The sequence below is a fragment of the Mycobacterium sp. 1164985.4 genome (genome assembly GCF_001668575.1).
Classification (GTDB): domain Bacteria; phylum Actinomycetota; class Actinomycetes; order Mycobacteriales; family Mycobacteriaceae; genus Mycobacterium.
The window spans coordinates 1-57240 of sequence record NZ_LZMD01000085.1; the positions used below are offsets into that span (position 1 = coordinate 1).

At 66.5% G+C, this 57240-nt stretch carries 54 protein-coding genes and 1 pseudogene (1 of these 55 only partly in view); 41 read left to right on the top strand and 14 right to left on the bottom strand.

Features of this window, described 5'->3' with window-relative positions; genetic code table 11:
• On the top strand, positions 1 to 665 hold a 665-nt coding region (locus tag A5650_RS18590; protein WP_286150386.1), incomplete at its 5' end, for a TCP-1/cpn60 chaperonin family protein.
• Positions 666 to 717: 52 nt separating this feature from the next.
• Positions 718 to 2229, top strand: coding sequence for an adenylate/guanylate cyclase domain-containing protein (locus A5650_RS18595; RefSeq protein ID WP_067294706.1), 1512 nt, complete (start codon positions 718 to 720; stop codon positions 2227 to 2229).
• A 253-nt stretch (positions 2230 to 2482) separates the two neighbouring features.
• Here the strand turns inward: A5650_RS18595 and A5650_RS18600 are convergent, their stop codons facing one another.
• Positions 2483 to 3043, bottom strand: a complete 561-nt coding sequence (locus A5650_RS18600) for an OsmC family protein (protein WP_067294709.1) — start codon at positions 3041 to 3043, stop codon at positions 2483 to 2485.
• Positions 3044 to 3123: 80 nt separating this feature from the next.
• Between A5650_RS18600 and A5650_RS18605 the strand changes: the two genes are divergently transcribed.
• The 8 genes from A5650_RS18605 (at position 3124) to A5650_RS18635 (ending at position 11091) form a co-directional block, all read left to right on the top strand.
• On the top strand, positions 3124 to 3771 hold the full coding sequence (locus tag A5650_RS18605) for a TetR/AcrR family transcriptional regulator (protein WP_067294714.1): 648 nt from the start codon (positions 3124 to 3126) through the stop codon (positions 3769 to 3771).
• A 130-nt stretch (positions 3772 to 3901) separates the two neighbouring features.
• Positions 3902 to 5302, top strand: a complete 1401-nt coding sequence (locus A5650_RS18610) for a sugar porter family MFS transporter (RefSeq protein ID WP_067295415.1) — start codon at positions 3902 to 3904, stop codon at positions 5300 to 5302.
• 41 nt (positions 5303 to 5343) lie between these two features.
• Positions 5344 to 6486: an N-acetylglucosamine-6-phosphate deacetylase gene (gene nagA, locus A5650_RS18615; protein WP_067295418.1), complete on the top strand. Its 1143-nt coding sequence runs from the start codon at positions 5344 to 5346 to the stop codon at positions 6484 to 6486.
• 76 nt (positions 6487 to 6562) lie between these two features.
• Positions 6563 to 8080: an adenylate/guanylate cyclase domain-containing protein gene (locus tag A5650_RS18620; protein ID WP_067294717.1), complete on the top strand. Its 1518-nt coding sequence runs from the start codon at positions 6563 to 6565 to the stop codon at positions 8078 to 8080.
• Between the two features lie 81 nt (positions 8081 to 8161).
• Positions 8162 to 8347 carry a nuclear transport factor 2 family protein gene (locus A5650_RS26930; RefSeq protein WP_197501919.1) on the top strand — a complete coding sequence of 62 codons (186 nt, stop codon included), beginning with the start codon at positions 8162 to 8164 and terminating at the stop codon, positions 8345 to 8347.
• Positions 8348 to 8584: 237 nt separating this feature from the next.
• Positions 8585 to 10108 carry an adenylate/guanylate cyclase domain-containing protein gene (locus tag A5650_RS18625; RefSeq protein ID WP_067294721.1) on the top strand — a complete coding sequence of 508 codons (1524 nt, stop codon included), beginning with the start codon at positions 8585 to 8587 and terminating at the stop codon, positions 10106 to 10108.
• A 238-nt stretch (positions 10109 to 10346) separates the two neighbouring features.
• A complete protein-coding gene (locus A5650_RS18630; RefSeq protein WP_067295421.1) occupies positions 10347 to 10688 on the top strand; it encodes a hypothetical protein in 342 nt (113 codons plus the stop codon).
• Between the two features lie 34 nt (positions 10689 to 10722).
• A complete protein-coding gene (locus A5650_RS18635; RefSeq protein ID WP_067294725.1) occupies positions 10723 to 11091 on the top strand; it encodes an Rv1352/Rv1906c domain-containing protein in 369 nt (122 codons plus the stop codon).
• Between the two features lie 10 nt (positions 11092 to 11101).
• Here the strand turns inward: A5650_RS18635 and A5650_RS18640 are convergent, their stop codons facing one another.
• Complete coding sequence (locus tag A5650_RS18640; protein ID WP_067294729.1) at positions 11102 to 11467, bottom strand: cupin domain-containing protein; 366 nt, start codon at positions 11465 to 11467, stop codon at positions 11102 to 11104.
• Between the two features lie 108 nt (positions 11468 to 11575).
• Between A5650_RS18640 and A5650_RS18645 the strand changes: the two genes are divergently transcribed.
• Positions 11576 to 12433: a LysR family transcriptional regulator gene (locus A5650_RS18645; protein WP_067294732.1), complete on the top strand. Its 858-nt coding sequence runs from the start codon at positions 11576 to 11578 to the stop codon at positions 12431 to 12433.
• A 227-nt stretch (positions 12434 to 12660) separates the two neighbouring features.
• A complete protein-coding gene (locus tag A5650_RS18650; RefSeq protein WP_067294737.1) occupies positions 12661 to 13713 on the top strand; it encodes a 3-deoxy-7-phosphoheptulonate synthase in 1053 nt (350 codons plus the stop codon).
• A gap of 13 nt (positions 13714 to 13726) precedes the next feature.
• On the opposite strand, the gene A5650_RS18655 is transcribed toward A5650_RS18650, so the two are convergent.
• On the bottom strand, positions 13727 to 14017 hold the full coding sequence (locus tag A5650_RS18655; protein WP_067091257.1) for a WhiB family transcriptional regulator: 291 nt from the start codon (positions 14015 to 14017) through the stop codon (positions 13727 to 13729).
• A gap of 369 nt (positions 14018 to 14386) precedes the next feature.
• Between A5650_RS18655 and A5650_RS18660 the strand changes: the two genes are divergently transcribed.
• The 3 genes from A5650_RS18660 to A5650_RS18670 all read left to right on the top strand — a co-directional run bounded on the left by A5650_RS18660 (position 14387) and on the right by A5650_RS18670 (position 16935).
• Positions 14387 to 15169, top strand: a complete 783-nt coding sequence (locus A5650_RS18660) for a hypothetical protein (protein WP_067294741.1) — start codon at positions 14387 to 14389, stop codon at positions 15167 to 15169.
• An 88-nt stretch (positions 15170 to 15257) separates the two neighbouring features.
• Entirely contained in the window at positions 15258 to 15836 is a 579-nt protein-coding gene (locus A5650_RS18665; protein ID WP_067295424.1) for a sigma-70 family RNA polymerase sigma factor, read from the top strand.
• Complete coding sequence (locus A5650_RS18670; protein ID WP_067294744.1) at positions 15829 to 16935, top strand: anti-sigma-D factor RsdA; 1107 nt, start codon at positions 15829 to 15831, stop codon at positions 16933 to 16935. The genes A5650_RS18665 and A5650_RS18670 overlap by 8 nt, the downstream gene beginning before the upstream one ends.
• A gap of 1 nt (position 16936) precedes the next feature.
• Here A5650_RS18670 and A5650_RS18675 read toward each other — a convergent pair whose 3' ends face one another.
• On the bottom strand, positions 16937 to 17341 hold the full coding sequence (locus A5650_RS18675; RefSeq protein ID WP_067294747.1) for a DUF5319 domain-containing protein: 405 nt from the start codon (positions 17339 to 17341) through the stop codon (positions 16937 to 16939).
• Positions 17342 to 17489: 148 nt separating this feature from the next.
• Between A5650_RS18675 and guaB the strand changes: the two genes are divergently transcribed.
• From guaB to A5650_RS18705, 6 genes are all read left to right on the top strand, one after another.
• Positions 17490 to 19043 carry an IMP dehydrogenase gene (gene guaB / locus A5650_RS18680; RefSeq protein ID WP_067295427.1) on the top strand — a complete coding sequence of 518 codons (1554 nt, stop codon included), beginning with the start codon at positions 17490 to 17492 and terminating at the stop codon, positions 19041 to 19043.
• 22 nt (positions 19044 to 19065) lie between these two features.
• Positions 19066 to 20193, top strand: coding sequence for a GuaB3 family IMP dehydrogenase-related protein (locus tag A5650_RS18685; RefSeq protein ID WP_156744205.1), 1128 nt, complete (start codon positions 19066 to 19068; stop codon positions 20191 to 20193).
• A gap of 72 nt (positions 20194 to 20265) precedes the next feature.
• The gene (locus A5650_RS18690; protein ID WP_067294754.1) at positions 20266 to 22002 is read left to right on the top strand and encodes a GMC oxidoreductase; all 1737 of its coding nucleotides are present in this window, start codon (positions 20266 to 20268) and stop codon (positions 22000 to 22002) included.
• A gap of 28 nt (positions 22003 to 22030) precedes the next feature.
• Positions 22031 to 22690, top strand: a complete 660-nt coding sequence (gene phoU, locus A5650_RS18695; RefSeq protein ID WP_067294757.1) for a phosphate signaling complex protein PhoU — start codon at positions 22031 to 22033, stop codon at positions 22688 to 22690.
• A gap of 129 nt (positions 22691 to 22819) precedes the next feature.
• A complete protein-coding gene (gene mdlC / locus A5650_RS18700) occupies positions 22820 to 24433 on the top strand; it encodes a benzoylformate decarboxylase (protein WP_067295430.1) in 1614 nt (537 codons plus the stop codon).
• An 18-nt stretch (positions 24434 to 24451) separates the two neighbouring features.
• Positions 24452 to 24856, top strand: a complete 405-nt coding sequence (locus A5650_RS18705) for a tautomerase family protein (RefSeq protein WP_067294761.1) — start codon at positions 24452 to 24454, stop codon at positions 24854 to 24856.
• On the opposite strand, the gene A5650_RS18710 is transcribed toward A5650_RS18705, so the two are convergent.
• Complete coding sequence (locus A5650_RS18710) at positions 24853 to 27210, bottom strand: glycoside hydrolase family 65 protein (RefSeq protein ID WP_067294764.1); 2358 nt, start codon at positions 27208 to 27210, stop codon at positions 24853 to 24855. The genes A5650_RS18705 and A5650_RS18710 overlap by 4 nt on opposite strands.
• Positions 27207 to 27959 (bottom strand): beta-phosphoglucomutase family hydrolase, encoded by a 753-nt coding sequence (locus A5650_RS18715; RefSeq protein WP_067294767.1) that lies wholly within the window; start codon positions 27957 to 27959, stop codon positions 27207 to 27209. The genes A5650_RS18710 and A5650_RS18715 overlap by 4 nt, the downstream gene beginning before the upstream one ends.
• 149 nt (positions 27960 to 28108) lie before the next feature.
• On the opposite strand from A5650_RS18715, the gene A5650_RS18720 reads away from it, so the two are divergent.
• The 6 genes from A5650_RS18720 to A5650_RS18745 all read left to right on the top strand — a co-directional run bounded on the left by A5650_RS18720 (position 28109) and on the right by A5650_RS18745 (position 33093).
• Positions 28109 to 28429: a CD225/dispanin family protein gene (locus A5650_RS18720; protein WP_067091278.1), complete on the top strand. Its 321-nt coding sequence runs from the start codon at positions 28109 to 28111 to the stop codon at positions 28427 to 28429.
• An 8-nt stretch (positions 28430 to 28437) separates the two neighbouring features.
• Positions 28438 to 28848, top strand: coding sequence for a DUF2752 domain-containing protein (locus tag A5650_RS18725; RefSeq protein WP_502687083.1), 411 nt, complete (start codon positions 28438 to 28440; stop codon positions 28846 to 28848).
• A 28-nt stretch (positions 28849 to 28876) separates the two neighbouring features.
• Entirely contained in the window at positions 28877 to 30436 is a 1560-nt protein-coding gene (guaA, locus tag A5650_RS18730; protein ID WP_067294773.1) for a glutamine-hydrolyzing GMP synthase, read from the top strand.
• A 129-nt stretch (positions 30437 to 30565) separates the two neighbouring features.
• Positions 30566 to 31240 carry a DnaE2-dependent mutagenesis accessory factor ImuA' gene (gene imuA', locus A5650_RS18735; protein ID WP_067294779.1) on the top strand — a complete coding sequence of 225 codons (675 nt, stop codon included), beginning with the start codon at positions 30566 to 30568 and terminating at the stop codon, positions 31238 to 31240.
• Between the two features lie 27 nt (positions 31241 to 31267).
• Positions 31268 to 32833, top strand: a complete 1566-nt coding sequence (locus tag A5650_RS18740; protein WP_067295434.1) for a DNA polymerase Y family protein — start codon at positions 31268 to 31270, stop codon at positions 32831 to 32833.
• Between the two features lie 29 nt (positions 32834 to 32862).
• A complete protein-coding gene (locus A5650_RS18745) occupies positions 32863 to 33093 on the top strand; it encodes a DUF6480 family protein (RefSeq protein WP_067294782.1) in 231 nt (76 codons plus the stop codon).
• Here the strand turns inward: A5650_RS18745 and A5650_RS18750 are convergent.
• Entirely contained in the window at positions 33086 to 34123 is a 1038-nt protein-coding gene (locus A5650_RS18750) for a nucleoside hydrolase (RefSeq protein WP_067294787.1), read from the bottom strand. The genes A5650_RS18745 and A5650_RS18750 overlap by 8 nt on opposite strands.
• 24 nt (positions 34124 to 34147) lie before the next feature.
• Complete coding sequence (locus A5650_RS18755) at positions 34148 to 36127, bottom strand: SDR family oxidoreductase (RefSeq protein WP_197501920.1); 1980 nt, start codon at positions 36125 to 36127, stop codon at positions 34148 to 34150.
• Between the two features lie 54 nt (positions 36128 to 36181).
• Between A5650_RS18755 and A5650_RS18760 the strand changes: the two genes are divergently transcribed.
• From A5650_RS18760 to A5650_RS18770, 3 genes and pseudogenes are all read left to right on the top strand, one after another.
• Entirely contained in the window at positions 36182 to 37051 is an 870-nt protein-coding gene (locus A5650_RS18760; protein WP_067294795.1) for a MaoC family dehydratase, read from the top strand.
• 57 nt (positions 37052 to 37108) lie between these two features.
• Positions 37109 to 37993: a universal stress protein gene (locus A5650_RS18765; protein WP_067294799.1), complete on the top strand. Its 885-nt coding sequence runs from the start codon at positions 37109 to 37111 to the stop codon at positions 37991 to 37993.
• Between the two features lie 19 nt (positions 37994 to 38012).
• Positions 38013 to 39320: pseudogene (locus tag A5650_RS18770) on the top strand (adenylate/guanylate cyclase domain-containing protein).
• Between the two features lie 40 nt (positions 39321 to 39360).
• Here the strand turns inward: A5650_RS18770 and A5650_RS18775 are convergent.
• Positions 39361 to 40155, bottom strand: coding sequence for an SDR family NAD(P)-dependent oxidoreductase (locus tag A5650_RS18775; RefSeq protein ID WP_067294802.1), 795 nt, complete (start codon positions 40153 to 40155; stop codon positions 39361 to 39363).
• 486 nt (positions 40156 to 40641) lie between these two features.
• Here A5650_RS18775 and A5650_RS18780 point away from each other — a divergent pair, with 486 nt between their 5' ends.
• On the top strand, positions 40642 to 41961 hold the full coding sequence (locus A5650_RS18780) for an adenylate/guanylate cyclase domain-containing protein (RefSeq protein WP_067294806.1): 1320 nt from the start codon (positions 40642 to 40644) through the stop codon (positions 41959 to 41961).
• An 11-nt stretch (positions 41962 to 41972) separates the two neighbouring features.
• On the opposite strand, the gene A5650_RS18785 is transcribed toward A5650_RS18780, so the two are convergent.
• Both A5650_RS18785 and A5650_RS18790 read right to left on the bottom strand, forming a co-directional pair.
• Entirely contained in the window at positions 41973 to 42626 is a 654-nt protein-coding gene (locus A5650_RS18785) for an alpha/beta fold hydrolase (RefSeq protein ID WP_156744195.1), read from the bottom strand.
• Between the two features lie 610 nt (positions 42627 to 43236).
• Positions 43237 to 44721, bottom strand: coding sequence for an HNH endonuclease signature motif containing protein (locus A5650_RS18790; RefSeq protein ID WP_067294814.1), 1485 nt, complete (start codon positions 44719 to 44721; stop codon positions 43237 to 43239).
• Between the two features lie 144 nt (positions 44722 to 44865).
• Here A5650_RS18790 and A5650_RS18795 point away from each other — a divergent pair, with 144 nt between their 5' ends.
• Positions 44866 to 48159 (top strand): error-prone DNA polymerase, encoded by a 3294-nt coding sequence (locus A5650_RS18795; RefSeq protein ID WP_067294817.1) that lies wholly within the window; start codon positions 44866 to 44868, stop codon positions 48157 to 48159.
• A gap of 17 nt (positions 48160 to 48176) precedes the next feature.
• Positions 48177 to 49319: a YbfB/YjiJ family MFS transporter gene (locus tag A5650_RS18800; protein WP_067294821.1), complete on the top strand. Its 1143-nt coding sequence runs from the start codon at positions 48177 to 48179 to the stop codon at positions 49317 to 49319.
• Here A5650_RS18800 and A5650_RS18805 read toward each other — a convergent pair.
• The gene (locus tag A5650_RS18805; RefSeq protein WP_067294826.1) at positions 49316 to 49732 is read right to left on the bottom strand and encodes a TIGR03667 family PPOX class F420-dependent oxidoreductase; all 417 of its coding nucleotides are present in this window, start codon (positions 49730 to 49732) and stop codon (positions 49316 to 49318) included. The two genes, A5650_RS18800 and A5650_RS18805, sit on opposite strands and share 4 nt — an antisense overlap.
• Positions 49733 to 49754: 22 nt before the next feature.
• Here A5650_RS18805 and A5650_RS18810 point away from each other — a divergent pair, with 22 nt between their 5' ends.
• Complete coding sequence (locus A5650_RS18810; protein WP_067294830.1) at positions 49755 to 50402, top strand: nitroreductase family protein; 648 nt, start codon at positions 49755 to 49757, stop codon at positions 50400 to 50402.
• Here the strand turns inward: A5650_RS18810 and A5650_RS18815 are convergent, their stop codons facing one another.
• Both A5650_RS18815 and A5650_RS18820 read right to left on the bottom strand, forming a co-directional pair.
• Positions 50403 to 50867, bottom strand: a complete 465-nt coding sequence (locus A5650_RS18815) for a tRNA (cytidine(34)-2'-O)-methyltransferase (protein WP_067294834.1) — start codon at positions 50865 to 50867, stop codon at positions 50403 to 50405.
• Between the two features lie 8 nt (positions 50868 to 50875).
• On the bottom strand, positions 50876 to 51556 hold the full coding sequence (locus tag A5650_RS18820; RefSeq protein WP_067294838.1) for an alpha/beta hydrolase: 681 nt from the start codon (positions 51554 to 51556) through the stop codon (positions 50876 to 50878).
• Positions 51557 to 51678: 122 nt separating this feature from the next.
• On the opposite strand from A5650_RS18820, the gene A5650_RS18825 reads away from it, so the two are divergent.
• The 7 genes from A5650_RS18825 to A5650_RS18855 form a co-directional block, all read left to right on the top strand.
• Positions 51679 to 52284, top strand: a complete 606-nt coding sequence (locus A5650_RS18825) for a class I SAM-dependent methyltransferase (RefSeq protein WP_067294841.1) — start codon at positions 51679 to 51681, stop codon at positions 52282 to 52284.
• A gap of 253 nt (positions 52285 to 52537) precedes the next feature.
• Entirely contained in the window at positions 52538 to 55060 is a 2523-nt protein-coding gene (locus tag A5650_RS18830) for a HAMP domain-containing sensor histidine kinase (protein ID WP_067294845.1), read from the top strand.
• A complete protein-coding gene (locus tag A5650_RS18835; protein ID WP_067294849.1) occupies positions 55057 to 55476 on the top strand; it encodes a roadblock/LC7 domain-containing protein in 420 nt (139 codons plus the stop codon). Before A5650_RS18830 ends, A5650_RS18835 begins: the two co-directional genes overlap by 4 nt.
• Before the next feature lie 7 nt (positions 55477 to 55483).
• Positions 55484 to 55855, top strand: coding sequence for a DUF742 domain-containing protein (locus A5650_RS18840; RefSeq protein ID WP_067294852.1), 372 nt, complete (start codon positions 55484 to 55486; stop codon positions 55853 to 55855).
• On the top strand, positions 55836 to 56405 hold the full coding sequence (locus tag A5650_RS18845) for a GTP-binding protein (protein WP_067294855.1): 570 nt from the start codon (positions 55836 to 55838) through the stop codon (positions 56403 to 56405). The genes A5650_RS18840 and A5650_RS18845 overlap by 20 nt, the downstream gene beginning before the upstream one ends.
• Positions 56406 to 56409: 4 nt before the next feature.
• On the top strand, positions 56410 to 56973 hold the full coding sequence (locus A5650_RS18850) for a pentapeptide repeat-containing protein (RefSeq protein ID WP_067294858.1): 564 nt from the start codon (positions 56410 to 56412) through the stop codon (positions 56971 to 56973).
• A gap of 27 nt (positions 56974 to 57000) precedes the next feature.
• Positions 57001 to 57240: the 5' portion of a pyridoxamine 5'-phosphate oxidase family protein gene (locus A5650_RS18855; RefSeq protein WP_067294861.1), read on the top strand. The gene runs 612 nt beyond the window's last position; the window shows 240 of its 852 coding nt (coding positions 1–240); its start codon is at positions 57001 to 57003; its stop codon lies beyond the right edge, outside the window.

Genomic DNA, 57240 nt, shown 5'->3' on the forward strand with positions numbered 1-57240 from the left:
TCGACGATCGTGGTGCTGTCCTTGTTGACCGCAACGCGCCGGGCGGTGCCGAGCACCTCGAGGCCCACCTCGCGCAGCTGCGGGCCGAGATCGAGGTCTCCGACTCCGAATGGGACCGCGAGAAGCTCGAGGAGCGCTTGGCCAAGCTGGCCGGCGGTGTCGCCGTGATCCAGGTGGGTGCCGCGACCGAGACCGACCTGAAGAAGCGCAAGGAAGCCGTCGAGGACGCAGTGGCGGCGGCCAAGGCGGCCGTCGAGGAGGGCGTGATCGCCGGTGGCGGTGCGGCGCTGGTCCAGACGCGCGGTGCGCTGGACAAGTTGCGCGACAGCGTGTCCGGTGACGAGCGCCTCGGCGTCGAGCTGTTCTCGGCGGCGCTCGGGTCTCCGCTGTACTGGATCGCCACCAACGCCGGCCTGGACGGCGCGGTCGTGGTGAACAAGGTGACGGAGTCGCCTGCGGGACATGGCTTCAACGCCGCGACCCTGACCTTCGGTGACCTGGCGGCCGACGGTGTCGTCGATCCGGTCAAGGTGACGCGTTCGGCGGTGTTGAACGCGGCGTCGGTGGCCCGCATGGTGCTCACCACCGAGACCGCGGTCGTCGACAAGCCGGAGGAACCCGAGGATGACGGCCACGGCCACGGACACGGCCACCACCATCACTGATCAGTAGTTCGAAACACCCCCGGTCACCAGGCCGGGGGTGTTTTGTTCTGACATGGACCGCATCTGGCAGTGGGCATGGGACCGGTATGGACCAAGGTATTCGTGGGCGATATGGGGAGTCACGTTGGCCTCGATGCTGGTGACCTACATCCTGTGGTCGCAGCTTCTCGTCGCTTTCGAGGACTCGGATCGCTATGTCGCGGCGGCGGTGGTCACAGCAATCGCCGTTCTGGTGAATGCGTCGGTGTCGATACTTCCCGCCAGCCGGATGTTTCGTCGGGCGCATCAGTGGGCGGCCGGTCGCGAAGTTGACCGCACGCAGGCTCTGACAGACACGTACGCCTGGAGCCGAGCTGCGAGCGTCCGAGCGATCTGCTTCCTGCCTGTTTGGACCGCACTGATCACGGTTTCCGTCGGCGCGGTGGCGGGAGCGACGGGATGGCGGCTGGCCCAGTACGCAATCCTGGGTGCCGCATTGGGCATCGCCATGGCGCTGCTCGGCATGCACACCTCTGTGCAGGGAGCGATGCGTCCGATTCGAGCCGCACTTGCCGCCGATACCGTAATCGGTGACCAGCTGCCCCGCTCACATCCGACCTTCGCGGCGTGGCTCAACGTCGCGATGCTGGGCTCTCTGTTCGCTTCTACAGTCATCGGCGCGACGCTGGGCATCGTGTGGGATTCTGCCGCAAAATCTCCGGCGCTTCTCGTCTTAATCGGTTGCGTGGCAATCGGTCTCTACTGGCCGATCACCGTCAGCGGCGTCGTTCTACCGTCTTTGCGGCCGATTCGCGACCTCGCCGGCGGAACTGAACGGGTCGCCGTCGGTGATTACACGCAGCACCTGCCCGTGGTCCAAGACGATGACTTGGGAGCGCTCGCGGCGTCGTTCAATCGCATGCAGACGGGACTGGTTGAGCGGCAACGACTCCAGGCCGCCTTCGGCACCTACGTCGACCCAGCGCTTGCCGGCCGTCTCCTCGAGCAGGGTGACGACGTGTTTACCGGTGAGCGCCGCGAGGTGACGGTGATGTTCGTCGACATCCGCGACTTCACGCCCTTTGCGGAGGCCAACCCCGCCGAGGACGTCGTCGCCCGGCTCAACGCGTTGTTCGAGATCGTGGTGCCAGCCGTGGTCGACGCCGGCGGGCATGTGAACAAGTTCCTCGGCGACGGCGCACTGGCCGTGTTCGGCGCTCCTAACGACGTTGCAGGTCATGCCGATGCCGCGGTCAGTACCGCGGTGTTGATTCAGCGTCTCGTCGGCGAGCGATTCGAGGGAGCGCTTCGGATCGGCATCGGAATCAACACCGGCACAGTCATTGCGGGCACCATCGGTGGGGCAAGCAAGCTGGAATTCACGTTGATCGGCGACGCCGTCAACGTCGCTGCCCGCGTCGAGCAGCTCACCAAGACCACCGGTGACGCGATTCTGCTCACCGAGCAGTGCGTCAACGCTCTGACTTCACGACCGCCCGGACTGAGAGACCGCGGACCACATGCGCTTAAAGGTAAGTCAGCCGCCGTGCAGCTTTTTGGACTCGCCCCTGGGATGGCTCGTTGAGGATGACAGTCGGCACCACCGAGACTGCGGTGGTCGACAACGCGGAGGAACGGGGTAGAGACGGCCACGGACACGGCCACCACCATCACTGATGCGAACGAGGGACCACCCGCTACGGCGGGGGGTTTTTTCGTCTCTGCAGATCGCTGCAGTAGCGACTGATCATCTCTTGTTGGGCCGTTTTGCGGACGGTGCCCGAGGCGTTCTGGTCGGGATATCTTTGACACCCAGACGCGGACAGCGTGCGGGTCACTCAGGCTCGGGCTACGTCGATGGCGACGGGGACTGGATTGGCGATCAAGTCGCGGACGGGCGAGTAGCGAGTGAGGCTGGCGATCTCGGCGAGCTGATTGTCATCGAAGTCGCCGGTGACCTTTATCGTGGCCCGGATCTGCTCATACCCAGGGCGTACACTGTCGTTGAGCCCGAGGATGCCCTGCGCGTCCAGGTCCCCTTGGATCGTGGCTTCTAGCCCCGCCAGTGCTATGCCGCGGGCGGCGGCGTGGAAGACGATTGTGCCGGTGAGACATGCCGCAAGGGCGTGGAGAACATATTCGCTGGCATTGGGCGCCCGGTTCTGACCGAGCAGGACCGGCGGCTCGTCGGCATCCACAGTGAACGTCGCCGTGCGGGAGGCGTCTTCTTGGCCGACGCCGTAGAAGTCCTTGATCGTCGTGCGGCTGTAGCTGCCGTCGATCCACTCGTGGCTGGCACGGAATTGAAACCGTCCTAACGCAGGGTCGGCGGCAACGGCGTCCATCGTCGCCGATATCTGGCTGACGTCGAGGCCATTAACGGTGGTGGTCGCGTACATGATGAGCTCCTATTTGAGTAGATGGCACGATCGGTCGTGCTAACTGAGAAGAGTACGACCGATCGTGCTATGTTGTCAATATGGCGACTGAAACGATCCGTGCACGACGAGCGCCGCGCGCCGACGGCGAACGAACCCGCAGCGCGATCCTGCGTACCGCCGCGTCGCTAGCCACCGTCGACGGCCTGGAGGGGCTTTCCATCGGGAACTTGGCCGCCGCGACTGGCATCAGCAAGAGCGGCCTCTACGCCCACTTCGGCAGCAAACAGCAACTGCAGTTGGCCACCGTGGAGGAAGCGGAGCGGATTCTCGACGCGGAGGTCATACAGCCCGCGTTAGGTGCTCACCCCGGCCTGGCCCAACTGGTAGCGGTATGCGAAGCGTTCTTTGGCTACCTGCAGCGGCGGGTATTCCCCGGCGGCTGCTTCTTCGCTGCCACTGCGCTGGAGATGGGCACCCGTCCAGGTCCCGTCAAGGAACGGATCGCCGCCTTCCAGGACAGCTTCGTGGCGATGCTTCGAGATATTGCGGTCACCGCGATTGAGCAGCACGAACTTCCCCCCTCCGACGACCCCGACCGGCTCGCATTCGAACTACACGCGTCGCTCCTAGCCGCCGATGCCAGATTTGTACTGCACGACGACCCAGCAGTTCTGGACCTGGCCCGACAAGTCGTCCGCCAGCGGCTAGGACTGGTCGACGAACCCACGCAGACCGAACGGACGTAGCGGCATTTCCGATAAGCGGTCAGCGTGGCTGATCGCGTCGAGCAACTCGGGGGCGCGTCTGGCAGTGCCACTCCGGCCATATCCTTAGACTTTCGCCACCGGCGAAAGGATCAACGTGGGCAACACCGCTATCCGTCGGTCCCCCCGCCTGGGACCGCTGGTGGCCATCGCGGCCGCCAGTGTCGGCATCATCTACGGCTACGACCTCTCCAACATCGCCGGCGCGCTTCTGTTCATCACCGACGAGTTCGGGCTGACCACCCGGCAGCAGGAATTGGTGACCACAGCGATAGTCATCGGCCAGATCGCCGGGGCGGTGGGCGGCGGGATGCTCGCCAACGCCATTGGACGCAAGAAGTCGATGGTGCTCGTCGCCGTTGCGTACGCAGCCTTTGCGCTTCTCAGCGCGCTATCGGTATCGGTGCCCATGCTGCTGGTGTCGCGCTTTCTGCTGGGTCTCACCATCGGCGTGTCGGTGGTGGTCGTGCCGGTGTTCGTCGCCGAATCGGCACCGGCGAAGATTCGCGGTTCGCTACTGGTCGCCTATCAGGTGGCCACGGTCGTCGGCATCATCATCGGCTATTTGGCCGCGTACTTCCTGGCCGGCTCGGGCAGCTGGCGGTGGATGCTCGGCCTGGCCGCGATACCCGCGGTGCTCGTCACGCTGCTGCTCCTGTGGATGCCGGACACCGCCCGGTGGTACATGCTCAAGGGCCGGGTCGACGAAGCCCGCCAAACGCTGCGGCGTGTCGAGGCGAGCGCCGATGTCGAGGTCGAACTCGCCGAGATCAGCCGCGCACTCAAGGAGGAGACCGGGGGCGCGGTGCGCGAGATGCTCCGGCGGCCCTACATTCGCGCCACGGCTTTCGTGGTGGTGCTCGGTTTCTTCATCCAGATCACCGGCATCAACGCGATCGTCTATTACAGCCCCCGACTGTTCGAGGCCATGGGTTTCGAAGGAAACTTCGCACTGCTGATACTCCCAGCGCTGATCCAGGTGGCTGCTTTGGCAGCGGTGTTCGTCTCACTGATGCTGGTCGATCGAGTAGGTCGACGACCGATCCTGCTGGGCGGTATCGCAATGATGGTGGCCGCCAACGCCGTGCTCATCGGCGTCTTCGTGGCCGGCACGGAGTTCGGTGGTGCGCTCACCACGATCGGATTCCTCGGCGTGCTGCTTTTCACGATCGGGTTCACCTTCGGCTTCGGCGCGTTGGTCTGGGTTTACGCCGGTGAGAGCTTCCCCACTCGGCTTCGGTCTATGGGTTCGAGTGCGATGCTCACCTCCGATCTGGTGGCCAATGCCATCATCGCCGCCTTCTTCCTGACGATGCTCAATTCGCTGGGCGGTGGGGGGACATTTGCGCTGTTCGGCGTCTTCGCGCTGGCCGCGCTGGTTTTCGTCTATCGATTCGCGCCGGAGACCAAGGGCCGCCAGCTCGAGGAGATCCGGCACTTCTGGGAAAACGGCGGGCGCTGGCCTGAGAAGGCCGACGGCGCGGCAGAGGACCTCAACACGTTGAAACAATGACGGCGGACACGGCGCGGGCTGCACAGGGTCACGGAGATGCGGTGACGCTCATCGCGGCGGGGACCATCGTCCTGGAAGACCGGGTCTGCAAGCCGGGCTGGTTGGCTACCTCTGCCGGTCGAATCATCGACTGCGCGCCCGGCCCCGCACCGCGACCGCCCGACCACGACTTCCCGGACCACGTAGTGGTGCCCGGGTTCGTCGACATGCACGTGCACGGGGGCGGCGGTGCGTCCTACGCCGACGGCATCAGCTCAAAGATCGAACAGGCAGCCGAGTTCCACCTGCGCCACGGCACCACCACGACGGTGGCCAGCCTGGTCACCGCCTCACCGGAGGACCTCTTGCGCCACGTGCGCGTGCTCGCCGAGATGGCTCGGCAAGAAACGGTCGCCGGCGTGCACCTGGAAGGCCCCTGGCTGAGTGCGGTGCGCTGCGGTGCACACGACGCAACACTGATGAGGGACCCAGATCCCGCCGAGATCGACGCTCTTCTCACGGCCGCGGACGGCACAATCCGAATGGTTACGCTGGCGCCAGAACTGCCGGGCAGTCGGGAAGCCATCAACCGCTTTGCGGACGCGGATGTGGTCGTCGCCATCGGCCATACAGATGCCAGCTACGACGACGCGCAGCGAGCGATCGAATCGGGCGCGACCGTCGGTACCCATGTGTTCAACGCGATGCGGCCACTACACCATCGCGACCCGGGTCCGGCGTTGGCGCTACTGGAGGACCCGCGGATCACGGTGGAGGTCATTGCGGACGGCGTGCACCTTCATCCCGCGCTCGTGCGGCGGGTCATCGAGATGGTCGGCCCCGGTCGCGTCGCGCTGATCACCGACGCAATGGCGGCAGCTGGACTGCCGGACGGCTCGTTTCGAATCGGCGCAGTCGAAGTGGAGGTCGCCGAACGTGTCGCGCGTGTGCGCGGGATGTCGACGATCGCCGGCAGCACGACGACCATGGATCAGCTTTTCCGGACAGCGGTGGGTCAACTCGGCGGCTCGGATGAGGCGCTGGCCAAGGCGGTACGGATGACGGCGACCACCCCGGCCTGCGCGTTGAAGCTCAAGCATGTCGGCTGCCTGCGCGTCGGCTTGGATGCCAATTGTGTTGTACTGGACGAAGATCTACGGGTTCAGCAGGTGATGCGCAACGGTTCGTGGCTGCCCCACTGCTAGCAGCACCTAAATTCGACATGGCCCGGGGCCCAACGATTCGCAGCAGCTCACGCGCTGCGACGTTTAGTCTCCCGCCATGGACCGAATTTGGCAGTGGGCGTGGGATCGCTTCGCGCCGCAGTACACATGGCTAATGTGCGCGATTTCGTTGCCTCTCCTGTTGCCAATCTGGCTGTTCGCGTCATTCATCGTGGTTGCATTCGAGCATTCCGATCGATACGCACAAGGGGGCGCAGTCACCCTGGTTGCGGTCCTGGTGCTGCTCTACATATTGATCCTTCCGGGCATGGGCGATAGTCGTTACCTGGAAAAGTGGGCCGCCGGCCAAGACGTCGATCGGATGGTTGCTCTCACAGCCAGTTACACGTGGGCACGGAGAACCATCGTCCGCGCGTTGGTAGCAAACCCGATCTGGGCCGCCGTGCTGCTGGTCGTCATCGGCGCATTCAACGACGCACCGGCGTCCCGACTCGTCCAGTACGGGATTCTCGGATTCGTCCTTGGTGCTCTGGTCCAGCTGATCGGCGTCCATAGCGTCGTAGAAGGATCGATGCGGCCGCCGAGGGCGGCTATCGCCGATGAAAGCGGGGCAGGTGACTCGCTGCCGCGTTCTCGGCCGACCTTTGCCACGTGGTCGAGCGTGTCGATGCTCGCGGTGGCGTTCATCTTCGCCATTGCCGGCGCGGTCTTAGCAGCGGTGTTGGGAAACGTATCCGAACTGCCCGCGATGGCAGTGGCTATCGGGTGTGCAATGACGATCGGCTTCGCGGTGCCGATCACCGTTGGCTCGGCGTTTGCGCCGTCTTTGCAGCCAGTTCGCGATCTCGCCCGGGGAACCGAGCGCATTGCGGCCGGTCACTACACCCAACGTCTGCCGGTGGTTCAGGATGACGATCTGGGCGCGCTGGCTGCATCGTTCAATCGCATGCAAGCGGGTTTGGCCGAGCGGCAACGGCTTCACGCTGCATTCGGCACCTACGTGGACCCGACCCTGGCCGCGCGACTGCTTGAGCAGGGCGATGACGTCTTCACCGGCGAGCGTCGCGAGGTGACGGTGATGTTCGTCGACATTCGCGATTTCACGCCGTTCGCGGAGGCCAGACCCGCAGAGGAGGTTGTGGGCCGCCTCAACGCGTTGTTCGGGATCGTGGTGCCCGCGGTCGTTGATGCCGGTGGACATGTCAACAAGTTCCTCGGCGACGGCGCGCTGGCCGTGTTCGGTGCGCCGAACGACCTTGTGTCTCACGCCGATGCGGCTCTGGAGGCGGCAGTGTTGATCCAACGTCTCGTCGCCGAGCGGTTTGGCGGGGAGGTTCGGATCGGCATCGGAATCAACACCGGCACTGTGATCGCGGGAACCATCGGCGGCGGAACGAAACTCGAGTTCACGTTGATCGGCGACACCGTCAACGTCGCAGCCCGGGTCGAGCAGCTGACCAAGGCCACTGCAGACACGATCCTGCTTACGGATCGAACAGTTGCCAGCCTGGTTTCGCGACCGCCGCGACTCGTCGATCGGGGATTGCATGCCGTCAAGGGCAAGTCCGCAGAGGTGAGAGTCTTCTGCCTGGGACTCAGCACCCCGACTGGTTGACGACTTACCTCCGAACACCGCCGAGACCGCGGTCATGAAAGTGACCCGTCCGCAAGCCGCTCGGCTTCTAATCTGTGCGATGTGGGTGAAGTGACGGATGGCGCTGCAGGCACAATCGATCGATTTTTGGCAGCTTGGAAACGAGCCGATGCCGACGAGCTGATGGGCTTCTTCGCCGACGATTCCGAGTGGCATCCAGACCCGATGAAGCCTGCACTCGGCAAGGCCGCTGCACGAACGCACGGACCACTTCACGCTCATCGGTAAGGAGATCGCCACGCCTGTGGCGGAAGCTTTCGTGGTCCCATGGAGGCCTCATCCACGCCTGGCGGGAATACTTCGACATGTCGCCGTTTGTCATCGCACGAAGCTAATTCGCGCCCATCCGATTGCCGGGGTTCTCACGTCGACACCGTGGCCCTCGGCCGACAGACTCTGTTGATCACCGAAACTTAGCCGAAGAAACGCCCCCCTGTTCGTCGGCGGGGGTGTTCCGTTATCGGTATGGATCGCATCTGGCAATCGGTTTGGGACCGGTACAAATCGAGGTATTCGTGGGCGTGCTGGGTGCTCACGCTTCCCTTGGCGCTACCGGTGTATCTCGCGTGGTCATTGGGCATTGTCGCCTTCGAGGATTCTGATCGGTACACGGAGGCGACCGTGGTGACGGTGATTGCCGTGCTCGCGTACCTCTGTGTGGTGGTGGGTCCCGGCGGGCGAGATGCCCGCCTCATTGAGCGGTGGGCCGCCGGTGAAGATATCGATCCCGAACGCGCACTGCGAGCGACATACAGCTATGGGCGGAGAGTGATTACGAAGAGCGTAGTTGTCACCCTCGGTTGGATCGCGGCTCTCTTCGTCGGTATCGGAATCATTGCCGGAGCGAGCGAATCGCGGCTCATCCAGTACGCGATCCTGGGCGCTGTCGTCGGCACGGCCGGCCAGCTGATCACGGTGCACAGTTACGTCGAAGCCACGCTGCGACCCGCCAGGGCCGCGATTGCCCCGCATACGGATATCGCCGATTCCCTGCCTCGGTCTCACCCGGAGTTCGCTACATGGACCAACGTAGCGATGCTTGCGGTGGGCTTCGCCTTTGCCGTCGCGGGCGCAATTCTGGGAGCCGTTCTCGACGTGGCCAGGCATGGCCCAGCGCTCGCAATGGTGATTGGTGGTGTACTCGTGTTCCTCATCGGTCCATCGCTTTGGGCCGCGTATTCGCCTCTCCTGCAACCTCTTCGCGACCTCGCTGCGGGAACTGAACGTGTCGCTGCCGGTGATCTCAGCCAACGCCTCCCAGTAGTGCAAGATGATGATCTCGGCGCGCTCGCGGCCTCCTTCAACCGGATGCAGGCTGGCCTGACTGAACGTCGGAGATTGCAGGCCGCATTCGGGACGTACGTCGATCCCTCCTTGGCCGCGCGCCTACTCGAGCAAGGGAGTGATGTCTTCAGCGGTGAGCGGCGTGAGGTGACAGTGATGTTCGTCGACGTCCGCGACTTCACGAGGTTCGCTGAGGCGAACAGCGCCGAGGACACCGTTGCGCATCTCAATGCGTTGTTCGAGATCGTCGTGCCGGCCGTCGTTGATGCCGGTGGGCACGTGAACAAGTTTCTCGGCGACGGAGCTCTGGCGGTGTTCGGGGCACCCAACGGACTGGCCGGGCATGCCGACGCTGCGGTGACCGCCGCGATGCTGATTCATCGTCTAGTCGCCGAACGGTTCGGCGACACACTTCGCATTGGTGTGGGTATCAACACCGGGACGGTGATCGCGGGGACGATCGGTGGCGGCGGCAAGCTCGAATTCACACTGATCGGTGACACCGTGAATGTGGCGGCTCGCGTCGAGCAGCTCACCAAGGCCACCGGTGACGCAATTTTGTTGACGCAGCAATCGTTCGACGCTTTGACGTGTCCGCCGCTTGGGCTCATCGAGCGGGGACTTTACGAAGTCAAGGGTAAGTCGGCAGCTGTGAAGGTGTATGGGATCAATTCCAATGAGATTCATTCACAACCGCTTTCGTGAAAAGTTGAACGGCGGCCTTGCATGGTTCGTCCTCGTTCGCGGATGAGCGACTCGAGCTTGCACCAATGTCCGTTTCGCCGAGTCGCGCGCAATGCTTCGCTGAATCGTCGGAAACGCGCCATCGTCCCTGTAACGGGTTTATGTTCACCAAGCGGGGACATAGCCGCAACCTGCGGCTGTCGAGCCGGGATGGTCTCAGCGTCGCACCCCGCCCGAGAGGGGGACTCCAGTGAAGACGATGATGAGGAAGCTCACGATCAGCATCATGCTGGCAGCTGCCGCCTTGGTCGGATTGGCAGCTGGCCCGGCAACCGCACAAGACCGCCATGTGCAAATCATCAATGAAACACAGCACGCGATCGTGCACTTCTACGCGTCGAATATCGGTCGCGACACTTGGGAGGAAGACATCCTCGGTGAGAGCGTGCTACCGGTCGGCCAGTCGGTCAACGTCAACATCGATGACGGGTCTGGTGCCTGCCTGTATGACTTCAAGGCAGTGTTCGACGACGGTGATGAGTTGGTTCGCAACAGAATTGACGTCTGCACCGTCGGCACTTACCGCTACACGGAGGGCTGAGTCCGCGAACACTTGACGGGAGGTGGTAGGACGTATGCCACTGACGCGTCTGATTCGTGCTGCAGCCGGACTGGTCGCCTGCACGGCTGCGGTGGCGACTGCATTGCCGGTCGCCGCCGATCTGTTGAACCCAATCCCCGGCAACGGATTTTTCATCGTCGGAGCCGACATCGCGCCAGGCGTCTACAACACCGCCGGTTCGGCGTCGACCTGGGGCGTGTGGATCAACGATGCGCCGACACAGGACTCAATGTGCGTGTGGTTCACCTACGGCACGCCGGATACGGATAAGGACAACGTCGTTGCGACGAACATGTCCGTTGGGCCGATGAACGCGAACATCAACTCCTCGGTGAAAGCCTTCGAATCGAGGAACTGTCAGCCCTGGACTCGCGTCACCTGAATCCGACGATTTAATCGGTCGCGACGTGTGGCGGGTCGTAAATCACCAGGAACACAAGATCTTCCGCTCCGGTATTGACCAAACTGTGTTCAGCGTTCGCCGGCACCTTGACGAAGGTGCCGGGTGTGACGTCCCAGCTCTGATCGCCGATCCGCATGCAAGCGGTCCCGGTCAGAAAGAAAAAGGCGTGGTTGTAGCCGTGGTGGTGCGGCTGCGATCCGCCCGCGGGCCCGAACTTGGTCAGTTGCGCGCTGAACAATTCGGAGTACTGGGCGCCGACCAGGTCGTCGCTGATCCAAAACGCCCGACCGAGATCGGTCCCGTGCCAAACGATGTCCTCCGGCGCATACACGGACGGCAGAGTTTTCGCTTCCATGGGGTCTCCTTCTAGATGAGGCTTACGATTACTTGAACGTTTTGAACAAGCAAGCGTTGATAACTTCTGCGTTATAGCGCGATCACCCGGGTGTTATAGGGGGGACAGTTGCCGACTCTGGTGCAGCTCAACACCTTCGTGACGGTGGCCGAACAGGGCGGCTTCACGGCCGCGAGCCGTCGACTTGGGTTGTCTCAACCGGCCGTCAGCCGTGCCATCGCCACACTGGAGAACGAGATTGGCGCGCCCCTGTTCGTCCGCCGTCGGGATGGTCTCGCGTTGACCGAAGCCGGCTCCGTTGCGCTCACGCACGCGCGAGAAGCGGTGCGGCAGTTGACATTGATGCGCACGGAGGTCGCCGGCCTGACAGGCGATGTCACAGGCACGTTGAGGTTGGCCAGCCTGCCGACCGCAACCGCTTCGTTCATCGCGCCACAGTTGCGCGCATACGCGCACCGCCACCCGGCAGTTGCGATCCGGTTGCTCGAGGGGAGCGAGGAAGAAATCTTGGATTGGCTCGACCAGGGCGCCGTCGAAGCCGGTGTGGTCAGCCTGCCCGTCAAAGGCATGCAGGTTGCGGTGCTCGGCGACCAGACCCTTGCTGCGGTGATGGCTGCCGATTCCGACCTGGCGTCGAAGGAGACCGTCACCTACGTCGACTTGGCGAGCGAGCCGTTCGTCCGCGGCAAGGGCGGCTGCGCCGACGTGTTCATGCCCATTGCACGGAAGGCCGGTGTCGAGTTCGACTTGGCGTTCGACGCGCGTGAGATCGTCGCAGCGCTGGAGATTGTGCGGGCGGGCCTCGGTGTGAGCATCCTGCCCGTCGCCGGCCTACCCGACGTGCCAGGAGTCGAGGTGCGACCGTTGGTTCCCGAGACCGTCCGTCGCCTCGGTGTCGCGGTATCTGCGAGCGCGTCCGGAGCTGCGCGGGCGTTTCTCGACCAAATCGCCGCCCTCAACCGTTGACCGTTTTGGCGAACGCCCGGAGCCCGGTATAACCTGGTCGGCGTGAACTCTGCGGTGCGCGTCGGCTATTGGCGCTTTATCGAGGCTCCGGGCGGAGCCGATAAAGCGCAGCGCTAAGCCACGCATCCACCCGGAGCCCAGGCAGTGACCATCAGGTCGCTGCCTTTCGTCATTAAAGGGCCCGGGGTCGAACCGGGCGCCGCAACTCGAGAAAGGCACCCGAGAACATGAACCTTGCGCAGACCGCCACTCCGCCCGCCACCTCTGACCGGCGGGTCCGCGGTTTCAGCGAGATTCCCAGCCCGCACTCGGTGCTCAGCGAATTCCCGCTCGGCGCCCGGCGCGCCGAGCGCGTCGTGCGTGACCGGGAAGAGATCGCCGAGATTCTCGCGGGCCGCGACGAGCGGCTGCTGGTGGTCGTGGGGCCGTGCTCGGTGCACGACCCGGCCGCTGCGCTGGACTACGCCAGCCGGCTGGCCAAGGTCGCCGACGAGCTCAGCGACCGCCTGAAGATCGTGATGCGGGTGTATTTCGAGAAGCCGCGCACCACGATCGGCTGGAAGGGCCTGATCAATGATCCGGGCATGGACGGCACCTTCGACGTCGCCCGCGGCCTGCGTACCGCCCGTCACCTGCTGCTCGACATCGTCGACATCGGGTTGCCGGTCGGCTGCGAGTTCCTCGAGCCGACCAGCCCGCAGTACATCGCCGACGCCGTCGCTTGGGGTGCCATCGGCGCCCGGACCACCGAATCCCAGGTACACCGCCAGCTGGCATCCGGTCTGTCGATGCCCGTCGGGTTCAAGAACGGCACCGACGGCAACATCCAGGTCGCCGTCGACGGGGTCAAGGCCGCCGCCGCCGCGCACGTCTTCTTCGGCATGGACGACCTCGGCCGGGGAGCCCTGGTGAACACTGCAGGCAACGAGGACTGCCACGTGATCCTGCGCGGCGGCACCAACGGACCGAACTGGGACGCCGATGTCGTGCAGGCCACCGCGGCCAAGCTCACCGCGGCCGGATTGCCCGGTCGCGTCGTGATCGATTGCAGCCACGCCAATTCGGGGAAGGATCACGTCCGACAGGCGCAGGTCGCCGCCGAGGTGGCGCAGCTGGTGCGTGCCGGCCTACCGGTCAGCGGTGTGATGCTCGAGAGCTTCCTCGTCGCCGGTGCGCAGGCCCCCGAAGCCCATCCGCTGACCTACGGGCAATCGGTCACCGACAAGTGCATGGACTGGGCGACGACGGACCGGGTGCTGCGGGAGCTGGCCGAGCGCTAGCCGCACACAGCCTTCAGGAGGCCCGCCGGATTCCGCGCTTCAGCAAAAGCTCGCGCTCGGATTCCGACAGCCCACCCCAGATGCCGTATGGCTCACCCACGGCGAGCGCGTGCGCGCGGCACTGGGCGATCACCGGGCACCGCCGGCACATCTCCTTCGCACGCATCTCGCGTTGAGCGCGGGCGCGGCCGCGCTCTCCGTCGGGATGAAAGAACATGGAGGAATCGACGCCTCGACAAAGCCCGGCCATCTGCCAATCCCAAATGTCTGCGTTAGGACCGGGCAGCTGCTGCGGTTGTGGCATTGGAAACCCCTCTCTGCACACCCATTTCGGAAACGAATGGATGAGTGAGTTCAAAACCGATTCGAGCTCAAGTCGCCGATGACCACTCGTGGAGACAAAGTATGGGCGCTCGCGAAATCTCGTCAATAGCCCGCACATGTGCTTATTGGCATAACCGCAGGCCCAGAATTTACCTCACGTTCATCATTGCGACCCACAGGCAACGAGAACGGTGCTAAGCCGACGGATGGTCGTCGACCGCCGAACGCATTTTTCCAGTTCGCGCGAATTGAACGTGCGCTGGCAAATTTAGGCCGCTAACACGCACGTAACATTGCGACCACCAACTGTTAACCAAGGTTGAGCGGCAATTGATACCGTCGCCACTCGATGTCCGCAGAAATCGTTCTGTCAATGGCCGCATTCGGTGACGATCCCGGGCGCTGGCCGTTGCCTCCCGGCGCCACGCCGCACGAGTTGTGGCTGCGTGCCGTCGCGGCTGGCGGGCAGGGGCGGTACGCCAGTGCGCGGGTTGATCTGGCCGCGCTGGTGCGCAGCGGCGGCCGAGAGCGCGCGCTGGCACACAGCGCCGAGGCGTCGTTTCTGCGCCAGCTCGGTTGGCACGCCCGCGCGCGGCGATGGGACGGACGGGCGTTGGCACTGGCCGGGTCGGATGTCGAGGCGGCTGCGGATGCGTTGATCGGCCTGGGCGCCGACGCATTGGGCGTGGGGCGGTTCGACGCGGCTGCGCGCGCGCTGGACCGCGCAGCCGAGCTGATGTCGGATTCGCCGGTGCCGCGGCTACGGGTGCGGCTGGCCTGGGTGTCGGCCGAACTGGCGATGGCGCGCGGAGGAGGGGAGGCCGCGGTCGGGCACGCCGAGCGTGCCGTCGAGGCGGCCGCGGCGTTTCGCTCGGTGCGTCACGAAGTGAAGTCGTCGGTCGTGTTGGCCGCCGCCCGGTGCAGCGCCGGTGACCTCGCCGGCGCGCGCTCGGTGGCCGATGCGGCGCTCGACGAGACGCAGCGCTTCGGAATGGTTCCGCTGCAATGGGCGTTGGCTTGCTTGCTGGCCGACATCGGCAGCGCCGAGCATCCGGCACAGGACATGGTGGCGCTGCGCGATGCTTGTGCCGATACAGTGCGTCGGCGGGGCGGCGTGTGGTCGGTGCGGTAACCGGGTCCACGCGGAAGTGAAAGTTATTGTTTAGCTGACCGACCTACCAAGCTCGGTCCTGTTCGTAACGTTGGAGAGATCGCTCACGATGACACTTTCGGGAGAACGTCTCGATGCTGTCGTTGCTGAGGCTGTGGCAGGAAACCGGGACGCACTCCGGGAGGTGCTGGAGACCATCCGTCCGATCGTTGTTCGGTATTGCCGGGCGAGGGTGGGGGCGACAGAGCGCAGTGGCCTCTCAGCAGACGACGTTGCCCAGGAGGTTTGCTTGGCCGCCATCACGGCGCTGCCGCGTTACAAGGATCAGGGACGCCCATTCCTGGCCTTCGTGTACGGCATTGCCGCCCACAAGGTTGCTGACGCGCATCGCGCAGCAGCCAGGAATCGATCCGACCCGACCGATGTCGTGCCGGAGCGATACTCGCTGGACGCCGGACCCGAGCAGATGGCCCTCGACGCCGAGGCGTCGGCGCGGATGAACAAGCTCCTGGCCGTGCTTCCCGAGAAACAGCGCGAGATCCTGATCTTGCGCGTCGTCGTGGGGATGAGCGCCGAGGAGACCGCGGAGGCGGTCGGCAGCACGCCGGGCGCCGTGCGCGTCGCCCAGCACCGCGCGCTCGCGAAACTGAAGTCCGAGATCGTGGCGACGGGGCGTGACTATGCCTGACTTCGGACGTTGGACTGCGAACGGGGGAGATCCCTCGCTCAACGAGATCAACCGCACCGATCGGTTCCTCGATTCGCTGGCCACACAGCAGCCGGTGTACTCGACCGATCCGAACGAGGCGGAACTCGCCCAGCTGCTCGCCGGTTGGCGCGACGAGATCCGTGGTGCTCCTCTGACCGCCACGGTCACGCCGCGCGACGCGGTGCTGGCGCTTGACCGGGCCGCGGCATCGCGCCGCCGCACGCGCACGTCCCTGGCGGTCGTGGGGTCCGCCGCGGCCGCGGTGTTGTGCATCGGCGGTTTCGGTGCGGTGGTGGCCGGTTCGGGCCCGGGCGACTCGCTGTACGGCCTGCGCACCATGCTCTTCGGCGAGCGGCACGACACCCGCGACGACGCGGTCGTCCTCGCGGCGCAGACGCAGATGGCCGAGGTGCAGCAACTGATCGACCAGGGCCAGTGGCAGGCCGCTCAGGACAAGCTGCAGACGCTGACGACGACCGTGGCGACCGTGAACGACACGCAGCGCAAGGAACAGCTGGTCAGCCAGTGGCAGGATCTGACGGTAAAGGTCGAGGCGCAGGATCCCGCGGCGACCATCCCGCCGGGCGCTCCGCCGCCGACCTTCCCCGAGGTCGTCGTGCTGACTCCGGGCGAGGGCACGACGTCGTCGGAAACCTCCGGGCCGTCGGACACCACGTCGCCGTCGCCGGAAACTTCCGGGCCGTCGGAGACGACGCCTCCATCTGTCACGACGCCGCCGTCCGCAACGCCGTCACCGTCGTCCCCGCCACCGTCGACGACGGTCCTGCCGGGCAGCCCACCGCCGACCTCGGTGCCCACCGCCGATCTGCCGACGGTGAGCGCCACCCCGCAACCGACCGCACTGCCGACACCGACGCTGCAACCGACACCGTCGGCGAGCGCACCGCTACCGACGCCGAGCACTCGGGTTCAGATTCCGACGCCCCCGTCACCGCCATCGGTGGTCGAGCAGGAGGAGCAACCGCCGGCCGAGCCGACGCTGAGGCAACCGCCATCCGCGCCGAAGACGGCGGCCACGACCGTGACCGTGCCGGATGCGGTGGAGGAACCGAGCTAGTTCAGCGGAAGCCGTCGGTCTCCGACGTCGCCTCGTTGAGCGATGCGTCGGCGTAGCCCCGGCAGTAATCCCACGTCACGTAGGCGTCGGGTTCGGGATCGTAAGCGGGCTCGTGCGGGCGCACCGTGCCGTCGACCAGCAGCTGCAACAGGTTGGCGCGCAGCATGTCCCAGTCGTGGTAGTGGTCCTGCTGGCATTCGTCGCAGCACACGACCAGACCGCGGATCCCCCGGTGTGCAAGAAGTGCCTCGTACACCGCCAGATCGGCGAGATCGGCCTCGACCGCGGTCCGCTCCTGTGGGTCCAGCGGCTGGCCTGGCTCGAGCGCGTCGAGGGCAGCCGAAGGGTCGCACGGGTCATCGGCGAACGGGTCCGGTGGCAAACCCGGTGGCAGGTGGTCACGCACGAGTCCACCCTACGCAGCAGGGCGGGGATCGCGCTAGCCGTCACGCCGACGCGCCACGTGAGGCCGGGATGCCGACCGGCAGCCGATAGGATGGTTCTTTAGCTCGACGACTGTGTTCGGCTGCGTTTTGTATCTGGAGGCCCCCACCATGTCGATCGCCGAAAGCAGCATCCCCATCGCGGTGCCGGTGCCGACCGGCGGGGATGACCCGACGAAAGTCGCCATGCTCGGCTTGACCTTCGACGACGTGCTGTTGCTGCCCGCCGCTTCCGACGTGATCCCCGCCACCGCCGATACCTCGAGCCAGTTGACCAAGAAAATCCGGCTCAAGGTGCCCCTGGTGAGTTCGGCAATGGACACGGTCACGGAGTCGCGCATGGCGATCGCCATGGCGCGTGCGGGCGGTATGGGCGTGCTGCACCGCAACCTCCCCGTGGCCGAGCAGGCCGGCCAGGTCGAGACGGTCAAGCGGTCCGAGGCCGGGATGGTCACCGATCCGGTGACCTGCTCGCCGGACAACACGCTGGCCGAGGTCGACGCGATGTGTGCGCGGTTCCGGATTTCCGGGCTGCCCGTCGTCGACGACACCGGCGAGCTGGTCGGCATCATCACCAACCGCGACATGCGGTTCGAGGTGGACCAGTCCAAGCCCGTCTCCGAGGTGATGACCAAGGCCCCGCTGATCACCGCACGCGAGGGCGTCTCGGCCGAAGCGGCGCTGGGACTGTTGCGCCGCAACAAGATCGAGAAGCTTCCGATCGTCGACGGGCACGGCAAGCTGACGGGGTTGATCACCGTCAAGGATTTCGTCAAGACCGAACAGTTCCCGTTGTCCACCAAGGACAAGGACGGCAGGCTGCTGGTCGGCGCCGCGGTCGGTGTCGGTGACGATGCGTGGACGCGGGCGATGACGCTGGTGGACGCGGGCGTCGACGTGCTGGTCGTGGACACCGCGCACGCTCACAACCGCGGCGTGCTCGACATGGTGAGCCGCGTCAAGACCGCCGTCGGCGACCGGGTCGAGGTCGTCGGCGGAAACGTGGCGACGCGTGCGGCCGCGGCGGCTCTCGTGCAGGCCGGTGCCGACGCGGTCAAGGTCGGGGTTGGCCCCGGCTCGATCTGCACCACCCGCGTAGTGGCCGGCGTCGGCGCGCCGCAGATCACCGCGATCTTAGAAGCGGTGGCGGCCTGTCGTCCGTATGGTGTGCCGGTGATCGCCGACGGCGGGCTGCAGTACTCCGGCGACATCGCCAAGGCGCTGGCGGCGGGTGCGTCGACCGCGATGCTGGGCTCGCTGCTGGCGGGCACCGCGGAGTCGCCCGGGGAGCTGATCTTCGTGAACGGCAAGCAGTTCAAGAGCTATCGCGGCATGGGATCACTGGGCGCCATGCAGGGCCGCGGCGCCGCCGGGTCGGTGCGCGGGTCGTACTCCAAGGACCGCTATTTCCAGGACGACGTGCTCAGCGAGGACAAGCTCGTGCCCGAGGGCATCGAGGGACGGGTACCGTTCCGGGGTCCGCTGGCAACGGTGATCCACCAACTCACCGGCGGACTGCGCGCCGCAATGGGCTACACCGGGTCGGCGACCATCGAACAGCTACAGCAGGCGCAGTTCGTGCAGATCACCGCGGCCGGGCTCAAGGAAAGCCATCCGCACGACATCACCATGACCGTCGAGGCCCCGAACTACTACACCCGCTAAGGAGAACTGGGCCGTGCGCGACATGGTTGAGATCGGCATGGGCAGAACCGCCCGCCGCACATACGAACTCGACGACATCAACATCGTCCCGTCGCGGCGCACCCGCTCGTCGCAGGATGTGTCGACCGCGTGGCAACTCGACGCCTACCGGTTCGAGATCCCGGTCGTGGCACATCCCACCGACGCGCTCGTATCCCCGGAATTCGCGATCGAGATGGGTCGGCTCGGCGGGCTGGCCGTGCTCAACGGCGAAGGCCTGATCGGCAGGCACGCCGACGTCGAAGCGAAGATCGCCCAGGTCGTCGAGGCGGCGGAGAAAGAGCCAGAACCCTCGGCGGCGGTCCGGCTGCTGCAGCAATTGCATGCCGCACCGCTCGACCCGGACCTGCTGGGCGCGGCGGTCGCGCGGATCCGCGAGGCCGGGGTGACGACGGCGGTGCGGGTCAGCCCGCAGAACGCGCAGGCGTTGACGCCCACCCTGCTGACGGCAGGCATCGACCTGCTGGTCATTCAGGGCACGATCATCTCCGCCGAACGCGTGGCCTCCAACGGCGAGCCGCTGAACCTCAAGACCTTCATCTCCGAACTCGACGTGCCGGTCGTCGCAGGCGGCGTCCTCGACCACCGCACCGCGCTGCACCTGATGCGGACCGGCGCGGCCGGTGTCATCGTCGGCTACGGCTCGACCAGCGGCGTGACCACCAGCGACGAGGTGCTCGGGATCAGCGTGCCGATGGCCACCGCGATCGCCGACGCGGCCGCGGCTCGGCGGGAGTACCTCGACGAAACCGGCGGACGCTACGTGCACGTCCTCGCCGACGGCGATATGCACACCTCCGGTGACCTGGCCAAGGCCATCGCGTGCGGTGCGGACGCGGTGGTGCTCGGCACGCCGCTGGCGTCCTCGGCCGAAGCGCTGGGTGGCGGTTGGTTCTGGCCGGCTGCCGCTGCCCACCCGTCCCTGCCTCGGGGCGCGTTCCTCCAGGTCGCGGTCGGAGAACGTCCAGCGCTGGAGCAGGTCCTGACTGGCCCCTCCGACGATCCGTTCGGCTCCTTGAACCTGGTCGGCGGGCTGCGCCGCTCGATGGCGAAGGCCGGCTACTGCGACCTCAAGGAGTTCCAGAAGGTCGGCCTGGCGGTCGGGAGCTGAGTCGACGACCCGCCGTCGCGCTCTGACCTCCGGCAATGGATAGTTACCCCTCGGTAACGTCATACTGGACGGATGGAACCTGACTACGACGTCCTGGTGATCGGTTCGGGGTTCGGCGGGAGCGTCACGGCGCTGCGGCTCACCGAAAAGGGCTATCGCGTCGGCGTGCTCGAAGCCGGCAGGCGGTTCGCCGACGAGGACTTCGCCAAGACCTCGTGGAATCTGCGCAAGTTCCTGTGGGCTCCGCAGCTCGGCATGTACGGCATACAGCGAATTCACCTGCTGCGCAACGTCATGATCCTCGCGGGCGCGGGCGTGGGCGGAGGCTCGCTGAACTACGCCAACACGCTGTACGTGCCGCCGGATCCGTTCTTCAACGATCCGCAGTGGAAGGACATCACGGACTGGCGCGCAGAGTTGATGCCGCACTACGACCAGGCGCAGCGGATGCTCGGCGTCGTGACCAACCCGACCTTCACCGATGCCGACCGCGTCGTCAAAGAGGTTGCCGACGAGATGGGTGTCGGTGACACGTTCGTGCAGACGCCGGTGGGCGTCTTCTTCGGCCCGGACGGGACGAAGGCGCCCGGCGAGACCGTGCCGGACCCGTACTTCGGCGGTGTCGGACCGGCACGCAAAGGCTGCATCGAGGTCGGCGAATGCATGACTGGCTGCCGGCACAACGCGAAGAACACGCTGATCAAGAACTACCTCTACCTTGCGGAAAAGTTCGGGACCAAGATCCACCCGATGACCACGGTCACCGGCTTCGAGCAGCGCCAGGACGGGCTGTGGGATGTGCACACCGTGCGGACCGGTCGCAAGGTGCGCAAGCACAAGCGCACCTTCACCGCGTCGCACGTGGTGCTGGCGGCCGGCACCTACGGCACGCAGCGGCTGCTGTTCAGGATGCGTGACAAGGGCAAGCTGCCCGACCTGTCGGACAAGCTCGGCGTGCTGACCCGCACCAACTCCGAATCAATCGTCGGCGCAGGACGATTCGAGGTGACCGACGACCTCAACCTGACGCACGGCGTGGCGATCACCTCGTCCATCCACCCGACCCCGGACACCCACATCGAGCCCGTGCGCTACGGCAAGGGCTCCAACGCCATGGGTCTGCTGCAGACATTGATGACCGACGGCGACGGCCCCGAAGGGTCGGATGTTCCGCGGTGGAAACAGCTGTTCCTCAACGCCCGCAAGGATCCCCGCGGCACGATCCGCCTGCTCAACGTCCGGCGGTGGAGCGAACGCACGCTGATCGCGCTGGTGATGCAGCACCTCGACAATTCGATCACCACCTACACGAAGCGCAACCGGTTCGGCATCACGCGCTACCTGAGCAAACAGGGCCACGGGGCGCCCAATCCGGCGTGGATCCCGGTCGGCAACCGGGTCACCCGGCGGATCGCCGAGAAGATCGACGGCGTCGCGGGCGGCACCTGGGGCGAGCTGTTCAACATCCCGCTCACCGCGCACTTCCTCGGCGGTGCCGCCATCGCCGACGACGCGCAACACGGCGTCATCGACCCGTATCACCGGGTGTACGGCTATCCGACGCTCTCCGTGCACGACGGAGCGGCGATCTCGGCGAATCTCGGTGTCAATCCGTCACTTTCGATTACCGCCCAGGCCGAGCGGGCCGCGTCGTTGTGGCCGAACAAGGGTGAGCAGGACCTGCGACCGGAGCAGGGGCAGCCGTACCGCCGGTTGGAGCCCGTCCCACCGCAGAACCCGGTCGTGCCCGGTCATGCGCCGGCGGCGTTGCGATGGCTGCCGATCGAACCGGTCAGCTCGGCTGGTTGAGAATCGCCGATTGGGGTAACTGTCGCAGATGCGGACCGCATACCAGGAGCAACTGGCCGCACTGAGTGCGCAACTCGGTGAGATGTGCGGGCTTGCGATCACCGCACTGGAACATGCCACGCGGGCCCTGCTGGACGCCGATCTGTCGCTCGCCGAGCAGGTCATCGCGGACCACGAGCACATCATCGCGCTGAACCGGCGGGTCGAGGAGTCTGCGCTGCGGATCCTCGCACTGCAGCAGCCCGTGGCAACCGACCTGCGCATGGTCATCGGCTCCATCCACATCGCCGCCGACCTCGATCGCATGGGCGCGTTGGCGGCCCACGTCGCGGGCATCTCGCGCCTGCGCCACCCGGACTGCGCCCTGCCTGCCGACGTGCGCGCGAGCTTCGCCGAGATGGGTGCGCGCGCGGTACAGCTCGCGAGGACGGCGCAGGAGGTGCTGCTGTCGCGTGATCCCGACGAGGCGGCGCGGCTGCGCGACGAGGACGACGCCGTCGATGCCGAGCACCGGCACCTGTTCACGCTGCTGATCGACCACAAGTGGCAGGACGGTGTGTGTTCGGCGGTGGACGTCGCGCTGCTCGGCCGCTACTACGAACGGTTCGCCGACCACGCCGTCGAGATCGGCAAGCGCGTGGTGTTCGAGGCGACCGGCGGTCTGCCCGGGCACAAGAAGATCGGGTGAGGTCTACCGGCTAGCGGTAAGAGCGACGTCGGAAAAGTCCACCGGGTAGATGCCCGGCAGCGTCGATGACCGCGAATGCCCCAGTCAGCGATGGTTTTCACACCAATCCATCACGACAGGGGTAATCCGATGACCGACCAGAAGACCGTCCACGAGGTGACCTTCGATCTGCTCCGTAAGCTCGGGCTCACAACAGTTTTCGGCAATCCGGGCTCGACCGAGCAGACGTTCCTGCAGAACTTTCCGGACGATTTCGAATACGTGCTGGCGCTGCAGGAGGCGTCGGCGGTGGCCATGGCCGACGCGTTCGCCCAGACGACCGGTAAGCCGGCGCTGGTGAATCTGCACACCGCCGCGGGCACCGGCAACGGGATCGGCAGCCTGGTGGCGGCCTACCGTGCCAACACCCCGCTGATCATCACCGCCGGACAGCAGACCCGCGAGATGTCGCTCGTCGACCCGTATCTGAACAATCCCGAAGCGACCGAGATGCCCAAGCCGTGGGTGAAGTGGTCCTATGAGCCGGCGCGCGCCGAAGACGTGCCTGCCGCGTTCATGCAGGCCTACGCGATGGCCATGCAGGCACCCAAAGGCCCGGTGTTCCTGTCCATCCCCCTCGACGACTGGGACAAGCCTGCGCTGGGACCCGCCGTCGTCAGGAGCGTCGCCGAGCGCGTCGCGCCGGACCCTGCCCGATTGGCGGAGTTCGCCGAGCGGATCAGCGCCGCGGAGCGCCCGATGCTGCTGCTCGGTCCGGAAGTGGACCGCGCCGGCGGCTGGGACGCGGGCATCGCGTTCGCCGAGAAGCTGCGGGTGCCGGTCTTTGGCAGCGCGCTGTCCGACCGGGTCTCGTTCCCCGAAGACCACCCGCTGTACGCGGGTCCGCTGGGGATGACGATCGCGGATGTCGAGCGGACCGTCCGCGGTCACGACCTGGTCGTCGTGATCGGCGCGCAGGTGTTCCGCTACTACCCGTATGTGGCGGGGGAGTACCTCCCCGAAGGGAGTGAGCTCCTGCAGATCACCTCCGATCCGCACCTGAGCGGGGTCGCCCCGGTTGGCGACAGCCTGATCGGCGACGTCACCATCGCGCTGCAACAGCTGACCGAGCTCATCAGCGTGCCCGCCGACCGCGAGCCGCCGGGACCGCTGGTCCGAAACCGCCAGTCGGAGGGGTCTTCTGAGGCTCCGATGACGTCCAACGCGGTCTACGAGACGCTCAGCACCGTAAAGCCCGACGACGCCGTGGTCGTCATGGAGTCGACGTCGACGATGCCCGACCTGTTCAACTGGTTGCCCACCACGCGGTCGGCGAGCTTCTTCGCGACCGGTAGCGGTGGCATCGGCTGGGGTCTGCCCGCCGCGGTGGGGCTCGCCCTGGCCGACCGGGCACGAGGCGTCAAGCGGCCGATCGTCGCCACCATCGGCGACGGTTCCTTCCAGTACTCCATCCAGGCGCTGTGGACGGCCGCGCAGCACAAGCTGCCGATCGTGTTCGTGGTGCTGCGCAACGGTGAGTACGCGATCCTGAAGTCGTTCGCGCTGCTCGAGAAGACGCCGCACGTGCCGGGACTCGACCTGCCAGGCCTTGACATCGCCTCGGTGGCAACCGGATTCGGATGCCATGCGGTCGACGTCACCAGCACCGACATGCTGGCCGACGAGTTCAAGACCGCGCTCGACGCCGACGGACCCACCGTGCTCGTCGTGCCCACCATCCCCCAACTGCCCCGCCTGGGCTGAGCCGGAAAGGACACTGCAATGCCTGTCTACACCTGCACCATCGCCGAGGGCACCCTCGACGCCGATACCAAGGCCAACCTGGCGTCCGAGATCACCAAGATCCACTCAGACGTCAACCACGTGCCGAGCACCTACGTTAACGTCGTGTTCAACGAACTGCCCGCCCACAACGTGTACACCGACGCCAAGCCTGCACAGCCGCTGATCATCAACGGTTGGGTGCGTTCCGGTCATCCGGAGGACGAGACGAGCAGGTTGGCGATCGAGATCGCCGATGCGGCAACACGAATCACAGCAATTCCGCCGGCGCGGGTGCTCGTCATCATCGGTAACAGCCCCGCCCGTTTCGCGATCGAGGGCGGCCGCGTGCTGCCCGAACCCGGTCAGGAGCAGGCGTGGCTGGCGGCGGGCAGTCGTACCTAGGCGGGGCGCCGGCGCACCGGCTCGCGCCCGGGCGGTTGCGCGGGCGTCGGCAGCAGCGGTTTGCACCAGCGAACCGGCACGGTGGTGGGTTCCCGCGCCGCGAGCTGCAGGTCCTCGCCGCCATGGCGGATGAGCAGCTCGCCTTCCGGGCCGTCGCGCAGCGTATAGGTGACGTCGTCGTGGGTGGCGTCGACGGTGAGGCGGAAGTTCCTCCACCGCAACCGGAATCGAAGTCGAGAGATCCCGTCGGGCAGCCGCGGGTTGAGCTCGAGCACGCCTTCGTCGTCGCGCAGCCCGCCGAACCCGGCCACCATCGCCGCCCACGCCCCGGCCAGCGATGCCATGTGCAACCCGTCGCGGGTGTTGTGGTGCAGGTCGCGCAGATCGATCATCGCCGCCTCGTAGGCGTAGTCGTGCGCGAGTTCGAGATGGCCGACCTCGGCGCACATCACCGCCTGCGTGCACGCCGACAGCGACGAGTCCCGGGTGGTGCGTTGTTCGTAGTAGTCGACGTTGCGGGCCTTCTGTTCGGCGGTGAACGCGTGGCCCTGCCAGTGCATGGCGAGCACCAGGTCGGCCTGTTTGACCACCTGCGCCGGGTAGAGCCGGACGTACGGTTCGTTCAGCAGCAGCGGGTAGACCGTGTTGGTGTGAAAGTCCCACTCCCGCAGCGTCGTGAAGCCCTCGCACTGAGGATGCACGCCGAGTTCCTCGTCGAACGGGATGTTGGCGCTATCGGCGGCGTGACGCCACGCGGCCATCTCCTCGGTCGAGACGCCGGCCGCCTGGGCGGCGTCGACATTGCGGGCGCACGCGTCGGCGGCCGCCCGAAGGTTGGCCGCCGCCATCAGGTTCGTGAACACGTTGTCCCGCACGATGGCCGTGTACTCGTCCGGTCCCGTCACCCCGTCGACGTGCCACACCCCGTGACGATCGTGATGACCGAGCGATGCCCACAGCCGCGCGGTCTCGATCAGCACGTGCAACCCGCACTCCGCTTCGAGTGAGTGGTCGCCCGTGACGATGCGGTAGCGCTCGAATGCCATCGCGATGGTGGCATTGACGTGGAACGCCGCGGTGCCCGCCGGCCAGTAGGCTGAACACTCCTCGCCGCGGATGGTGCGCCAGGGGTATGACGCGCCGTCGAGGTCCAGCAGCGTCGCCCGCTCCTTGGCCTGCGAGAGAATCGAAGCGCGCCAACGCAATGCGTCGGCTGCAGCCGAGGGGTGGGTGTAGGTCAGCACCGGCAGGACGAAACCCTCGGTGTCCCAGAAGGCGTGCCCGTCATACCCCGTCCCGGTCAGGCCCTTGCCGGGAATCGCGCGACGCTCGGCACGCGCGCTGGCCTGCAGGACGTGGAAGAGGGCGAACCGTACCGCCTGCTGACAGTCGGGGTCGCCCTCCACCTCGACGTCCGCACCGTCCCAGAAGTCGTCGAGGTAGTCTCGCTGGGCGTCGAGCAGCCCCTGCCATCCGGTGTAGCGGGCACTGCTGAGCGCCGCCGCCGCCTGGTCACGCAACGCCGGGCGCGACCGCAGACTGGACCACCCGTAGGCGAGGTACTTGACGATGCGCAGGCGTTGTCCGGGACGCAGGCCGCAGATGACCGTCGTGTTGGCCCAGTCACCGCCGGCGCCGGTGTCCACCTCGACCCGACCGGGAACCTCGATGTCGTGGTCCATGGCCGCGGCCATCATCAGGTTGCTTGCACGGGTGCGGTGCAGCAGGATCGCGCCGTGTTCGGAGTGTTCGTGCTGCACCGGCTCCAGCGGTCGTTCCAGGACGGCCGATACACGTGGGTCATTGGTCGACGGCGGCAACTCCTCGTTGGCCACCAGTTCCGATTGCACCGTGACACGGGCGAATTCGTCATGTGCCTCGACGATGTACTCGATGGCTGCGACACTGCGCTGGGTAAGCGAAACAATCCGCGTCGAAGTGACTTTGATCTTCTTGCCCGCCGGAGAACGCCAGCAAGCGGTGCGTGTGAGCGTGCCCGCCCGAAAATCCAGAATGCGTTCGTGATCGAGCAATTCGCCATACCGGACGTCGAACGGTTCGTCGTCGACCAGCAGCCGCATCAATTTGCCGTTGGTGACGTTGACGACCGTCTGTCCGTCCTCGGGCCAGCCGTATCCCGCCTCGGCGTACGGAAGGGGACGAACCTCGTAGAACGAATTGAGGTAGGTGCCGGGCAATGCGTGCGGTTCGCCTTCGTCGAGGTTTCCGCGCATGCCGATGTGGCCGTTGGACAACGCGAACAACGACTCCGACTGTGCCAGGACGCTGAGGTCGAGCGATCTCTCGCGGACCTGCCACGGCTCCACGGGGTAGATGTCGTCGTGCAGGCTCATGTGAGCAGCTCCGCGAGATCGGACACCACGATGTCAGCGCCGCTGCGCCGCAACGCTTCCGCCTGGCCGACCCGGTCGACACCGACCACCACCCCGAAGTGTCCGGCCCGGCCCGCCTCCACACCGGAGAGCGCGTCCTCGAAGACGGCGCCCTGCTCGGGTTCGATACCGAGAAGTTGCGCGGCGCGCAGGAATGAATCGGGCGCGGGTTTCCCCGCAATGTTCTCCTCCCGCAACACGACACCGTCCACGCGGTATTGGACGAATCGGGCAAGGCCGGTCAGCTCGAGCACCTCGCGGGTGTTGGCACTCGACGACACGACCGCGATACCCAGACCCGCGTCGGCGGCGGCCTGCAGATAGCGGCGCGAGCCCTCGAACACCTTCACCCCGTCGGTCCGCAGGATCTGTTGAAACATATCGTTCTTCGCGTTCCCCAGCCCGTGCACGGTTGCGTTCGTCGGCGGGTCGTCGGGGCCGCCGTCGGGCAACTCGATGCCCCGGCTGGCAAGAAACGATCGCACCCCGTCCTCGCGTTTCTTGCCGTCCACGTAATTCAGGTAATCGGTCTGCATGTCGAACGGTGTGAACGCCTCACCGGTGCGCTCCGCTCGTCGCCGTAGGAAGTCGTCGAACATCGCCTTCCACGCCTTCTTGTGCACGCTCGCGGTGTCCGTCAGCACGCCGTCGAGGTCGAACAGCACAGCGCGGATCCCGGCGGGTAGACCCAACTCTCCGGTTCCAGGCACCAATCACCCATTCCCGTTATCGCGCGCGAACATACCTACGCATCGAAGAACTTATCGCAGCGATCTGAAATTGGGGCAGACAGCAAACAATTGCCCTATATTGAGCGGGCTTGTCGTTCGACAGGGTGCTACTCGAGAAAAGGGACCCCATGACCTATCCGCCTCAGCCCCCGCCGCCACCGCCTCAGGGTTATGGGCCACCGCCAGGAGGTGTTCCGGCACAGCAGCCCGACAGCAACCTCGTATGGGGAATCCTCGTTACGGTGTTGTGCTGCTTGCCGTTTGGCATCGTGTCGATCATCAACGCCAGCAAGGTCTCCGGCCTGTGGCAGTCGGGTCAGTATGCGCAGGCGCAGAAGGCCTCCGACGATGCGAAGAAGTGGGCGATCTGGGGTGCGATCGCCGGTGTGATCGTCATCGTCATCTACCTCATCATCGGGGTCGCGGGCGGCGGCCTGGCCAACATGTGACGTCACATGTGACTTCCGTGCGCTCGCTCACCGCGCCGCTGGCGGTGGCCGCCGCCGCGGTGGGCGGGTGCGCGGCCGTCTGGCTGGCCGACCCGACCGTGCCGGGGGGCATCCTGCCCGTGTGCCCGACCAAGGCGTTGCTCGGCATCGACTGTCCCGGCTGCGGCAGCCTGCGGATGATCTACTCGCTGCTGCATCTCGACCTGGCGGCGGCGGTCCGGTTCAACGCGCTCGCCGTGATTGCGTCGGTGCTTCTGCTCTGGGCGTACGGGGCCTGGGTCTACGGCTCGCTGGCCGGCAGGCGGGTACGCAGTTGGCAGCATCTACGGTGGTCGGCTCCGGTGGCCGTGGTGGTGACCGTGGTGTGGTTCGTGCTGCGCAACTTGCCGTTTGAGCCGTTCACCGCGTTGCACGTGTGACGTCGGTTGGGCCAACTAGACTGACCGCGTGACATCAGGATCTCCCCGGCCCGTTTTGGTAGTCGATTTCGGAGCGCAGTACGCGCAGTTGATCGCCCGGCGGGTCCGCGAGGCTCGGGTGTACTCCGAGGTGATCCCGCACACCGCCAGCGTCGAGGAGATCAAGGCCCGCGACCCCCAGGCCATCGTGCTCTCTGGTGGTCCGGCGAGTGTCTACGAGGAGGGCGCCCCGCAGCTGAACCCGGAGCTGTTCGATCTGGAGGTTCCGGTGTTCGGCATCTGCTACGGCTTTCAGGCCATGGCGCAGGTGCTGGGTGGAACCGTCGCGCGTACCGGCACCCGCGAGTACGGCCGCACAGAGCTGAAAGTCACTGGTGGAGAACTGCATTCGGACCTACCATCCACTCAGCCGGTGTGGATGAGCCACGGCGACGCGGTGACCGAGGCTCCCGACGGCTTCGAGGTGGTGGCCGCCAGCAGCGGTGCGCCGGTCGCGGCGTTCGAACATCGCGGCCGTCGGCTGGCCGGTGTGCAGTACCACCCGGAGGTCATGCACACCCCGCACGGGCAGCAGATCCTGAGCCGCTTCCTGCACGAGTTCGCGGGCATCGACTCGACGTGGACGCCGGCCAACATCGCCGACGCGCTCGTCGAGCAGGTGCGCGAGCAGATCGGCGACGGGCGGGCCATCTGCGGACTGTCCGGTGGGGTGGACTCCGCGGTCGCGGCCGCACTCGTGCAGCGCGCCATCGGCGACCGGTTGACGTGCGTGTTCGTCGACCACGGCCTGTTGCGGGCGGGGGAGCGGGCGCAGGTGCAGCGTGACTTCGTCGCCGCCACCCACGCCAACCTGGTCACCGTCGACGTCGCCGACCGGTTCCTCGAAGCGCTGACCGGGGTGACCAACCCCGAGGGCAAGCGCAAGATCATCGGACGCGAGTTCATCCGGGCGTTCGAAGGGGCGGTGCGCGGCCTGGTCGAGGGCGGCGGGCCTGAGGTCGACTTCCTGGTGCAGGGCACGCTGTATCCCGACGTGGTGGAATCCGGCGGAGGGTCGGGTACCGCGAACATCAAGAGCCACCACAACGTCGGCGGCCTGCCCGACGACCTGAAGTTCAGGCTGGTCGAGCCGTTGAGGTTGTTGTTCAAGGACGAGGTCCGCGCGGTGGGCCGCGAGCTCGGCCTGCCCGAGGAAATCGTTGCGCGCCAACCGTTCCCGGGTCCCGGTCTGGGCATCCGGATCGTCGGCGAGGTCACGGCCGCGCGGTTGGAGACGTTGCGGCGCGCCGATGCCATCGCGCGTGAGGAACTGACCGCCGCCGGGCTCGACGGCCAGATCTGGCAGTGTCCGGTCGTCCTGCTGGCCGATATCCGGTCGGTGGGCGTGCAAGGTGACGGCCGGACCTACGGGCATCCGATCGTGCTGCGCCCGGTGTCCAGTGAGGACGCCATGACCGCCGACTGGACGCGGGTGCCGTACGACGTTCTCGAACGCATCTCGACCCGCATCACCAATGAGGTGGCTGAGGTGAACCGGGTGGTACTGGACGTGACGAGCAAGCCGCCCGGCACCATCGAGTGGGAGTAATTCTTCCCGGGTTTCGCCTCCCGAAGATCGACTGAACCCGCTTGACGCTGTCGGTGGGTGGGTGTTTACTCGGCGTATCGAACATACATTCGAAGAACCAGTGAGTCAGACGATGCAGGAGGTGCTGTTGTGACAGCTGCCGTGAGCCTGGATCAGCGTCAGCTTACCCGCGCTGAACAGGTGGAACACTTGCGTCGCAAGATCGCGGCGGTATCCAGCAAGGTGGGCGCGGGCCGACGCGGAGCCGCTTCGAACACCGAGCCGCTTCCGGACTCGGAAACTTTGCTGCCGATGCCCGAATCGCTGGACGGTCTCCTTCCCGCGCCGTTGCCGCGCGGGTCGGTGGCGGTGGTGTCGGGTGCCCGGTCGCTGTCGCTGAGCATGGTGGCGGCGGTGACGGCGGAGGGCGGCCACGCCGCGATCGTCGGCCAGCCCGACGTCGGCCTGCTGGCGGCCGTGGAGATGGGTGCCGACCTGAGCCGGATCGCGGTCATCCCCGAACCGGGCGCCGATCCGGTCGAGGTCGCCGCCGTGCTGATGGATGGGATGGATCTGGTGGTGCTCGGCCTGGGCGGGCGGTCGGTGCCGGCCACCCGCGCGCGGGCGATAGTCGCGCGGGCCCGTCAGAAGGGCTGCACGCTGCTGGTCACCGGCGGCGACTGGCAGGGGGCGTCGGCCCGGTTGGAGGCCTCGGTGTGCGGATACGAGATCGCGGGGCAGGGACGTCCGGGGTTCGGCCGCATCAGCCGGGTCCGACTGGCCACCCGGGCCAGGGGGCGGTCCGTCCGTGCGGTAGGCGGATGAGTGTCGCGCGTTCTCGCCATCTGGTGCATGGACTGGCCCGCCGTCGCCGCGGCCGCCGCCGCCGACCTGCCGTCCACCGCCTCGATCGCGGTGACCCTGGCAAACCGGGTCATCGCCTGTTCGGCATCGGCGCGGGCAGTGGGGGTACGACGCGGGTTGCGGCGTCGGGAAGCGCAGGCGCGGTGCCCGGAACTGCATGTGGTCACTGCCGACCCGGCACGTGACGCCCGCCATTTCGAGAACGTGACGATCGCGGTGGATGACCTGGTGCCGCGCGCCGAGGTGTTGCGGCCGGGCCTGCTGGTGCTCCCGGTACGAGGCGCGGCCCGGTACTTCGGATCCGAAGAAGCCGCCGCCGAGCGGTTGGTCGATGCGGTGGCCGCTGCCGGTGCCGAATGCCAGGTGGGGGTCGCCGACCAGTTGCCCACCGCGGTCTTCGCTGCGCGCGCGGGGCGGATCGTCGAGCCCGGAAAGGACGCGGTGTTCCTGTCGGCATTGTCGATCCGTCAGCTGGCCACCGAGCCGAGCCTGGCCGCACCAGGCCGCGAAGATCTGGCAGACCTGCTGTGGCGCATGGGAATTCGCAACATCGGACAGTTCGCCGCGCTGTCCCGCAGCGATGTGGCCTCGCGGTTCGGTGCCGACGCGGTGGTCGCGCACCAGTTCGCCCGCGGTGAGCCCACCCGTGGTCCGTCGGGCCGGGACCCCGAGGCCGAACTCGACGCCGTCATGGACTGTGATCCGCCGATCGAACGGGTGGACGCCGCGGCCTTCGCGGGCCGGTCGCTGGCCGCCGACCTGCACCGCACCCTGGCCGCGTCCGGTGTGGGCTGTACGCGGCTGGCCATCCACGCCCGTACCGCCAATGGTGAAGAGCTGGAACGGGTTTGGCGCTGTGCCGAACCGCTGACCGAGGACGCCACCGCCGACCGGGTGCGCTGGCAGCTCGACGGCTGGCTGAACAGGCGCAACCCCAACGACCGGCCCACCGCGCCCATCACGGTGATCCGGTTGCGCCCGGTGGAGGTGGTGTCGGCCGAGGCGCTGCAGCTGCCGCTGTGGGGCGGGGTTGGCGAAGAGGATCGGCTGCGTGCCCGTCGCGCGCTGGTGCGCGTGCAGGGCCTGCTCGGGCCGGAGGCGGTGCAGGTGCCGGTGCTCAGCGGTGGCCGGGGACCCGCCGAACGCATCACGCTCACCCCGCTGGGCGATGAGCCGGTGCCGCGGGCCGATCCGCGCCAGCCGTGGCCCGGGCAACTGCCCGAACCGTCGCCGACCGTGCTGCTCGACGATCCGGTCGAGTTGTTCGACGCCGACGGCAGGCCGGTGCGGGTGACCGCGCGTGGCCTGTTCTCCGCCAACCCGGCGCGGTTGGACGCACCGGGCAAGGTGGTCAAGGCGGGCAGATTGGCTTGGTGGGCGGGACCCTGGCCGGTCGATGAGCGGTGGTGGGATCCGGAAGGCCGCAAGGCGGGCCGCACCGCCCGCGCGCAGGTGCTGCTTGACGGCGGGTCCTCGCGCGACGCCCGGACGGGGCAGGCCCTGCTGCTGTGTTACCGCCAGCGCCGGTGGTACGTCGAAGGGATTTATGAATGACGCCCGCGTGACGGGGTACCCGCACGCCAATGACCGCCATACCGCCCGATCCAGAACCGGCCGAAACACCCGACCTCGAACCCGGTGGTGGAGTGCCGCCAGGGGCCACGCCGCCCGACTCCGATCAGACCTCCGGTGTGGGTGCCGTCGAATCCCGGCCGCGGCGCCGGTGGACGCCGACCGCCGTGGTCAGCGTCATCGCTGTCGCTGTTTTCCTGCTGTTGTTCCTGGCCGTCGTGGTCGGCGTGTTCTTCACCTGACCGTTGCGGCGAACGCGCCGACCCGCGCGATGAACCGGTCGAAGAACCCGGCGGGGTCGACGTCGACTCCGATCAGCGCGTTGGCTTCCCGTCCCCAGCGGTTGCTCCAGTCCGCGATGGTCATGCCGCGCGTCAGTGTGCCCGTGAGTTCGACGTCGACGGTGGTCGCCCGGTAGCTGACGAGGTCGGGATCGAGTGCCACCGCCGCGGCCAGCGGGTCGTGCAGGTGCGCGAGATAGCCCTCGTCCTGGTCGAAGTGGAATTCGAAGTAGAACCGCATGGCGTCCTCGAGCACGGCGATCAGCGGGTTGTCCGACGCCGATCGGGTACCGCGGACGTCGGAGACGCTCATTGCCACCGACGCCGCGCCGGCCTCCTCTGCGAGCCGGTTCAACAGCGCGGGTGTCATCGCAATATGTTCGGTCAGGTTCAGGCCCAACACGATCGGCAGGTGTGCGGGTTTCTCGTCACCCCACGCGCCGGTCCAGTTGGTGAACACCTCGGCGGCGGCTTCGGGGTCCACGCTGATGTTCCACTCGGCGACCGGGGTGGTGTTGCCGCGGTAGTCGAACGCGCCGCCCATGATCACCAGTCGACGCAACAGCGTGGGAAGCGCCGGTTCGGCGCGAAGCGCCAGTGCCAGGTTGGTCAGCGGTCCGGTGGCCACCGCGATCAGTTCGCCGGGGAACGCTCGAGCGGTGCGAACCCACGCCTCAGCGGCGTCGTATTCGGTGAGCCGTCGCCCGGATGGCTTCAACTGGGCGTAGCCCATCCCTTCGGGACCGTGGGTGTCCTCGGCGGTGCGCAGCGGTGAACTGACCGGCTGCTCGGCTCCTTTCGACACCGGGATCTCCGGCATCCGGCACAGGTCCAGCAGGCCGAGGTTGTTGCGGCAAACTTGTTGCACCGGAACGTTTCCCGCCGTCGATGCGATACCGACTACTTCGGCGTCGTCGCTGGCGAACAGGTAGGCCAGCGCCATGGCGTCATCGACACCGGTGTCGACGTCGACGAAGACGGGCTGAGTCACCCTGCCAACGATAGGGATTCGCGGTTACCAGTGCACACCCGGCACCAGGCGCACCGCGGACTTCACCGGCCGCGGTATTCGGACGGGCGGCTTCGGGCGGCGCGGTGGACGTGGCGTCCGTGCGGTCCTCGCCGCCGCCGGCACCCCGCGAGCTGCAGGTGAATCCGGATATCCGAGATAGAGCTGGTGCAGGATCCGCCGCGAGAGCTTCGGCGTGAAGTAGTTGCCGAAGTCGGCGAGCGTGCCCAGCGGCGTGTCGATTCTGGCCGGCTTGTCGATGAGACCGCGCACCACCATGGCCGCGGCATGTTCGGCGCTGATCGGAGGAACCGGGTCGAGCCGGCGCGACGGCACGATCATCGGCGTGCGCACCAACGGCATGTGGATGGTGGTGAACGTGATGTGGTCGGAAAGCGTCTCGGTCGCGACCACATCGGCGAACGCGTCGAGCGCGGCCTTCGTCGGAAGGTAGGAGCTGTACTTCGGATTGCGCGCCTGCACGCCGGCGCTCGACACGTTGACCACATGGCCGAACCGTCGTTCCCGCCAATGCGGTAGCAGCGCAAGGACCATCCGCACAGCGCCGAAGTAGTTGACGGCCATCACGCGCTCGTAGTCGTGCAGGCGGTCGGTGGACGCGGTCACCGAGCGGCGGATCGAGCGGCCGGCGTTGTTCACCAGATAGTCGACGTGGTCGAAGCGGCCGAGGATGTCCTTGACGGTGCTCTCGACCGACGTCGAGTCGGTGACGTCGCAGGTGAACGCATGGGCTTGACCGCCGCCGGCCCGGATCTCGGCGACCAGGTCGTCGAGCGCATCGGCGTTGCGCGCCAATGCGAACACGGTCGCGCCGCGTTCGGCGATCGCACTGGCCGAAGCCCGTCCTATTCCGCTCGAGGCACCCGTGACGATCACGTGCTTGCCGACCAGCGGACCGGCCGGATCGTCGCGCCGAGCGCGGTCGGGGTCGAGGTGTTCGGCCCAGTAACGCCACAGCGCAGGGGCGTAGTCAGCGAAAGCTGGGACCACGATCCCCGTGCCCCGCAACGCTTCTGAGGTGCGATCGGCGGTGAACGTCGGCATTAAGTCGACGACGTCGAGAACTTCGGCTGGCATGCCGAGTTGCGTCGCGACCATGTTGCGCACCACCTTGACGCGGCCGGTGGCCTTCAGCAGGGGTATCGCGGTGGAACGGGGAAGCGACGCGCGTAGCGGCGGGAGTCCGGCGCTTCTGGCCACGGAGCGGTAGATACCGCGCAGCCCAATCGTTTTCGGTGCGGTCAGGTGGAATGTCTCACCGTCGCGATCGCGAAGATGCATGAGAGCGACGAGCGCGTCGGCCACGTAGTCGACCGGGACGAGGTTGGTCCGGCCGGTGTCGGGCAGTGCCATCGGCGTGATCGACGGCAACGAGGCCAGCCTCGCGAGCATCGGAAAGAAGTAGTACGGCCCGTCGATCTTGTCCATCTCACCGGTACGCGAATCGCCGACGACGACGGCGGGCCGGTACACCCGGTACCGCAGCCCGGGCGTCGTGCGGACCAGCTGCTCGGCCTCGAACTTGGTCCGGTGATACGGCGTCGGCAGTTCCTGACCGACGTCGAAGTCGTCCTCGGTGAACTCGCCGCGGAAGGTGCCCGCGACGGCGATCGAGGACACGTGGTGCAGAGCTGCGTCGAGTCGTTTGGCGAGGTCGATGACCGCGCGGGTGCCGTCGACATTGGCCGCGCGCTGGTCGGCGTCGGAGGCGGTGATGTCGTATACGGCGCCGCAGTGCACGACGTGGTCGACGGCGCCGATGTCATGAAGCCCGAGATCCGGTTCGCAGAGGTCACCGACCAGCGGTTTCACCCGTTCGCCCCAGGTGGCGGCGAGTCGTTCGAACCGGGACAGCGAGGCTCGGCGCACGAGCACGAGCACCTCGGCGTCGCCGCTGCGGGCCAACAACCGCGTCACCACTCGTCTGCCGATAAACCCGGTACCGCCGGTAACGACATAGCGCATGCGAGTCATCGTGGACCGCCGCGGCCGAGACGTCAATGCGGATATCGTTCGGAGATGCCTCTCGACCCCAACGCCATCGGCGCCAAGACCAACCCGCAATTGTTCGAATGGACCGACCGCGACACGTTATTGTATGCGCTGGGCGTCGGCGCCGGCACCGCGGATCTCGCGTTCACCACCGAGAACAGTCACGGCATCGAGCAACAGGTGCTGCCGACATACGCGGTGATCGCGTGCCTGCCGTTCGCGGCGGCGGGCCTGATCGGCTCGTTCAATTTCGCGATGCTGCTGCACGGTTCCCAGGGGATCAGGCTGTATGAACCGCTGAAGCCGGCCGGAAAGCTGAGCGTCGTCGCAGAGGTCGCCGACATCCAGGACAAGGGTGAGGGCAAGAACGCGATCGTCATGCTCAAGGCGACGGGCACGGATCCCGACACGTCGAAGGTGGTGGCGGAGACCTTCACGACGGCGGTGATCCGCGGTGAGGGTGGCTTCGGCGGCCAGCCGGGGCAGCGACCGCCCGCTCCGGAGATCCCCGACCGGGAACCGGACGCCCGAATTGCGTTGCCCACGCGGGAAGATCAGGCTTTGATCTATCGGCTGTCGGGCGATCGCAACCCGTTGCACAGCGATCCGTGGTTCGCGCGGGAACTGGCGGGCTTCCCGAAGCCGATCCTGCACGGGCTGTGCAGCTACGGAGTGGCGGGTCGTGCGTTGGTCGCCGAACTGGGCGGGGGTGACGCGACGAAGGTCAGCGCGATCGACGCCAGGTTCACCTCGCCGGTGTTCCCGGGAGAGACGCTGACGACGTCGATCTGGCGGACCGAGGCCGGTCGCGCGGTGTTCCGCACGGAGGCGGCCGAACCCGACGGTTCGAATGTCCGCCTCGTGCTGGAGGACGGCGCGGCCGAATACCGCGACTGACGCTCATTTGGTCGATCCGGAGGCGTGTGCCGCCGGGGATTGACAGGATGGTCGACCATGAGGCTCGTCGTTGGATACCTGGCCACTCCCGGCGGTGCGGACGCGCTTGCGCTCGGTGTGCGGTTCGCGCGCACGCTGGGCGCCGAACTCGACCTGTGCATGGTGCTGCCGCCCGACCGGGTGGTGCCATCGATCAAACCGGTGGGGGATTTCGAGAAGCACCTCGTCGAGCAGGCAGAGCAGTGGCTGGAAGGTGCGCGCGCTCCGGTGCCCGACGACATTGTGGTGCGCAGCCATGTCCGCGTCGACGAGTCGGCGGCCGACGGGCTGATCCAGGAAGCCGCGCGGGTCGAGGCGGACATGATCATCGTCGGCGGATCCGGCGGCCTGGCGGCCAGCTTCTCGCTGGGGTCGGTGGTCAACGGCCTGTTGCACTCGGCGCCGTTGCCGGTGGCGGTGGCGCCGCGGGGTACGCGGAATTCTCCAGTCGACCGTATGCGTGAGGCGACGTGCGCGATCGGTGAGCGTGAAGGTGCGGATGTCCTGTTGGACATGGCTGTTCGCTACAGCCGGGCCGCGGGCACTCCGCTGCGGTTGGTGTCGCTGGTCGCACTGGACCCGACGTTCGGGGCGTTGCGCGGGGACGGTGAGGCGTTGCTCGAGCGGGCGCTCGCCCATGCGCGCCACGTCCTCGATGTGGCGAAATCAGAGTTGCCGCAAGACTTCCCAGTGACATCGACGCTCGTGGAGGGTGCGACCATCGAAGAGGCGGTGGGCAAGCTGGACTGGCGTGACGGGGACCTGATCATGGTCGGGTCGAGCCGGCTGAGCGCGCCGCGGCGGCTATTCCTCGGCTCGAAGGCGGCCAAGATGCTAAGGGTGCTCGACGTGCCGATGGTGGTGGTGCCGCGCGAACAGTTCGGGCGCGAAGATCTGCCTTAGTGGAGATTGACTTCTGGCCATGTTCTCCGAGACGCGGTATGCGACGCACGGGGATCTGCGGCTTGCCTACCGCACGGCAGGCGATGGAGACCGCGAGATCGTCTTTGTGCCCAACTGGTTCACCAATTGCGAAGTGTTCCCTGAACTGCCCTCGGTACGAGACTGGATGGAGGCGATGTCCTCGCTCGGTCGACTGATTATTTTCGATCAGCCGGGAAGCTGAGCATCCGATCCCATTGAGCCAGGCGCACTGCCGACATTGGAGCAGTGGGCGGACAGCATCACAGCGGTTCTAGATGCATTGGGGATCGCCGAAGCGGCGTTGGTGGCGTACGCCGGCGCACTCCCACCAGCGGCCCTGTTCGCGGCAACGCATCCGGCACGCACAACTGCACTTGTGCTGGTTGAAAGCACCCCTGACGAGGCAGACCGCACCGATCTGATGGACGACATCGCAGAAACGGCCGTAGCGATGTGGGACACCGGCGAGATAGAACGCAGGCTCAATCCGGACATGCCGTGGAATGAGGAAATTCGGGCGGCGTGGGCGCGGCACGAGCGCCTGGCGGAAAGCCCTCGGATGGCCGAACTCATGTTGCCGCTTGTCGCAGAGGTGAGCGCACGTGCGATTCTTCCGACTGTCCGAGTACCGACGCTAGTCGTCCATCACAGCGACGATCCGCTACTCCCGCCGGAGAAGGGGCGGGAAGTGGCCGATTTGATCGTCGGGGCGAGGTTCGTAGAGATCCCGGGACGAAACTTCTATCACGTCGTCGAACCGTGGCGGGACTCCTTCAATGTGATCGCTGAATTCCTCACTGGTGCAAAGCCTGAGGTCGTTGATGACCGGGTGCTGGCGACCGTGTTGTTCACCGACATCGTCGACTCGACGCGGCTGGCCGCCGAAGTGGGCGACCGTGACTGGCACGCGTTACTCGACGCGCACGACGCCATCGTGCGATCACAACTCGCCCGTTTTCGCGGCCGCGAGGTGAACACCACGGGTGATGGATTCGTCGCAATGTTCGACGGTCCGCAGCGAGCCATCCGCTGCGCCATGGCGATTCGCGATGCTGTGCAGGCACTCGGAGTGCAGGTGCGCGCGGGCTTGCACACCGGTGAGTGCGAGTTGCGTGGCGACGACATCGGCGGTATCGCGGTGCATATCGGTGCTCGCGTGGCTGCCCTGGCGGGCCCGAACGACGTACTGGTGTCGAGCACTTTGCGCGATCTGGTGATCGGCTCGGGATTGGAGTTCGTGGAGCGCGGGGCACATCAACTGAAAGGCGTGCCGGGGGAATGGCGCCTGCTCGCCGCTGTCGATTAAGGGCTGATTGCGTTGGCGCGCAATGCGGCTGGAAAGCTGCTCAGCGGAGGTGACGCAGTCCGTCGGTCACCTGGTCGCCCCACGCAATAGAATCCTTTCGCCGCGCAAGGCGAGCCGCTAGTTCTGGCACCACGCCACCGAACCGTGCCATGATGCGAATCGGCAATTCGGCGGCATTTACTTCGCCCAGGTTCTTTTCGATGGCAGGGATGACACGCCGAGCGACGAAGTCGCACGAGGTACCTTTTGTGCCGGGCGTGGATGGAAGGCCCGCGTCGGCCAGGAGGCCCGCGTCCGTCATCGTTCCCGGGAACACCACCGATGCGCCTACTCCAGATCCGTGGAGATCCTGGCGAAGAGAACCGCAAAATCCGCGCAGCCCGGCCTTTGTGGCCGAATAGATTGGTACGCGGGCGCTCGGTAGCTTACCGGCGATCGATGAGATGTACACGAAATGCCCACGGCCGCGTTGCAGCATCCCGGGCAGCAGCTGCTGTGTCATCAGCATAGGTACTCGCAGGTTTACGTCGAGCGCGCGGTTCAGTTGTTCTGGCGTGAAGTCTTCAAGCTTCCCCGTGGCGGGTAATGCAGCGTTTGCGACCACGATGTCCGTGCTGGCCAGGCGAGCGGTCAGTTGCGCAACTTGGCGACTGTCGGCCAGATCGCAAACGAAGGACTCGGCACCATTGAACTGCGACGCCAGAGAGTTGAGGGCTTCTCCTCGCCTGTCGGTAAGTATCAGGCGGGCGCCACGGACGTGCAGGGCGCGGGCGATCGCCGCGCCGAGGCCGCCGGCAGCTCCTGTCACCACCGCTTCCGATCCCTTAATTTCCATACCCGCCTCCTCACCCTTTGACGAAGGACGGTAGACCTTTGTTGTTTGGCGAGGGCCCTTTCTGAAAGAACCTGCCGCAGACGGACGCTGCCGATGTGGCACTGCTTGATCCGGCCACAGCATCAGGGCTCGAGTTCGCGGATCGCGGGATACACCAATTGCCGTCGCCATTTAGAACGGCGGTGGCTTATTACGCCCGGCGGCGTAGGGCTGCTTGCGCTGACGCTGCGCGATGGCCGCGATGCAGTTCTGTCCGCGAGTTCGCCTGCGGCGCAGTACCTTCAAGCACCTACGGCGCCGCCATGCGGGTCGACGCCGCGCACACCCACGAGAACAGCCGCCTGTCACCGTATGGTTCGTGTACATCTGTCCGGCCCGTGAGCGCCAGTCGACGGTACCGTAGAACATTTCAGGAAAGTGCTTGTGAGCAGTGTAAACGTCGCCAATGGGCGCCGCTCGGCCTGTTCATCGGCTTAGACTTCCGCAATGTTCTCGGAGACGCGTTATGCAATGAACGGTGACCTGCGGGTCGCCTATCGCGCGTCGTCCCCTGGCGCTCGCGACATCGTGCTTGTCCCCGCTTGGTTCAGCAATAGTGAGGATGCCCCCGATCAGCCAGTCCTTCAAAGATGGCTCCAAGCGATAACGTCGCTCGGTCGCCTGATTATCTTCGACCAACCCGGCACCGGAGCGTCCGATTCCATCACCGGCGGCGCGCTGCCCACCGTGGAGCTATGGGCCGACAGCATCACAGCCGTCCTCGATGCTCTGGGGTGTCGCGAAGCGGTCCTGCTCGCACAGGTCGGCGCGGTCGCGACGGGTGCTCTGTATGCGGCGACACATCCGTCGCGAACCACTGCGCTGGTCGTGCTAGAGGGCTACGCGAATCCGATGACTGAGCGCACCGACGGGCCGACACCCGAGCAGATCACGGCCGCCATGGTCACCATGTGGGGAACCGGTGAGCATCTGCACTTGATGAATCCGGATATGCCGTGGAATGAGGAGATCCGCGCAGCGACTGCGCGTTGGGAACGTGGCGCAGCGAGTCCGGGGACCGTCGCACTCATGATGCCTTTGGTGGCCGAGATGGACGTACGGGCGTTGCTCCCTGCGGTCCGCGTCCCGACGCTCGTCGTCCATCACGCCGATGATCCGATCATCCTGCCCAAGTGGGGTAAGGAAGTCGCTGATCTCATTCCGGGCGCGAAATTTGTTAAACTGCCAGGGCGCAACGTCACACACTTTTATGAACCAGATTGGCGTGAGTCCTTCAAGGAGGTCGCCGAGTTCCTCACCGGCCAACCGACTGACGTAGCCGATGACCGCGTGCTGGCGACAGTGTTGTTCACCGACATCGTGGACTCGACGCGGCTGGCCGCCGAAGTGGGCGACCGTGACTGGCACGCGTTACTCGACGCGCACGACGCCATCGTGCGATCACAACTCGCCCGTTTTCGCGGCCGCGAGGTGAACACCACGGGTGATGGATTCGTCGCAATGTTCGACGGTCCGCAGCGAGCCATCCGCTGCGCCATGGCGATTCGCGATGCTGTGCAGGCACTCGGAGTGCAGGTGCGCGCGGGCTTGCACACCGGTGAGTGCGAGTTGCGTGGCGACGACATCGGCGGTATCGCGGTGCATATCGGCGCACGCGTGGCTGCCCTGGCGGGCCCGAACGACGTACTGGTGTCGAGCACTTTGCGCGATCTGGTGATCGGCTCGGGATTGGAGTTCGTGGAGCGTGGGGCACATCAACTGAAAGGCGTGCCGGGGGAATGGCGCCTGCTCGCCGTTGCCGATTAGGTCGAGGGCGCTCAGCGGGGCGCGAGGAAGTCGGACAGGTACCTGCCGACGATCTCGTTGGGGATCAGGTGATTGGCATCGACGAGTTCGATCCGCGCATCCGGGAGTTGCTGCTGGAGTCGGGCGGCGGTTTTCGGTCCGTTGTGTGCTATTTCGTTCTTGCCGATGATCGCGAGCACCGGGATTCGGGCGGACGCGATTCGATGCAGATCACAGTCGCTGCGCATCGGCCACGGCCTCGGTTCGGCATTTCCGAGGGACATCTTGAAATTCACTGCGCCAATGACGAACTGTTCCATGATCGTGTGCATCGGCTGCTCGCGAAGCAGTGGGCGCTGGTCCGGGTTTACTATGTCGTCGAGTAGTGACCACACGCGTCGTTCGTTGGGCCACACGGCGATGGTGGTGAGGCCGCGAAACAGAAAGCGCGGGCTCATACCTCCAGCGATGCCGACCGGGCACACGAGTGTCAACCGCTCGACCCGCTCAGGGAAGGCCATCGCAAAGTGGGTCGCTATCCAGGTCCCGCGTGAGGCGGCAACGATTCCGGCGCGTTGAATTCCCAGTGCCTGCAACGCTTCGTCGAGCCACGCCACGAGATCGTTGACGTTGGACGTCGGTCTGGTCGGAGCGCTCTTACCTACCTCGTCGATGGCGTCGAGCATCGTCACACTATGGGTGGCGGTCAGGATGGGCAGGAGCGGATCCAACTCGTTGAACTCGCGGACGAACCGTAAAGCGCGACCAGTGGAGGCTTAAATGGGTCACCGGCATGAAGCACGTGCGTGCGCCCGTATGAGGTCTTCGACGTCTGATTCCGTCACCGGGACGGCACTCCCGGCCGGGACCGCGTCGTAAAGCCGAACGTATGCGACGCGTGCGTCATCCGATCGAAATGCAGAGAGTGCGGCGACTCGCAAGGCTGGTGCAGCGGACGCGCTCGGATGCGGTGCGGATAACGTCGAGGTCGTGGGGGTTGGCGAATCGCGTTGTACCAACGGGCACAGCCCGCGAGCGCCAATGCCCTTGGGTTCAGTCGTTGTGCCCCTGTCGACGCTTTACCAGTGGGGCCGAAGCGAGGCGGAGGCCATGCACTTCGAGTTCGACAGTTTGTCGCGTTCGGCATCCGAATTGCAGTCAGGCGCAAAGCGGTTTGTGGACGGTGCGGGCCGACACGGCTCCAGGGCGTGATGGGGTCAATCCCGACGAAGTCCGCGCTGCCCTGGCAGCCACGTGGGGAACGGGGCGAGTACTGGGTTTACTTGCCGTCGCCACCTAGAACGGTGGTGGCTTATTGCGCTCGTCGGCGTAGGGCTGGTTGCGTTGACGCTCGGCTTCGATGGCCGCCGCGCGGTTCTGTTCGCGTGTTCGTTTGCGCCGCGGCATCTTCAAGCATCGAACCGCGTTGTCGAGCAGATCGACGCTCGGATCGATGACGGCGGGCGCGGTTTCCCGGCACAGCGACGGGAAAAGCAGCCTGCTGCCCGGATGGGTCGTGTACTTCTGTCCGGCGGGTGAGAGCCAGTCGACGCTTCCGTCGGGGTGTTGCCGATCGCGCCATCCGAGGAACGTCTTGTAGAGATGATGAGTTCTACACAGGCACTTGAGGTTCGACGCCTGCGTCGCTCCCCGCGGATACGGGACCGTGTGGTCGATGTCGCATTGAGTAGCGGGCCTGTCGCAGTTCGGGAAGCGGCACGTCAGATCGCGGCAGCGGACGAACCACGCCAGCGCCGACGAGGGAACCCGCCCCTTCTCCGGCGGCGCATCCCCGGGATGCCTAACGGGTCGGCGCTTGGCGACCGCCAGCTTGGCGGCCACGATCGGTGCCGGCACCACTCCGCGGCCCATCACAAACCCCGGCCCCGTCTCGGCCGCCCCACCGAGCGTGGGATCGTCGGCCTCGATCGGTTCGACGGGCTTGTCGCCGTCCAATTCGGCCGGGGTCGCGTCATCGAGCGTGTCCTCGCTCGCCACGACATGCACCACCACGCCGCCGACCGAGATGCCCGCCGACGGGCATTCTTTCGATCCGCACTCACACGGCAGCGTTTGGGCGCCGTCGAACGCGGCGGCGACGGCGTCGGCGCGACGCTGTTCGTGGGTGCGCGGGTCGCTTTCGCACACCGTGGCGGCCAACGCGTCGAGCCGTCGGTCGATGAACTCGCCGTGATGGGCGAACACCGTCGCTTCGACATACGCGACACCCGAGCCGTCCCCGCTGTCTTTGACCTCGATGTAGCGGCTGCGCGAACTGTTCTCGGCACGGCGCACCGCAGCGGGGTCGAAGCGGTCGACCCAGTAGTCGATCGCGTTGTGCATCTTCAGCACTGACAGTGCCGTCCATCCCTCGACATGCGCGGCGATCGCGGCGTCGACCTTGGCAAGCGCGTCACAGTCTTGGATCAGGTACGTCCGAAACACGATGGCGGCGACGATGCGGTAGGTGATGGTGCCGGTCAGAAACACCGCGTTCGTTCGAGGCAGCCGGTCGCGCAGGGCGATCGCGATCTCCAGTTGGGACGCCGCAACTCCGATCGACACCTGTTGGGCAGGGGCGATCTCAGCGGCGACGGCGGCGTAGTTGTCGATGATCCACTGCTCGCGATCGGCCGAACCGTCGGCGGCATACATCCGATCCAGCACGGCGACGGCCGCCGAGAGCCTGCGCGCGCACGCGGCATTCTCGATGCGCGCCCATGCACCGGCTGCTTCGGCACCTCTGGCGCCGTCGGCCGCCTCCACCAACTGATCGAACATATGAACGAATCTAGTCGACCCCACTGACATCGGAAAGGTTGTTTTGCCAGCCTGTGGATGAACCTGATGTTGGGGATAACCTGCGCTTTTGCCGAAATTTCGACCGATCAGTCGGTTCGAACACAGGTTCGATACACTGCACACATGGGCTGGCATCTCGGCCCGCCGAGCTGGGCGGAAATGGAGCGGGTGCTCAACGGTAAACCGCGCCGTGCGGGCTGGCCGATCGACGAGCAGATCGGCGACGGTGGCGACAGCCCGGCCTGGTCCAGCAAGCGGGGGGAGTACCAACCGCTCGACGTCGAGCGGCCCACATCGACGGTGCCCTACGCCGAACTGCACACCCATTCGGCGTACAGCTTCCTCGACGGCGCCAGCACCCCGGAGGAACTGGTCGAGGAAGCGGTCCGGCTCGACCTGCGGGCGATTGCGCTCACCGACCACGACGGTCTCTACGGTGTGGTGCGCTTCGCCGAGGCCGCCAAGGAACTCGACATGTCGACGGTGTTCGGCGCCGAACTGTCCCTTGGCGGTGGCGACCGGACCGAAGACCCCGACCCGCCCGGCCCGCACCTGCTGGTGCTGGCGCGCGGGCCCGAGGGTTACCGGCGGCTGTCACGCGAACTCGCGAAGGCGCACCTGGCCGGCGGCGAGAAGGGCAAACTGCAATACGACTACGACGCATTGACCGAAGCGGCCGGCGGACACTGGCATATCCTCACCGGCTGCCGCAAAGGGCATGTCCGGCAAGCGCTTTCCGAAGGTGGGCCCGAAGCGGCAAGTCAAGCGCTCGCCGATCTCGTCGACCGCTTCGGCCGCGACCGGGTCAGCGTCGAGCTCACCCACCACGGGTATCCCTGCGACGACGAACGCAACGCCATCCTGGCCGAGCTGGCACCCCGGTTCGGCCTGAGCGTGGTCGCGACCACCGCCGCCCATTTCGCCGAACCCTCGCGGGGTCGACTGGCCATGGCGATGGGTGCGATCCGCGCCCGTCACTCGATGGACGAAGCCGCCGGATACCTTGCGCCGTTGGGCGGTTCGCATCTGCGATCCGGTGCGGAGATGGCGCGGCTGTTCGCCGACCGGCCCGAGGTGGTGACCGCCGCGGCCGAACTCGGCGAGCAGTGCGCGTTCGGGCTCGCCCTGATCGCACCGCAGCTACCGCCGTTCGACGTCCCCGAGGGCCACACCGAGGACAGTTGGCTGCGCCACCTGGTCATGACGGGGGCCCGCAACAGGTACGGCCCGCCTCAGCGGGCGCCCCGGGCATACGCACAGATCGAACACGAGCTGAAAGTCATTGAGCAGCTGACGTTTCCCGGCTACTTCCTGGTGGTCCACGACATCACCCGATTCTGCAAGGAGAACGGCATCCTGGCGCAGGGCAGGGGATCGGCGGCCAACTCCGCGGTCTGTTACGCGCTCGGTGTCACCAACGTGGACCCGGTCGCCAACGAGCTGCTGTTCGAACGGTTCCTGTCGCCGGCGCGCGACGGCCCACCGGACATCGACATCGACATCGAATCGGATCTGCGGGAGAAGGCCATTCAGTACGTCTACGACCGCTACGGTCGCGACTACGCCGCCCAGGTGGCCAACGTCATCACCTACCGCGGCCGCAGCGCCGTGCGCGATATGGCCCGTGCGCTGGGCTTCTCACAAGGTCAGCAGGACGCCTGGAGCAAGCAGCTCGGCCAGTGGGGCAACCTTGCCGAGGCGCCCCACACCGAAGACATTCCCGAGCAGGTCATCGACCTGGCCAAGCAGATCTCCAACCTGCCCCGGCACATGGGCATCCACTCCGGTGGCATGGTCATCTGCGACCGGCCCATCGCCGACGTGTGCCCGGTCGAATGGGCCCGCATGGAGAACCGCAGCGTCCTGCAGTGGGACAAGGACGATTGCGCGGCAATCGGTTTGGTGAAGTTCGACATGCTCGGCCTCGGCATGCTCTCGGCGCTGCACTACTGCATCGACCTGGTGCGCGAACACAAGGGCATCGAAGTCGACCTGGCGAAGCTGGACCTGTCCGAGCCTGCCGTGTACGAGATGCTGCAGAAGGCCGATTCCGTCGGGGTGTTCCAGGTGGAGTCGCGCGCCCAAATGGCCACACTGCCACGGCTCAAGCCCCGCGTGTTCTACGACCTGGTCGTCGAGGTCGCGCTGATCCGGCCCGGCCCGATCCAGGGCGGGTCGGTGCACCCGTATATCAAGCGCCGCAACGGCGAAGAGGCCGTCACCTACGACCACCCGTCGATGGAACCGGCCTTGCACAAGACGTTGGGGGTGCCGCTGTTCCAGGAACAGCTCATGCAGCTCGCCGTGGACTGCGCGGGTTTCTCCGCCGCCGAGGCCGACCAGCTGCGCCGCGCGATGGGATCCAAGCGATCGACCGAACGGATGCGCCGGCTGCGGGGCAGGTTCTACGACGGTATGCGTCAGCGCCACGGCATCACCGGCGAGACCGCCGACCGCATCTACGAAAAACTGGAGGCCTTCGCGAATTTCGGCTTCCCCGAGAGCCACTCGTTGAGCTTCGCTTCGCTGGTGTTCTACTCGTCGTGGTTCAAGCTGCATCACCCGGCCGCGTTCTGCGCCGCGCTGCTGCGGGCACAGCCGATGGGCTTCTACTCGCCGCAGACCCTGGTGGCCGACGCCCGCCGCCACGGTGTGCTCGTGCACGGCCCCGACGTCAACGCCAGCCTGGCGCACGCGACCTTGGAAGACACCGGGAACGCGGTCAGATTGGGGCTCGGCGCCGTTCGGCACATCGGCGACGAACTGGCCGAGCAGCTCGTCGAGGAGCGAAACACCAACGGCGCGTTCGCTTCCCTGTTGGATCTGACTCAGCGGGTGCAACTGTCCGTGCCGCAGACCGAGGCGCTGGCCACTGCGGGGGCACTGGGCTGCTTCGGCATCACCCGGCGTGAAGGGTTGTGGGCTGCGGGCGCGGCCGCCACTCAGCGACCCGACCGGTTGCCGGGAGTGGGCGCGTCGTCGCACGTTCCCTCGCTGCCCGGCATGACCGACCTCGAGCTCGCCGCGGCCGACGTGTGGGCCACCGGGGTATCGCCCGACAGCTACCCGACCCAGTTCCTCCGTGAGGACCTCGACGCCCTCGGTGTCATCCCTGCAAACCAGCTGCTCGACGTCCCCGACGGCTCCCGGGTGTTGGTGGCCGGGGCCGTGACGCACCGGCAGCGACCAGCGACCGCCCAGGGCGCCACCTTCCTCAACCTCGAGGACGAGACCGGGATGGTCAACGTCATCTGCTCGCGCGGGGTGTGGGCGCGGCACCGCAAGTTGGCGCAGACTGCTCCGGCGCTGTTGGTCCGCGGTCAGGTGCAGAACGCCACCGGGGCCGTCACCGTCGTCGCCGAGCGGATGGGCAAGCTCACCTTGGCGGTCGGCTCCAAGTCTCGCGACTTCCGCTAGCCCGCTACGGTTGAGCGGTGCGGCGACCCCTCTACCTCCTCGTCGGTGCGGGCACCGCACTGATCGCCTGCTGTTACGGGTTCGGGCGCTTCTCCTACGGACTGTTCGGGCCGGTGTTCGGCGAGACCTTCGGTCTGAGCCCCACCATCGCAGGCGTGATCGGCGCGGGAAGCTACATCGGCTACTGCGCCGCGATCACCGCCAGCCTGCTGCTCACCGACCGCGTCGGGCCGCGTGGTGTTGCGGTTGCCGCCGGAGTGGTTGCCACACTGGGCATTTCGATCATTGCACTGGCGCCGTCGGCATGGGTTCTGGCGATCGGAGTGCTGGTCGCCGGCTGCAGCACCGGGATCGTTTCCCCGCCACTGGCCGCCGCGGTCGCTCAACACGTGCCGCCGAGCACGGCGGACCGCGCCCAAACCGTTGTCAACGGCGGCACGGGAATCGGTGTGCTGCTTTCGGCGCCGATCGCGCTGCTGTTGCTGAGCCACTGGCGCGCGGCGTGGATGGTGTACGCGCTGGTGTCGGCGGCCGTGACGCTATGGGTGTCCCTGGCTGTACCCCGCTCCTCGCAGCGCGCGGCCAAACGCGTCGATCCGTTCTGGCGCCCAGGCACTTTCGGCTTGTTGCTGGCGTCGGTGCTGACGGGTGTGGGCAGTGTCGCGGTGTGGACGTTCGGTCGCGACCTGATCACTTCTGTCGGCGGGGCCGACGCCACCCGGTCGTCGGTGCTGTGGATCGTCATCGGCGCGGCGGGCATCGCCGGGGCACTCGCGGGCGACGCGGTACAGCGGATCGGCCTGCAGTGGGCTTGGGTGGCTGCGACCGTAACGATGGCCGCGGCGACGGTGTTGTTGGCCGTCGCCCCATCCCACCTCGGCGCAATCGTCGTGGCCGCGGCGCTGTTCGGTGGCGCGTACATCGCGTTGACGGGTCTGGTGTTGCTGTGGAGCGCACGGCTGTATCCCGACAGCACATCGACGGGCGTCGGGCTGTCGTTCTTCACGCTCGCGGCCGGACAAGCACTCGGCGCGCCCGTGGCCGGCGCGCTCGTCGACATGGTGGGCGGCAGAGCCGCATTCGTGGCGATCGCCGCGGTCGGCCTGTGTGCGCTCGCGGTGCGCCCGGTGAGAACAGCGGCCGTGTACGCGACGCGTTAACCCTCGGTGGGCGTCGTCCAGACCTTGTCGACGCTGATCTTCAGCCGCGTGTCGTAGGCGGCGAAAAACTCGTCGCTGAAACCGAGGCTGGCCGCGAACTTGCCGTATTTCGTTCGGTACCGCTCGTCGTGCAAGGGATTGGCGCCCTCCGCGTCGACCGTTGCGGTTCCGCCGACGACGATGATCCCGCCCCCGCTCCCGTCGGAGTCCAAGTTCAGGCTGACCCGTGGATGCGCCCGGACATGCCTGACCTTCGCCGCGCTCGGTTCCGTATAGACGAGCACGTCGGCCCCGTCGAAGTAGAACCACACCAGTTTCGGGACGGGTTGTCCCGACTTGGACACCGTCGTCAACCAGCCGTGCTTGTCGGACGAGAGCCTGTCGATGACCTCCTGGGTGAATTTGACTGCCATGAAGCGAATGTAGTCTCGGAAAATGACCTTGAACCTCTCCGCCGACGAAGTCCTCACCACCACCCGTTCGGTGCGCAAGCGGCTCGATTTCGACAAGCCGGTGCCGCGTGAGGTGCTGCTGGAATGTCTCGAGCTCGCCATCCAGGCGCCGACCGGATCGAACAGCCAGGCTTGGCAGTGGGTGTTCGTCGACGATCCCGAGAAGAAGAAGGCGCTCGCCGAGATCTACCGCAACAGCTGGAAGCTGTACCGCACGATGCCCGAACCCGAATACGCCGAGGGCGACAGCCGCGGAGAGCGGCGCCAGGCCGTGGTGTCGTCGGCCGAATACCTCGCCGAGAACATGGAAAGGGCGCCGTGGCTGCTGATCCCGTGCCTCGAGGGGCGGTGCGACGGTGTGCCCGGTGCCGTCAGCGCCAGCTTCTGGGGTTCACTGCTGCCCGCGGCGTGGAGTTACATGCTGGCGTTGCGCTCACGCGGACTCGGCTCCGCGTGGACCACACTGCATCTGCTCGGCGAGGGCGAGAAGCAGGCCGCCGACATACTCGGCATCCCGCACGACCAGTACAGCCAGGGTGGGCTCTTCCCGATCGCCTATACGAAGGGCACAGACTTCCGCCCGGCCAAGCGGTTGCCCGTCGAGCAGATCGCGCACTTCAACACGTGGTGATCAGATCGCGCCGCCGAACCCGTGCTGACGCCAGGCCTCGTACACCGCGACGGCGGCCGCGTTCGACAGATTCAGCGAGCGTCGGCCGCCCAGCATTGGTATGCGCAGTTGCGCGGTGATGTGCGGATCGGCCAGCGTCGTGTCGTCCAACCCTGTGGGCTCCGGCCCGAACATCAGCACGTCACCCGGCCGGTACGCGATGTCGGTGAACGACGTGGTCGCGTGCGCGGTGAACGCGAAGACCCGCTCGGGCGCCAAAGCGGACCACGCCGCGGCCAGGTCGCTGTGAACGGTTACCGAAGCCAGGTCGTGGTAGTCCAGTCCGGCCCGCCGCAGCTTCGGCTCGGACAGATCGAATCCCATCGGTTCCACCAGATGCAGTTCGCAGCCGGTCGCGGCCACCATCCGGATCGCGTTGCCCGTATTGGGCGCGATGCGCGGTGAAAAGAAGAGGACATGGAACATTCGACGGGTCAGATCCGTTCGAGCACATCGGCCAGCTCACGGGGCCGAGAAAGCTGCACCATGTGCCCGGCAGATATTCGAACGACGCGGTCGGCGTTCGCCGACCACGCTTCCTGCGCAGCCACCGAGTTCGCTGATTCCTGAGTGCAAATAACGTAAGTCGCCGAATGCGTCCGTTCTCGCGCCATGCTCGGAGAAGAATACGACGCAGCCGATTGAAGCACGAAGCGTGACAGAACCATCTGACTTCGATGGCGGTCAAGATCGGGGCAGAACGACTCCCAGGCCAGTTCAAAGTCATCGGTCATCTCCATCGCGCCGTCCTCTCGCCGGACAAACACGTTGGGTAGCACATCGCCGAGTTGGTTCAGGACTGACTGTCCGCGCTTCGGCCAGAGCGCAGTGAGGTACACGCTGTGCCGCACCTTGGGATGGTCGGCGAACTCGGTTATCACCATCCCACCGTACGAATGGCCAACCAGCACAAGAGGCTCAGCTGTAGTCATTAGCACCTGCCGTACATGATCGGCATCCGCGCTGAGGTCACCGAGCACTGCCGGATTGCTACCACCGCTCGGCAGTTGTTTCACGACGTGTACCCGGTGGCCACCGGCCCGCAGCTGCTCGGCTACGGCGTCCCAAACCCAGCCGCTGTTGAACGCGCCATGGACCAGCAGGTAGTCGCTCATGCCGGAATTTTGGGCTCATCATGGCTACGAGTTCTGACATTTCGTGAAGCCCAGCCACGCTTGGGGAACTCGCAACGCCGAGGGCGGGGAGAACGCTCCCGGGGCGAAGGGATAATGCTCGCATGGTCGCGGAAAGCCTCTGGATGCAGAAGGTGGCGGCCGACCCCGGCCACTCGCAGTGGTACATCGAGCGCTTCCGCGCCATGGCGCGCGCGGGCGACGACCTGGCGGGGGAGGCCCGTCTGGTCGACGCGATGGTGCCGCGCCGCGCGCACATCCTTGACGCCGGTTGCGGACCCGGCAGGCTGGGCGGCTACCTTGCCACCGTCGGACACCGCGTCGTCGGCGTCGACGTCGACCCCGCCCTGATCGAGGCCGCCGAACAGGACCACCCCGGCCCGCACTGGCTCGTCGGCGATCTCGCCGAACTCGACCTGCCCGCACGCGGCATCGCCGAACCGTTCGACGTGATCGTTTCGGCGGGCAACGTGATGACGTTCCTTGCCCCGAGCACCCGTGGCCTGGTGCTGTCTCGGCTGCGCGCGCACCTCAAGGACGACGGGCGGGCCGTGATCGGCTTCGGCGCCGGCCGCGACTACGCGTTCGACGACTTCCTCGACGACGCCTCGACCGCCGGATTCGCGCCCGACCTGCTGTTGTCCACGTGGGATCTGCGGCCGTTCACCGCCGAGTCCGACTTCATGGTGGCGCTCCTTCGCCCGGCGTAAACGGACGCCGCATCACGATCGGGTTCCGGTATTCGCTCGGTATCCTCACACCGCATTCCACCTGCGTTTATGGACTCTGTCCGTTCGGTAAGAACGGTGGATTCGGCCGCGCATCGCTGGCATACTCGTCCAATTGCCAGGGCCGGAATGCGCCCGCCGGGAGGGCATATCACGAGAAATCAGTGGGAAGTCTGATGCATGACGCGCCGACGCTGACGTTGAAACCACCGGCCCAGCGAGCGGGCGTGCGCCGATGAGCGCACTGATCGATTTCGACCGCAAACCGGAGCCACCCGTCAAGAAGCCCTCGCGGTGGGCGCTGTCCAACTGGCCTGTCCGGTGGAAAGTGCTCGCGATCGTGCTGGTGCCGCTGATCGTCGCCGCGACGTTCGGCGGCCTGCGCATCCGCGCCGACGTGACCGCGGAATCCGATCTGCGCCGCGCCGCCGACCGCGCCGAGATGGTGCCCGCGATCGAGGGCTACATGGCGGCGCTGGAAGGCACGATGCTCGCCGGCTCGACAGGCGGCGACATCCAGACGGCGTTGACGCGCTACGACGACAGCCGCCGGAATCTGCAGCGCCGCCTCGACGACACCGACGTCGCGCCCGACGTCCGCCAGGCCATCACCACGATGACCAACGGCGGCCAGATCCTGGTGGAGAAGGTCGCCGCGAACAGTATCGGGTTGCGTGACACCATCCAGGCGTACGCGTTGCTGCTGCTGCCGGCCGAAGATGCGGTGACCGGCTCGGTCCGCGTCGACGACGAACGCATCCGCGCGGAGACCGTCGGCCTGGCCCGCGCGATCGGGGCGCGCGGCCAGATGACGATGCAGACACTCGCGCTGACCCGCGGCGCCGAGCTGCCCGAGCCGGAGTTGAGGACCGCGGTGATCGCGCTGGCCGGCACCGAGCCGTCGACGCTGTTCGGGATGAACCAGGTGCTCGGGGTCGGATCGCCGGACGCGCAGAAGTTGCAGGCCGAGTTCGTCAAGCGGATGGCGTTGATGACCGACCTGGCGGTGCCGCTGGTGAACAACCCCGAGTTGCTGGCGTCGGTGGCCGCCACCGAGCAGATCGCGCGCGAGGTCATCGAGCGCACGACGCCGGCGGTCACCTCGGCCGTCCAGGACCGTGCCGATGCGCAGCGCACCACGCTGATCCGCGACGCGATCATCGTCGGCGTGGCGCTGCTGCTCGCCCTGATCATCGTGGCGCTGGTGGCGCGCAGCCTGGTGCTCCCCTTGCGACGTCTGCGCGACAGCGCTCTCAAGGTCGCCCACGAGGACCTGAGCGCGGAGATCGAGCGGGTGCGCGCCGGCGGTGACGCCTCGCAGATCACGCCTATCCCGGTGCACACCACCGAAGAGGTGGGTCAGGTCGCGCATGCCGTCGACGAATTGCACGAGCAGGCCGTGTTCCTCGCCGCCGAACAGTCGCGGTTGCAGCTGCAGATCGGCGACATGTTCGAGACTCTGTCGCGGCGCAGCCGCTCGCTGGTCGACCAACAGCTGGCGCTGATCGACCGGCTGGAACGCAACGAGGAGGATCCCGAGCGACTGGAGAGCCTGTTCCGGCTGGATCACCTGGCCGCTCGGATGCGCCGCAACGGCGCGAACCTGTTGGTGCTGTCGGGCGCGAAAGTGCCTCGCGAACAAGCCGAACCGGTCCCGGTGTCGGCGGTGATCAACGCCGCGGCGTCCGAGGTCGAGGACTACACGCGAGTGGTGATCGCGACGGTGCCCGACAGCGAGGTCAGCGGAGCCGTCGCCGGCGATCTGGTGCATCTGCTGGCCGAGCTGCTGGACAACGCGCTGCGGTATTCGCCACCGATCTCGCAGGTGCGGGTGTCTGCCGTGCACACCGCCAACGGCGGGCTGGTCATCGAGGTGAGCGACATCGGCCTCGGCATGACCGAGTCGGATCTGCGGGTCGCCAACACCCGCCTACAGTCCGGCGGTCAGGTGGACCCGTACACCGCCCGGCATATGGGGTTGTTCGTGGTGGGTCGCCTCGCCGCCCAGCACGGGCTGGTGGTCCGGCTGCGTTCGACGATCGGCGGCGAACCGGATTCGGGCACCGCCGCGGGGGTTTACGTGCCGACGGAGTTGCTCCGGCGGCCCGGGGAACCGCATCAGTACAGCGCGCCCGAGTACGCGACACCCGCCGACGCTCATGCCGGCATCGCGACGGCGCTAGCCCTCGACGAGGAGCACGTCGAGCGCGAACTCGAGCCCGAGCCCGAGCAGGAACACCCGAACTTATCGGCGCTTCCGCAGCGCGATCCCGGCGCCAGCGGCATCGCGACCGTCTTCGACGAGGAACCGGACGAGCCCGAACCGGCCGCTCGGCCGACGGATACGTCCAGCTTCTTCGCTGCCCGCACCCAGGCGACGACGGAGGCCGATTCCGACGACTCGATCTACCAGAGCATGCTCTCCGAATGGCTGGTCGACCCGACCGAACTCGCCAACAGCGAGGACCTGAATTGGGAGTCGGTCTGGGACCACGGCTGGTCGGTCGCCGCCGCCGCCGACGAGGTGCCGGTCACCGACGTCACCGACGAGGGGCTCCCCGTGCGCACCCCCGGTGCCCGCCTCGTGCCCGGCGCCCCAGACACCGCAGAGGTAGCATCGGCGGCTGAGGTCGGCGCCGAACCGGGAGCCCCGCACCGCGATCCCGAAGCCGTTCGGGCCAGCATCAGCAGCCACTTCGGCGGGGTGCACGCCGCACGATCGCACGCACGAGAGACCAGAGGAACCGATACCGAATGACCCACGCGTCGCGATCAACGCAGCGTGACTCACTCGACTGGCTGGTGTCGAAATTCGCCCGCGAGGTGTCCGGGGTGACCCACGCCGTGCTGGTGTCCGCCGACGGGCTGCTGATGGCGGCCAGCGAGCACATTCCCACCGAACGCGCCGACCAACTCGCGGCCGTGGCATCCGGACTGGCCAGCCTTTCGACCGGCGCAGCGCAGCTGTTCGAGGGCGGTCACGTGCTGCAGTCGGTGGTCGAGATGGAGAACGGCTACCTGCTGCTCATGCGGGTCGGCGACGGCTCCAACCTGGCCACCCTGGCGGCGCGCAACTGCGATATCGGCCAGATCGGCTACGAGATGGCGGTGCTGGTCGAACGGGTGGGCACCGTCGTCCAGTCGGCGCGGCGACGCGCACCTGCGCGTTCGTGAGCCGCCCATGGACCAGTGGGATGGCGACGTCGCCGAAGAACCGAGCCTGGTCCGGCCGTACATCCTGACCGCGGGTCGCACCCATTCCCGGGTCCACCTCCCGCTGGAAGCGCCGATCGAGACGCTTGATTCGGCCAAGCCGCCGCGCTGGCCGGGGAACGACGCGCGCGGGCAGATCCTGGCGATGGGCGTCAACCACCCGTCCGTCGCCGAGATCGCCGCAAAGTTGTCGTTGCCGCTCGGCGTGGCGCGGGTGCTGATCGGGGATCTTGTGACGCAGGGTTATGTGGCGGTGCGCAGCACCCTGGGCGAGTCGAGCACCGTCGACGAGAAACGTGAGCTGATAGGAAGGACACTGCGTGGCCTCAAGGCACTCTGAGGAGCGCTCATCCGCAACGAAGATCGTCATCTCCGGCGGCTTCGGCGCCGGCAAGACGACGTTCGTCGGCGCGGTCTCCGAGATCATGCCGCTGCGGACCGAGGCCCTGGTGACCACTGCGTCGGCGGGCCTCGACGGACTGGAGGCCACACCGCAGAAGAACACCACGACGGTGGCGATGGACTTCGGCCGCATCACCCTGGCCGACGACCTGGTGTTGTACCTGTTCGGCACGCCCGGTCAGCGTCGGTTCTGGTTCATGTGGGACGACCTCGTCAGCGGGGCGATCGGGGCGATCGTCCTCGTCGACGTGCGTCGCCTGCAGGACAGCTTCGCCGCGGTCGACTTCTTCGAGGCGCGCAAACTGCCGTTCCTGATCGCGATCAACCAATTTGACGGTGCGCCAAGGCATCCGGTGTCAGCCGTGCGTAAGGCGCTGGCGTTGGCCGAGCATATTCCGGTGATCACCGTCGACGCGCGCGACCGTCAGTCCGCCAAGGCCGCGTTGATCGCGATCACCGAGTACGCGCTCGTCAGCCTGCCTGGTTGATCGAGTGCCTCCCGACGAAGCATCTTGGAACGACGAGGAATTCACCGGCCGCGACTTTCGCGACGACGACCTCAGCCGGTTGCGCACCCAACGCGTCGTGTTCGACGAATGCGACTTCCGCGGTGTCGACCTCACCGAATCCGAACACGAAGGCTCTGCCTTCCGTAACTGCCGGTTCGAACGAGCGACGCTGCACCACAGCATGTTTCGGCAGTGCAGCATGCTGGGGTCGGTCTTCACAGGCGCCCGGCTGCGGCCGTTGACGCTGGTCGACGTAGACCTGACACTGGCCGTCCTGGGCGGCTGCGACCTGCGCGGTGTTGACCTCGCCGGCTGTCGGATGCGCGAGGCCAGCCTGGTCGACGCCGATCTGCGCAAGGCGGTGCTGCGCGGCGCGGATCTGGCCGGCGCGCGGGTGCAGAACCTCCGGCTGGACGACGCGGACCTGCGCGGCGCCCGAACCGATGCGTCGCTGTGGGCCACCGCGAGCGTCAAGGGCGTGAAGATCGACGTCGACCAGGCACTGGCCTACGCCGCCGCCCACGGCCCGAACATCCACGGGGAATAAGCACCGCGCACACGGGTTTCGTAGTGCATGAGTGCCGTCAGCCAGAACGGCTTCCACGAAGGCGAACTAGCCGTACAGGCGCGCGCCGGCGTCATGGCAGAGGCCGCGCGGCTGGGCAGGGGGATGCTGGCCGCGCCGGACCTGAACGGCAGCATCGGCATGTTTCTGTCAGTCCGGGAGTTCGCCGTCGTGACGGCCAGGGGAGACGACGGCCGACTATGGACATCCCCGTTGCACGCCCGGGCCGGCTTTCTCGAGGCGCACGAT

What these genes read in the sequence shown, in the direction of transcription:
- A5650_RS18595 (WP_067294706.1), top strand. Translation starts at nt 718, where the DNA reads ATGGACCGCATCTGGCAGTGGGCATGGGACCGGTATGGACCAAGGTAT.
- A5650_RS18600 (WP_067294709.1), bottom strand. Translation starts at nt 3,043, where the DNA reads ATGTACGCGACCACCACCGTTAATGGCCTCGACGTCAGCCAGATATCG.
- A5650_RS18605 (WP_067294714.1), top strand. Translation starts at nt 3,124, where the DNA reads ATGGCGACTGAAACGATCCGTGCACGACGAGCGCCGCGCGCCGACGGC.
- A5650_RS18620 (WP_067294717.1), top strand. Translation starts at nt 6,563, where the DNA reads ATGGACCGAATTTGGCAGTGGGCGTGGGATCGCTTCGCGCCGCAGTAC.
- A5650_RS18625 (WP_067294721.1), top strand. Translation starts at nt 8,585, where the DNA reads ATGGATCGCATCTGGCAATCGGTTTGGGACCGGTACAAATCGAGGTAT.
- A5650_RS18630 (WP_067295421.1), top strand. Translation starts at nt 10,347, where the DNA reads ATGATGAGGAAGCTCACGATCAGCATCATGCTGGCAGCTGCCGCCTTG.
- A5650_RS18635 (WP_067294725.1), top strand. Translation starts at nt 10,723, where the DNA reads ATGCCACTGACGCGTCTGATTCGTGCTGCAGCCGGACTGGTCGCCTGC.
- A5650_RS18640 (WP_067294729.1), bottom strand. Translation starts at nt 11,467, where the DNA reads ATGGAAGCGAAAACTCTGCCGTCCGTGTATGCGCCGGAGGACATCGTT.
- A5650_RS18650 (WP_067294737.1), top strand. Translation starts at nt 12,661, where the DNA reads ATGAACCTTGCGCAGACCGCCACTCCGCCCGCCACCTCTGACCGGCGG.
- A5650_RS18655 (WP_067091257.1), bottom strand. Translation starts at nt 14,017, where the DNA reads ATGCCACAACCGCAGCAGCTGCCCGGTCCTAACGCAGACATTTGGGAT.
- A5650_RS18660 (WP_067294741.1), top strand. Translation starts at nt 14,387, where the DNA reads ATGTCCGCAGAAATCGTTCTGTCAATGGCCGCATTCGGTGACGATCCC.
- A5650_RS18665 (WP_067295424.1), top strand. Translation starts at nt 15,258, where the DNA reads ATGACACTTTCGGGAGAACGTCTCGATGCTGTCGTTGCTGAGGCTGTG.
- A5650_RS18670 (WP_067294744.1), top strand. Translation starts at nt 15,829, where the DNA reads ATGCCTGACTTCGGACGTTGGACTGCGAACGGGGGAGATCCCTCGCTC.
- guaB (WP_067295427.1), top strand. Translation starts at nt 17,490, where the DNA reads ATGTCGATCGCCGAAAGCAGCATCCCCATCGCGGTGCCGGTGCCGACC.
- A5650_RS18685 (WP_156744205.1), top strand. Translation starts at nt 19,066, where the DNA reads ATGGTTGAGATCGGCATGGGCAGAACCGCCCGCCGCACATACGAACTC.
- A5650_RS18690 (WP_067294754.1), top strand. Translation starts at nt 20,266, where the DNA reads ATGGAACCTGACTACGACGTCCTGGTGATCGGTTCGGGGTTCGGCGGG.
- phoU (WP_067294757.1), top strand. Translation starts at nt 22,031, where the DNA reads ATGCGGACCGCATACCAGGAGCAACTGGCCGCACTGAGTGCGCAACTC.
- mdlC (WP_067295430.1), top strand. Translation starts at nt 22,820, where the DNA reads ATGACCGACCAGAAGACCGTCCACGAGGTGACCTTCGATCTGCTCCGT.
- A5650_RS18705 (WP_067294761.1), top strand. Translation starts at nt 24,452, where the DNA reads ATGCCTGTCTACACCTGCACCATCGCCGAGGGCACCCTCGACGCCGAT.
- A5650_RS18710 (WP_067294764.1), bottom strand. Translation starts at nt 27,210, where the DNA reads ATGAGCCTGCACGACGACATCTACCCCGTGGAGCCGTGGCAGGTCCGC.
- A5650_RS18720 (WP_067091278.1), top strand. Translation starts at nt 28,109, where the DNA reads ATGACCTATCCGCCTCAGCCCCCGCCGCCACCGCCTCAGGGTTATGGG.
- A5650_RS18740 (WP_067295434.1), top strand. Translation starts at nt 31,268, where the DNA reads ATGGACTGGCCCGCCGTCGCCGCGGCCGCCGCCGCCGACCTGCCGTCC.
- A5650_RS18745 (WP_067294782.1), top strand. Translation starts at nt 32,863, where the DNA reads ATGACCGCCATACCGCCCGATCCAGAACCGGCCGAAACACCCGACCTC.
- A5650_RS18755 (WP_197501920.1), bottom strand. Translation starts at nt 36,127, where the DNA reads ATGCGCTATGTCGTTACCGGCGGTACCGGGTTTATCGGCAGACGAGTG.
- A5650_RS18760 (WP_067294795.1), top strand. Translation starts at nt 36,182, where the DNA reads ATGCCTCTCGACCCCAACGCCATCGGCGCCAAGACCAACCCGCAATTG.
- A5650_RS18765 (WP_067294799.1), top strand. Translation starts at nt 37,109, where the DNA reads ATGAGGCTCGTCGTTGGATACCTGGCCACTCCCGGCGGTGCGGACGCG.
- A5650_RS18775 (WP_067294802.1), bottom strand. Translation starts at nt 40,155, where the DNA reads ATGGAAATTAAGGGATCGGAAGCGGTGGTGACAGGAGCTGCCGGCGGC.
- A5650_RS18780 (WP_067294806.1), top strand. Translation starts at nt 40,642, where the DNA reads ATGTTCTCGGAGACGCGTTATGCAATGAACGGTGACCTGCGGGTCGCC.
- A5650_RS18785 (WP_156744195.1), bottom strand. Translation starts at nt 42,626, where the DNA reads ATGCTCGACGCCATCGACGAGGTAGGTAAGAGCGCTCCGACCAGACCG.
- A5650_RS18790 (WP_067294814.1), bottom strand. Translation starts at nt 44,721, where the DNA reads ATGTTCGATCAGTTGGTGGAGGCGGCCGACGGCGCCAGAGGTGCCGAA.
- A5650_RS18795 (WP_067294817.1), top strand. Translation starts at nt 44,866, where the DNA reads ATGGGCTGGCATCTCGGCCCGCCGAGCTGGGCGGAAATGGAGCGGGTG.
- A5650_RS18805 (WP_067294826.1), bottom strand. Translation starts at nt 49,732, where the DNA reads ATGGCAGTCAAATTCACCCAGGAGGTCATCGACAGGCTCTCGTCCGAC.
- A5650_RS18810 (WP_067294830.1), top strand. Translation starts at nt 49,755, where the DNA reads ATGACCTTGAACCTCTCCGCCGACGAAGTCCTCACCACCACCCGTTCG.
- A5650_RS18815 (WP_067294834.1), bottom strand. Translation starts at nt 50,867, where the DNA reads ATGTTCCATGTCCTCTTCTTTTCACCGCGCATCGCGCCCAATACGGGC.
- A5650_RS18820 (WP_067294838.1), bottom strand. Translation starts at nt 51,556, where the DNA reads ATGAGCGACTACCTGCTGGTCCATGGCGCGTTCAACAGCGGCTGGGTT.
- A5650_RS18825 (WP_067294841.1), top strand. Translation starts at nt 51,679, where the DNA reads ATGGTCGCGGAAAGCCTCTGGATGCAGAAGGTGGCGGCCGACCCCGGC.
- A5650_RS18830 (WP_067294845.1), top strand. Translation starts at nt 52,538, where the DNA reads ATGAGCGCACTGATCGATTTCGACCGCAAACCGGAGCCACCCGTCAAG.
- A5650_RS18835 (WP_067294849.1), top strand. Translation starts at nt 55,057, where the DNA reads ATGACCCACGCGTCGCGATCAACGCAGCGTGACTCACTCGACTGGCTG.
- A5650_RS18840 (WP_067294852.1), top strand. Translation starts at nt 55,484, where the DNA reads ATGGACCAGTGGGATGGCGACGTCGCCGAAGAACCGAGCCTGGTCCGG.